Raw genomic sequence first — 57,671 nt, 5'->3', positions numbered from 1 at the left:
GGGCGCGGCCTACAAGTACGAGATTCTCGGCGCTAATGGCATTCTGCCGCTTAAGGCTGACCCGATGGCGCTGGCCACCCAGTTGCCGCCCGACACTGCCTCCAAAGTCGCTGCGCCGTTGCAGGTCGACTGGCAGGACGATGCGTGGATGCAGTCGCGCGCTGAGCGCCAACACCCTTCGGCGCCGCTGTCGATTTACGAGTTGCATGTGGGTTCGTGGCAGTGCGAGCTGGACGAGGCCGGTGAAGTGTCGCGCCAGTATGGCTGGCGCGAACTTGCCGAGCGCTTGATTCCGTATGTACAGGAACTGGGTTTTACGCATATCGAGCTGATGCCGATCATGGAACACCCGTTCGGCGGCTCGTGGGGTTACCAGGCGCTGTCGCAATTCGCGCCGACCGCACGCTTTGGTTCGCCCGAAGACTTCGGGTTCTTCATCAATGCCCTGCACCAGGCCAATATCGGCGTGATTCTTGACTGGGTGCCGGCGCATTTTCCTACCGATACCCACGGGCTGGCGCAATTCGACGGCACTGCGCTGTACGAGTATGCCAACCCGCTGGAAGGCTTCCACCAGGATTGGGACACGCTGATCTACAACCTCGGCCGCACCGAAGTTCACGGGTTCATGCTGGCCTCGGCGCTGCACTGGCTCAAACACTTTCATATCGATGGCCTGCGCGTGGATGCGGTGGCGTCGATGCTGTATCGCGATTATTCACGCAAAGCCGGCGAATGGGTGCCCAACCGCCATGGCGGCCGCGAGAACCTTGAAGCCATCGACTTCCTGCGTCATTTGAACGATGTGGTTGCCCTGGAAGCGCCCGGCGCGCTGGTGATTGCCGAAGAGTCGACGGCCTGGCCCGGTGTCAGCCAACCGACCCAGCAGGGCGGTTTGGGCTTCGACTACAAATGGAACATGGGCTGGATGCACGATTCGCTGCATTACATTCAGCAAGACCCGGTGTACCGCGCCCATCATCACAGCGAGCTGAGTTTTGGCCTGGTGTATGCCTGGTCCGAGCGGTTTATCCTGCCGATTTCCCACGATGAAGTGGTGCACGGCAAACACTCGCTGATCGACAAGATGCCCGGTGATCGCTGGCAGAAGTTTGCCAACCTGCGCGCTTACTTGAGTTTCATGTGGATGCATCCCGGCAAAAAGCTGCTGTTCATGGGCTGCGAGTTTGGCCAGTGGCGCGAGTGGAACCACGACCAGCAACTGGACTGGTACTTGTTGCAGTACCCCGAGCACCGTGGCGTGCAAAAGCTGGTCGGCGACCTGAACCGCTTGTACCGCGAGGAACCGGCGCTGCACGAGCAGGACGACGCACCTCAGGGCTTCCAGTGGCTGATCGGTGATGACGCGGTCAACAGCGTCTACGCATGGCTGCGCTGGAGCAAGGACGGCAAGCCGGTGCTGGTGGTGGCCAACTTCACGCCGGTACCGCGTGAGGCCTATTCGGTCGGCGTGCCGTTTGCCGGGCGCTGGAGCGAGGTGATCAACAGTGATGCCGACACGTACGCGGGCTCCAATTATGGCAATGGTGGGGAAGTGTTCACTCAGGATGAGCCGCGCCATGGGCAGCCAGTGTCGTTGTCGTTGAACCTGCCACCGCTGGGCGTGTTGATTCTGAGGCCGCAAGCGCTCTAACGGCTCTAGCGTAACAGTTTGTGTTGTCCGTGCTGCTGGCGAGGTGCCACAATGCCGCCTTTGTGGTGGCAGTCGGGGCAGGCGGACTTCATGAATGGCGCAGGACGTGGGCAGGACCAGGATGGTTTTATCGAAGAGCAGGTGCGAACGGATCGTTTGCATCAGCTGTTCCGCCAATCGTTCGCGGCTATCTTTGGCAGCTATCTTGGCGCGGTGATGCTCTGCTGGCTGTGTTGGGAGCGCTTTGACCACACGGTGATGCGGGTCTGGCTGCTGGTGCTGGCGGTGTCTACGCTGTTACGGCTGAAGATGTTCATGGGCTGGTTTCGCTGCCCCGACAGCGAGCGCACCCCAGCGCGTTGGGAGCGTCGCTACGCGCTGACGTTGATGCTGTCTGCCGGTGTGTGGGGCGTTGGCGCGCTGGCGGTGATGCCTGCCGACGACCGCCTTTCGCAGGTCGTGGTGATGTTGTTTACGGTCGGCATGTCGGTCAGCGCGGTCTCGTGCTATTCGGCCTATCGCTACATGACACTGGGCTCCATGGCGCTGGTGCTGATGCCCTGCACGCTGTGGCTGCTGTTCCAGCCATCGTCGATACAAGTGGGCGTGGGCATTGCAGTGCTGGTGTTCTCGACCTTTGTGGTCAGCGCCACGCGTAAATTTTCCGATGCGCTCGAAAAAGCCTTTCGCCTGACCCGGCAAATGGAACGCGCACGCAATATTTCCACGCACGCCGCGCAGACCGATGAACTCACCGGGCTGATGAACCGCCGCGCGTTTTTCGAAAATGCCCATGTGTTGTACGCGCAGTGTCGCCACCAACAGCAACCGCTGTGCGTGCTGATGATGGACATGGATCACTTCAAGCAGATCAACGACACCTACGGCCATCAGGCGGGCGATCAAGTGCTGCGGCAGATTGGCGAGGTGATCAGCGCATCGTTTCGTCAGGCTGATGTGTATGGTCGGCTCGGTGGCGAGGAGTTTGCGGTGCTGCTGCCCAATACCACGCTGGACACCGCGCGCGGCATTGCCGAGCAACTGATCAAGGCGATCTCCGGCCTGGCCTCCGACCCGGTGCAGGGCGTGACCGCAAGCCTTGGTGTTGCCGCCACCCATCACCTTGAGATGGACCTGCATGGCCTGATGAACAGTGCCGACAAGGCGCTTTACCGCGCCAAGGCGCTCGGCCGCAACCAGGTCGCCGTCGCAGACTAGGGCAGGGGCGCGGCAGCATTCAGTCCTTGAGCATCGACTTGGCCAACGCGCAGGCCACCTGTTCGGCAGAGTACGGTTTGGCGAGGAACTCGAACCCTTCGTAGCCACTTTCGGCCAATTCTTCGCTGTAGCCCGACGTGATCACCACCGGCAGGTCGGGCCGGCGCTGACGCAGCAGCTTGGTCATCGCTACGCCTGTCATGCCGGGCATCACCACGTCCGAAAATACCGCGTCGAAGCCCGAGGCATCCGGGCCGGCCAGCGCCAATGCCTGTTCGGCGTTGGTGGCCCAGGTAGTCTGGTAGCCCAGGTCCTGCAAGATCTGATTGGCAAAACGACCGACTTCGAGGTTGTCTTCGACGATCAAAATATGCAGCAGTGCGGCGTCGTGCGTTGTGTGCAGGGCCACGCCGTGATCTTGCTGCGGCGCGCAAGGCTGCTCAGCCACGGGCTCAGCTTGCGGCAGGTACAGCGTAAAAACGCTGCCCTGGCCCAGGTTGCTGGTCACGTCAATGTTGCCGCCGGACTGTTTGGCGAACCCGAACACCTGCGACAAGCCCAAGCCGGTGCCTTTGCCCACGGCCTTGGTGGTAAAAAACGGGTCGAAAATGCGCTCTACGATGTCAGCCGAAATACCGATGCCGGTGTCGAGCAGTGAAACACTCACAAACGGCTGGTGCACGGCGGCATCGCCACGAATGCTTGGCAGCGCCGCCACATTCGCCACGCGCAATGTGAGGGTGCCTTGCCCTTGTATGGCATCGCGGGCGTTGAGGGCGATGTTGATCAGCGCCGTTTCAAACTGGCTCACGTCGACACTTACATAGCAGGGCTCATAGCAGGGCTGCTCGGGCACTTCCGTGCGCACCTGAATACGTGCACCGGTCACGCTTTCAAGCATCTCGCCGATATTTTTCACCCGTTGGCCGGCGTCGAACACTTGCGGGTTGAGCGGCTGGCGGCGCGCAAAGGCGAGTAATTGACTGGTGAGCTTGCTGGCGCGTTCGACCGTGTCCGATACCGCGCCCATGTAGCGTTGGCGCCGTGCTTCGGAAAGCCCTGGCTGGCGCAAGAAGTCCACCGAGGAACGAATGATGGTCAGCAGGTTGTTGAAGTCATGGGCCACGCCGCCGGTCAATTGGCCAATAGCTTCAAGCTTTTGCGACTGGTGCAGGGCGGCCTCGGTCTGGGCCAATGCGGTGGTACGTTCTTCGACCCGCCGCTCCAGGGTGGCATTGAGCTCGGTAATTGCCGCCAGGCCCTCGCGTACAGCGGTGTCGGCGCGTACACGCTCGATGTGCGCCCACGAACGTTCGGTGACTTCGCCGACCAGTGCCAGTTCATAGGGCGACCAGACACGCGGGGACTTATCGTGCACGGCCATCAGCGCCGTCAGGCGGCCGTGCTTGATCAGCGGGAAACACATCGACGCGGTGACGCCCAGCGCCTGGTAGCGGGCCGACTCCTCAGGGATGAACTCCTCGCGGTTATCGCGAATCACCAGCGGTTCACCGGCGCGTAACTGTTCTACCGCCCGCGCGCCAAAGGTAGACAGGCTGTAGCGCCCAACGATATTTGGCGAGCCTTGAGCGACCCAGTTGCCGCGAATGGTGAAGCCGTCTTCATCGGCATCCATATCGGCATAGGAACAGTTCGACACACCCAAATGCTCGGCCAGCAGGCGCGTGGTGGTGGTCATGATCGCTTCGGCGTCGTGGGCATTCACCACGTGACTGCTGATGGTGTCCAGCACGGCCAGGCGCCGCGCCAGAAATACCGTAGCGGTGGTTTCCGTGACCGTATTGAGCATGCCGACAACCGTGCCTTCAGGGTCGCGAATAGGGCTGTAGCAAAACGTGAAGTACGCCTGCTCGGGGCCGCCGCCACGCTCAACCACCAAGGGGTGGTTTTCGATGTAGGTGGCATGCCCCTGAAAGGCGGCGTTGGCGATGGGGCTGACTTCGGCCCAGACCTCGCGCCATGTCTCGCTGAATGCGCGCCCCAACGCGCTGGGTTTATCGCCAAGAATCGGCACAAACGCATCGTTGTAGAGCGTAATCAGGTGTTGCCCCCAAATGATGGCCTGCGGGAAGCTCGACGCGAAGCTCAGTGCAACAGTGGTTTTGAGCACATCGGGCCACGCTTCAAGCGGCCCCAGCGGGGTACTCGCCCAATTGTGCAGGCGTACCTTCTCGGCCATGTCGCTGCTGCTTTGCAGCCAGTTCATCATTCGGTCAACACCTTATTTACCGCGGCCTCGAAGTCACCTGAATGCATCAGCGCACTCAGCAACAGACACGCATCCACGCTGCCAGTTCAGCGCGATTATCCATGAGATGGCAATGTGATGTCTCACTCCGTTTGAATAGGTCGGTATGACTGGCCGCGTGTGGCGGTCCTGGCTTGCTATTGCGCGCCCAAAACCGCCGTCCAATAAATACCTGCATCACTCTTTGGGTCCATGGCGTAGGCCGCGCCCAACTCACGAAACTGCGGGTTCATCAGGTTGGCACAGTGGCCGGGGCTGGCGAGCCAGCCGTCGACTACCTTGCGCGGCGTGTCGAGGCCGGCGGCAATATTTTCGCCAATATTTTTTGCGCCATATCCCGCCAGTTCCGCGCGGTCGCCGGGCGTACGGCCGTCATGGTCGAGGTGGTCGAAAAAATTGCCGTTGGCCATATTGCGCGTGTGGCTATTTGCCGCGTCGGCCAGGTTATCGTTCCACGACAACGGTGTGGTCGCGGTAAAGGCTTGGGTGCCGCATTGGCGCGGCTGTTCTCGCGCCGCATTGACCAGGCTCAGCAGTTGCTTGCCTTCGGTCTGCCAGTCGCCCAAGCCGCTGGAGAGCAGCGGGCGCGCCAACACGATGCGCCAGTCCTGGCCGCTGTTGCTCACGCCGATGTCGACAAATTGCGGGTCGAGCACCACACGACAGAAGCTCTCGCGCACGGCTTTCATGGCGGCCTCGGCGTTTTTAGGCCCGGACAGGCTGATAGCCTGCACATTCACCATGGGGTACGCAGCCCGCGCGAGTGCCTGCTGTAAATCGCCGACATTGGTCGCCGGCAGCACCAGCCGCGTATCGCTGGCCAGTGGCGGCAGTTCCTGGGAACCCTGATTACCGCAGCGCTGAACCTGGCTGCGGTACTGATTGATCTGTTGCACCAACTGAGTTTCTTCATCCGCCATCGCGCTGGCGCAGAACGCCAGACTGGCGGCCAGCGTCGTAAGACCCATCATCAATGACAGCACGCGCATGGACGTTACCCTTGAGCTTGAAAGTGCCCATGATGCGCGATGTAGCCCGGTGTGGTGCAACGCCTTTTTTGTTTTTTTGCCTCAACGGGTGTTCTGTGGGTGCTGATCAGCCCGCTCGCCACACTGTTGTAACGGGTACAATCGCCGCTGCCTTGACGCAAAATTCCAGGAATGTGCATGTTCAGCCTTACCCGTTACACCACGCCGTGCCCCGAGTCGATCAATAGCCAGATCCTGCAAATGGTGGTGGACAACCTCACCGACATCAGCGCCGTGGCGCTGGCGCCGAGTAACTTGCTCTATAACATCTATCAATACGCGCTTGGCTTTGAGGTGCACCTGTACCTGGAAGCGCTGGGCGGCGCCAAGGGCATTGCGGTTGAACTGATCGTGGCCACGGCTGCGCAGGACCCCGAAAAGGTCATCGGTTTTGTGCTGTATTTGCCGGTAAAAGACGACCCCGAGGCGTGCGGTATTGCGTTCATGGCGGTGCAGGCAGGCTGGCGGCGCCAGGGCGTGGCGCGCGCGATGATGCGCGAGGTGCTGGCGCGTTATCCTCACGCCGAGTTGGCCTGCGCCGTGGAAAAGGTCGCGGTGTTCGAGGCCTTGGGCTTTCAAGTACGCGGCGCGCGTGGCACTCAGGTGTTGATGAACACCCGTGACTACGGCACCGATGGCCTGATGGGCGTGTTGGACGTAGCGGCGATTTACCAATCGCTGGAGGTGCGGCAGATTCACACCTACCTGCTGCAAAAACACGGCAAGCGCGCGATGACCGATGCGGAGAAACAGCGTGACCGGCATCTGGATCAATTAACACGCAAGGTCCAGCGCTTTGTGAGTGAGCACCGGGCCTGAATGCAAAAAACCTTCCCGGGAAGGTTTTTATCGGGTCAGTCAAGCGGCGCCGCGTTCGACCATCGCCACAATCATTGCGAATAACTCGTGCTGCGCCTCGTCGCGGCTGATGTCGCCATTGGCCGCCGCCTGCGACAACGCTTCGGCTGCGCCGAGCATGCCGCGCAGGCCAGCTTGGGACACACTGGCGCCGGGCGCGAACGGCGCCAGTGCATCGCGGCATTTGGCGAGGAAGATGGCCTCGTATTCGCGCTTCAAGGTTTCCAGTTCCGGCGAACTGCTCAACGCGGCAATTACCCCCGGAATTTCCCGCCCTTGTAACAACACGCAATCGACGTAACACGCGGCGATCACCTGCGCACGTTCGGCCAGCGTCGCGCTGCTGGTCTGCAGGGCTTCGTCAAATACCTGGTTCTGGCGCGCGTCGAAATCTTCATACAGCGCCACCAACAGCCCTGCGCGGGTGACGAAATGGTCGTAGACCACCGGTTTGGTCACACCTGCCAGCTCCGCCAGGCGGCCCAGCGTCAGGGCATCTGTGCCCTCGGCGCGCACCAGTTGCCAGGCAACGTCGAGCAATTGGCGCAGGCGGTCTTCGCGTGAAAGGCGTCGGCGTGGGGCAGGGGATTCAGTGCTTGACATGTTTATATACCAAAAGTAACTTAATTCGCACAACTTACCAAAAGTAGCTTACCAAACGTAGCCTACTAACCGTAGCTTCGGCCGAGCCTAAACCGAATTGGAGTCACTGTCATGCACGCACTGATCGTTGTTGCTCACCACGACCCGGCATCCCTCACGCACGGCGTGGCGGCGCAAGTGGCGGCGGGGCTGACCGCCTGCGGCCACACGTACGAAATCGCCGACCTTGCTGCCGAAGGCTTCGACCCGCGCTACAGCGCCGCCGACCATCGGGTGCACCGCTCGCACGCCGCGCCGCCCGCCGAGATCCTTGCCGAACAGGCGCGCATCGACCGCGCCGACGCATTGGTGCTGGCCTTCCCGATCTACTGGTGGTCGCTGCCGGCTTTGCTCAAAGGCTGGATCGACCGTGTGTTCGTCAACGGCTGGGCGATTGACTACGGCCCGGACACACCCGTGATGAAAAAGCTGCGGCACCTGCAGGTGCATTTACTGGCGCTGGGCGCTGCGGATGAAAGCGCGTTTGATCGGCACGGTTATGCCAGCGCCATGCGCACGCAAATCGACTACGGGATCTTTGATTACTGTGGTGCGCAGGTGCTGACATCAAGGTTGCTGCTGGACTCGGAGTCAGGCGGCGCCGAAGCGCATTTGCACAGCGCCATGGCGTTGGGGCGGCAGATGTTCGAGCGGCCCCAGGTGCATGAAAACGCCTGAGCGAAGGCTGCCGCCGCTCAACCCTGGCCAAACAGGTCGTGGGCATCGAGCAAGCGGTAGGCGATTTCCGGGCGTTTTTCCATACCGCGACGGATCGCCGCCGGAATCGATTGCCGGGTTTTGCGGCACATGCCCGGCAGGTCGTCGATGACGATTTGAATCCCGCGCATGCTCTTGACCTCGGTGTGCCCCGGCGCGATATGCACGCGGATACCGAGTTGCTGGTACATCAGCTGTTGCATGCGTTCGAGCTCTTGCAGGCTTTTGAGGTCTTCGAGGCGCTCGATCAGTTTTTTCTCTTCCTGACGCGTCAGGTTGAGAATTCGCAGGTCGGCGCCGGGCGCTTGCAGCAGCTGTTCGCGCTCGCAGACGCAGGCGCCGGGCGGGCAGGGTTGGCGAATGGTCATGTGCAGTGCCTCCCCATTCCGGCGCGGCGGCTTCAGTAGCTCAGCGCAACCCCAAGACTGCCCAGGGCCTTCCAGTAGTCAGGGTAGGTCTTGGCCACGCAATCCGGATCTTGAATGCGAATTCCCGAGACCTTCAGCCCGGCCAAGGCAAAGCACATCGCGATGCGGTGGTCGGCGTGGGTGTCGATCAGCGCGGTGCACGCCGTACCGGCGAGTGCAGGGTCACTGGCGACCAGCAAGTCATCACCTTCGATGCGCGCAAGGCCAGGGCGTATTTGATTCAGCCCGTCGTGCAGCGCTTGTACGCGGTCACATTCCTTCACGCGCAGGTTGGCCAGCTCGGTAAAACGCACTGGCGTGTTGTTGAATGCGGCGAGCACGGCCAGGGTCGGAATGGCGTCTTGCATCTGCGAGCCGACCACGGTGGCCTGCATCTGCGGGAACTGCGCGATCACGGCCTGGGCCTTGGCATCTGGCTGGGTGAAGTCTTGCGCCGCCACGCCAATGTCGATGCGGCCACCGGTCAGCACTTCAGCCGCCCACAAATAGGTTGCCGCCGAGGCGTCGGGTTCGATCAGGTAATCATGCGCGGTGTAGCCGGTGGGGGCGACGCGCCACGTGGTGTCATCCACCTCCTCGACCTGTGCGCCGAAGGCCCGCATGCAGTCCAGCGTCAGGTCTACATAGCCACGCGCGCCGATGTCTTTGCCGGTCAGCGCAACGTCAATCGGTGCTTCACCGCAGGCGGCGAGCATCAGCAGGGCCGACACGTACTGGCTGGACAAACCGCCGTCGATTTCAAAGCGCTTGGCGTGCACCTTGCCCACGCCATGCACGGTAACCGGTGGGCAGCCCGTCGGGCTGTCGACGCGGATACCGTTCTGGCCGAGGGTGGTCAGCAGCGGGCCAATCGGGCGTTTTTGCATGTAGTCGTCGCCGTCCAGCACCACGGTGCCGTTGACGGTGGCCACGGCGGCAGTGAGAAAACGCATCGCGGTGCCCGCATTCCCGAGAAACAATGCGTGCGCCGGCAATTGCAGCGTGCCTGAGCTTGTGACCACAAAGGTGGTGTCATCCGGCTCGTCGATGCTCACGCCCATCGCGCGCAGGGCCACCGACATGTGGCGGGTGTCATCGCTTTTCAGCGCGCCGCTCAAACGGCTGGTGCCCTTGGCCAGCGCCGCCAGCAACAGCGCGCGGTTGGTAATGGATTTGGAGCCGGGGGGCGCGACCTTGCCGTTCAGCGGGAAATTGGGCGGTGTAACGGTCACGGTTTTCTGCGAACTCAAGGTACAAGGCTCCTGATCAAGGCAATGGGGTGCGCGGTGGCCGACGGGCGGACCCGAATAATCGGGCATAGACGCGGTGCTTGTCGAGGCTTAGCGCTGGGCCAGCGAGTAATCATGCAGCGCCCGCGCCGCCGGTTCGATGGCGCTGACCCGCTGCTGATGCGCCTGCACATCGAGGTCTGCCGGCAACTCAAAGTTATCCTGCTCGGCGCACCAGGAGATTTTCTCGAGTTGGCTGGCTTGTTCGGCGGGCAGTGGCGGCCAATTGCCGATAGCGGCACCGCGCACATAGCCAAAGCACCACTCCTCGGCGAGCGTCACGACCTGGCCCTGATGCTCGGTCTCATCGAAACGCGCCTTGAAACCCTGCGCATCGCTGGCCAATTGCGCTGCCAGCGTGTTCATGTGGCGCACGCACAGCTCCAGAAAGTGCTGGGCTTCTTCGAGGCTTTCCCACTGTGGGTTCTGGCCACCCCAGATGGCCGGGAACCACCCGCCGATGTCGACCTGTGTGGGGCTCGACACCAGCGCGGTGAAGTAACCGTCGAGTTCGGCCAGGTTCAGCACCGAATGGTCGTCGCCGTACTTGAGCAGGGTGGCTTCGACAGAGTCGAAGTCGGCGGGCGCGAGGGGTTGGGCGTGCATGGGCATATCCTTTATACGTCGAGCGCCGCTGACGGGGCGGCTTAAAGCGCAAAGGATGGCGCGTAGGGCGGTTTTTATCCAGCGTTTTCAAGGCGCCGGCATAGTGTGCTGTATTGTTGCGCGTCCGGCTTTTGGCTGATGCGCCGTCGCGCTCCCTTGATATAGTTCGGGACTTATCACTCGCCAGTCAGGGGTTACTGCCATGTCCGAATACCAAGCTTTCGTCGTCGAACTTGCAGGCAACGTTGCACATGTGCAGATCAACCGCCCGGAAAAGGTCAACGCGATGAACGCGGCCTTCTGGACCGAGATCATTGACATCTTCCAATGGGTCGAAGACACCGACGCTGTGCGCGCCGTGGTGCTCAGCGGCGCCGGCAAACATTTTTCCTCCGGCATCGACTTGATGATGCTCGCCTCGGTGGCCAATGATTTGGGCAAGGACGCGGGCCGCAATGCCCGCCTGCTGCGCCGCAAGATCCTTGAGCTGCAGGCCTCGTTCAACGCGGTCGACCGGTGCCGCAAGCCGGTATTGGCGGCGATCCAGGGCTACTGCATCGGCGGTGCCATTGACCTGATCAGCGCTTGTGACATGCGTTACGCCGCTGAAGACGCGCAGTTTTCGATCAAGGAAATCGACATGGGCATGGCCGCCGACGTCGGCACCTTGCAACGCCTGCCACGCGTTATCGGCGATGGCATGCTGCGTGAACTGGCCTACACCGGCCGCCCATTCGGCGCCGAGGAAGCGCGTAGCATCGGCTTGGTCAATCGCGTGTATGCCGACCACGCAAGCCTGTTGGCCGGCGTGCTGGAGATCGCGCAGCAAATCGCCGCGAAGTCGCCGATTGCCGTGACCGGCACCAAGGCAATGATCAGCTACATGCGTGACCACACGGTGAATGATGGTCTGGAATACGTTGCCACGTGGAACTCGGCTATGTTGCAATCCAACGATCTGCGCGTGGCCATTGCGGCCCATATGAGCAAACAGAAACCCGAATTTGTGGATTGACTGACATGACCCCAGGCTGGATTACCACAACCCTGCTGGACAACGACGCCCCCGGCGGCTGGGCTGTTGCCCGCAGCCGCGAAGGCTTTTTGCAGGACACCAACGGCCCGCTGTTCCCACGTGAATGGCTAAAGCGCCAAGACCTGTCGGTGTTCGCCGAACATGGCATCGGCCACCTTGACGGTGAGCCGGTGTACCTGCTGGAACTCAACGCACCCAGCGCGGTGCCAGGTTGCAGTTGGCAGGGCTTGCGCGCCTTCATGCTGCAAGGCGACCACACGTTATACAGAGTGTTGGGTTATGCCGCGCAGATCGGCACGTGGGCGCGCGAGCATCGTTTTTGCGGCAGTTGTGGCCAAGCCATGGTTCAAGTGCCGCGCGAGCGGGCCATGCATTGCCAGGCCTGTGACCTGCGCAGCTACCCGCGCATTTCGCCGAGCATGATTGTGCTGGTGACGCGCGGTGACGAGATCTTGCTGGCGCGTTCGCCGCGTTTTGTGACCGGGGTGTACAGCACGTTGGCAGGCTTTGCCGAGCCGGGTGAATCGGCCGAAGACTGCCTGATCCGCGAAGTGCGCGAAGAAGTCCAGGTAGAGGTCCGGAACATCCAGTACATGGGCAGCCAGTGCTGGCCGTTTCCGCATTCGATGATGCTGGGTTTTCACGCCGAGTACGCCGGTGGTGACATTGTGCCGCAGGCCGACGAGATCGAAGACGCGCAGTGGTTCAACATTCACGAACTGCCGCCGTTGCCGGCGTCACGTTCGATTGCGCGCTACTTGATCGACCTCTATGTGGCCCGTCGCCTAGGCCACGCTGAACCAGTGTTGCCAGGCTAGGCGCACGGTCAGGCCGAGGACCACGGTGATAAACACCGGGCGAATGAATTTGGCGCCGCCGCTGATTGCGCTGCGTGCGCCAAAGAACGCGCCGCCCATTACCGAAACACCCATGGCCAGGCCGACGATCCAATCCACCGAGTCGTTGAAGATAAACACCGACAGCGCCGCCGCGTTGCTGACGAAGTTCATGCTGCGCGCCACGCCGCTGGCTTTCACCAGGTCGATAGGGTGCAACAGCATCGTGCTCACGGTCCAGAACGCACCCGTGCCGGGGCCAGCTACGCCATCGTAGAAACCGAGGCCGAAGCCTTGGGTCGATTGCCATTTTTTCTTGATCGGCGCATCGGCGTCCAGCGGCGCCTTGGGCGTGCCGCCGAACAACAGGTAAACGCCACAGCCGAAGACGATCACCGGGAGCATTTTGTTCAGCGTTTCGGCCGGCAAGTAATGGGCGACCACCGCACCGGCGAAGGCGCCGATCAGCGTGCCGACGATGGCGTGCACCCATTGGCGCGGGTGGAACAGCTTGCGCCGATAAAAGGTGAAACTGGCGGTGGCCGAGCCGAACGTCGAGCTGAGTTTGTTGGTGCCAAGCACCAGGTGCGGCGGCATGCCGGCGGTGAGCAGGGCAGGCGTGGTAAGCAGGCCGCCGCCGCCGGCGATGGCGTCGATAAAGCCCGCAATGAAAGCTACAACGGCCAGGATGGCCAGGGTTGTCAGGTCTACGCTGAGTTCAAAGGGCATGGGCAGGGCTTATTGTTGGCAGGGCGCAGAAGGGCTGCGCCAAAGGCCATATCTTACCTGCTGACGTAGGCAGAACCAACAGTGGGAGGGGGCTGCTGCCGATCGCGAAGGGTCAGTTCAGGGTTATGGACGGGCTTCATCTGCGCAGCCGAATGCAACCAACTGTGGGAGCGGGCTTGCTCGCGATTATGGTGTGTCAGATAAACATCTTCCAACTGACACACCGTAATCGGGAGCAAGCCCCCTCCCACAAAAATCAAAAAAAGCAAAAAAAGCAAAAAAAGCAGATCTGCTGTATATGCAAATCCGCCCTTGATCCGCTTCAACCACTCAGGTCGGCTTTCAGGCCGCCGTGCTNAAAGCAAAAAAAGCAGATCTGCTGTATATGCAAATCCGCCCTTGATCCGCTTCAACCACTCAGGTCGGCTTTCAGGCCGCCGTGCTCTTGCTCTTGATCTGCTCTTGATCTGAGAAGCGCCCCGTTAAACCACGATGGCCGCACGCAGGCTTGAATCCGTGGGTAACCCGGCAGGACGCCGGGTTAGCCGCGCTGGGCCAAGGATGGCCCATCGCGGCGGCCCACGGATTCAAGCCTGTGTGCGGGCATGCCGAGCCCAAGCGAGGCACCGAGTGGTGGGGCAAGAGCGTTTTGGTTACTTTTGCGCTGTTCAAAAGTGACTAAGCGAGGCACCGAGTGGTGGGGCAAGAGCGTTTTGGTTACTTTTGCGCTGTTCAAAAGTGACTCGCTGTAAGAGCGAAACCCATACAAGCCATCACCCAAATAACGGATATGCACGAAAACCTAAAGAACACCCCAAGCCAGCCCGATGCGCAACAGCGCCACATCAAAGATGCAGCTTAAACCGCTATCTATGAGTGCCTATCCATTCCAGCGCCGTGCGCCATACGCAAATCCCCAGGAAGTAAGCCGACATCAGCGACCACAACCCAAACGTCCAGGGATTAGTATTCGGATAATCCACCACCATCAAAAAGCTGCACAACAGCCAAATCGTAGTCACGGCGATATTCAACGGCATAAACCGCTTCACCCGAAACGGGTGCAAAAACTTCATCGGTGTCACGGTCAACAGCGCCAACCCAATCACCGTCGCCAACGTCACCCAAGCGTCCGGCTGGATGATATACACACACAACGCCACCACGTTCCACGCCGCAGGAAAGCCGACAAAGTAGTTGTCCTTGCTCTTCATGTTTACATTGCAGAAGCAGAACAACGACGACACCAGGATCACCGACACCGTAAACAGGTGAGTAAATTCCGGCAGGTCGATATAGCGATAGATAAACAGCGCCGGAATAAACACGTAGGTCAGGTAATCAATCACCAGATCCAGCACCGACCCATCAAAGCTGGGCAATACCGTGCTGACGTTCACCCGTCGCGCCAGGGAACCGTCGACGCCGTCCACCACCAACGCCAGGCCGAGCCAGAGCAGGCAGGCTTTGGGCGAGTTTTCCAGCAGCGCCAGGGTGGCCAGAAAGGCCAGCACTACACCGGTGGCGGTAAAGCCGTGGGCGCCCCAGGCTTTGAGTCTGGCTACATGCAGGGTCGAAATCACGGGCGGTTCTCCAAAAGGTGAAACAGGGCAGCCGACAACGTAACGCTGTCGAGTCTGGCCAGGGAATGCAAGTATCGACCGAAAAGGAGGGAATAAGGTTCACCTCCCCGGTGTATCACTTAGCGTAGCAAGCGTAGGGCGTTTCTACATCAGCCTTGACGGAACACCAGCGCTTTCAAGCCACTTTGCACGTCAATATCCGGAAACTCCGGCGGATTTTCCAGCCTCTTCACAAAGCGCAGGCCCGGTGCTTCGCGGGTTACGCCATCGATCAGGAAGTCTTCGCCAAAGGCCGGGTCATTCATGCAGGCCAATACGCTGCCTTGTGGCGTCAGCAAATCCGGCAAGCGGCGCAGCACGCGCTGGTAGTCCTTGGTCAGCAAAAAGCTGCCCTTCTGAAACGACGGCGGGTCGATGATCACCAAGTCATAAGGCCCACTGTGGGTGACCTTGGCCCAGGACTTGAACAGATCATGGCCCAGAAACGTGACGTTGCTCAGGTCATGACCATTCAGGCGATGGTTGTCGCGGCCACGGCTGAGCGCGCCGCGCGCCATGTCGAGGTTCACCACATGCTCGGCGCCACCTTCGATGGCAGCTACCGAGAAACCGCAGGTGTAGGCAAACAAATTAAGTACGTGCTGGCCCTTGGCCTGCTCGCGCACCCAGTTGCGGCCGTAACGCATGTCGAGAAACAGCCCGCTGTTTTGCTTTTTACCCAGGTCGATCAAGTAACGCAGGCCGCCTTCGGTGATGGTCAGCTCATCAATCGCTTCGCCGACCAGCCATTCGGTGGTGCTTTGCGGCAAGTAGCGGTGCTGCAATGCCACCGTATGCGCGCCGAACTGCGCCCAATCGAACCGTGTCAGCAGTTGTTTTAACGCAGCCATTTGTTCGGCTTCAGGCGCCTTGAACACGGCAACCAATACCACGCCTTGCAGCCAATCCACGGTCAGTTGTTCAAGGCCCGGCCAGCAGCGGCCACGGCCATGGAACAGGCGCCGGGTCTCGTCGGGCGGGGTCGCCAGGGCAGTCAGCAAGTGAGCGTGAAGGGTAGCGAGTGCATCTGGGGTCATCGGTCAGCGTCGGTCATTGAGCGGGCGGCATTTTAAACACAATTGCTGGCGATAAGGGGCAGACCGATACCACAAGAGCTCGGGAGGCATCCTACATCAATTTTTTTTCCGTCTTGTTAGCGTGCTCGGAAATTTGAATATGCGCAGGCTAAGGCTTGGGCATCGCGTCTTTTTTGGACTTTTCAGCGTTAAGGATAAGCGTATGTTCGCGTCAGCTAATGCTGCGCACTTCGTGTTGTTAATCCCGTCTGTTAACAACGATTTCAAGGTACTGGCCTTTCACGGCACTGAAGCGATCAGCACCTTGTACGCGATTAAGGTTGAGCTCGTCAGCGAGGCGCCGGACTTCAATCTTGAGAGCCTGCTCAGCCAACCCGCCTTCCTGCAGTTCGGCCCTAATGGCGAAGGTATTCATGGGCGTATCGAAGAAGTGCTCGCAGGCGAGGCCGGTAAACGCCTGACCCGTTATCAACTGACGTTGGTGCCGGCGCTGCACTATTTGCAGTTCAGCCATGACCATCGAATTTTCCAACAGATGACGGTGCCGCAGATTGTTGCCCAGGTGCTCAACGGCCACGGCATCCAGGCCGATGTGTACACCTTCCATGTGCGCAGCGCTGTAGAGCGAGAGTACTGCACGCAATACGCTGAAAGTGACTTCGATTTCATCAGCAGGTTGTGCAGTGAGGAAGGGATTTCGTGGCACCACCAGCACAGCCAAAATGGCCATCAGTTGCTGTTCACCGACAATCAGGCCGGCTTCCCCTTGCTGGGGGCAACACCCTATCAGCAAGACGCTGACCTGGTGGCGGATTACCCGGTTGTCAGCCAGTTCTCCACGCGTTTCAGCAGCCGAACCAGCAAGGTCACGCGTCGCGGCTATGATTTAAATCGCCCAAGGCTGTTGCGACAAAGCCGAGCTGCCGTCGAGTTTAGCCCTGCACTCGAAGACTACCGTTACCCGGCGCTGATCGAGCATGAAAAGCTCGGCAAGCAGCTCGCCCAACAGGCGCTGGAGCGGCACCGTAGCGACTACCAGTTGGCCGAGGGCCTTAGCGATCAACCGATCCTGCGCAGCGGCCACTTCTTTGACCTGACCGAACACCCGCGCCAGTCGTGCAACGCGTTGTGGCTGTTGCTCAGCGTGACGCACTCAGGCAAACAGCCTCAATCACTGGAGGAGACAGCGACCACTGAGGTTAAACCCGAAGCAGGTTTCACACAGGGTTACCGCAATACCTTCACTGCGATTCCGTGGGATGCGGTGTACCGGCCACCCTTGGTCACGCGCAAATCGCCGATGGTCAGCCAGACCGCCCGTGTCACCGGACCCGCGGGGGAAGAAATCTTCTGCGATGAGTACGGCAGGGTCAAGGTCGAGTTCCATTGGGACCGCGCCGAATTAGGCAGCGACAAGAGCAGTTGCTGGCTACGGGTGTCATCGAGTTGGGCGGGCGACAGCTTCGGCGCCGTGACCATTCCGCGCGTCGGCATGGAAGTGGTGGTGACCTATTTGGAAGGCGATCCCGACCATCCGCTGATCACCGGTTGTGTGCCCAACAAGGTCATGCCGGTGGCGTACCCGTTACCGGCGAACAAAACCAAAAGCGTGCTGCGCAGCCATAGCTCGCCGCGCAGTGGTGGTTACAACGAGCTGTCGATTGAAGACCGGGCAGGGCAGGAACTGATCTACCTGCGTGCCCAACGTGACATGCAGCAGACGATCAACAATGACAGTCGATTGGACGTGGGCAACGAACGCCACGAAACCATCAAAGGCAACAGCATTGCGGTGCTTGAGGCTGAGGATCAACGCACGGTAACGGCGGATCGCAAGGTCGAGCTCAAGGCCAACGATTACTTGCAGGTCGCCAACAGCAGCCATACCCGCGTCGGGCAGGCCTTCGTCGCCGAAGCAGGCCGGGAAGTGCACCTCACAGCCGGGCACCATCTGATTCTTGACGCAGGCGCGAGCATTACCTTGAAGGCTGGCGGCCATCACCTTGTGATTGGCCCCGAAGGCATCTTCAGCAGCACCGAGATTCAACTCGGTGGCGCACCCATCAGCGGCACAGCGGCGGCGCCGTTACTGCCGGGTTTGCTCGAGCTGCAGGCCGCGCCGTCCTTATTTGAACAGCAGCAAAACCCGTCGAATCAAAACGGTCAGGCAGCCGGGCCGCCAGGGGCGCCGAACCCTGTGTGTGAAGATTGCCTGTCAACCGCACAGGCCATGATCGAACAGTTAGTAACGCGTTAACACGTATTCAGCAGACATCATTTATTAAGGAAGGGTCATGTTACCGACCGCTAAGGACTGGTTGAACCTTTTGATGGCAGAGGCGCGCAGTGCACAGGTTGATCACCTGGATGTAGTCATCAACTGCGCAGCGTTGCCCGAGCCACTGTCGCCGACATTGCTTGAACTCACGCCTGCGCCTTCATGCGCGTGGCTATTTGAGCAAACGCCTGAGCACGCGTTGGCGCACCACGGGCCCGTGCTGTTGCGCATAGAGTTGGCCAGCCAGGAGCAGCGCACTGCAATTGCGGCGTTGCTGGACGCGGTGTATTCCGACTTTTGTGCGCTGATACTGATCAGTCGCTGGCCTTTTGCGGAACTCACCGCGCACTTGCGCGGCGCTACGCAAGCCACCTGGAGCAAAGGCGCCCGCTCGGGGGTTCTGCGTTATTACGATACGCGCTTGTTCAGGCACTTTTTTGACCAGCTTGATCCCTGCCAACGACGGCTTTTTAACGCCCCGGTCATCCAGTGGCACTGGATCGACCATGACAACAAGGCCGCCAGTGTTTCAGGGTTCGACAGCCGCCTGGATAACCAGAACAGGTTGACCGGGATGAGCCTGACTGATGAGCAAATTGCGCACTGGCAGGCCGTTAGCGCCGCGCTTCGGTGGTTCAATGGCTATGAAAAGCCCCCCAATGAACATGGCTTCACTTCACGCGAAGCGATGATTCGCTGCCTGATTGCAGCCCATCTGCAGATCAGTCGCAAGAAGCTGGACAAGCGCCATCACCAGGACTTTATCGCCAGCGCGCTCAGCGAACATCTTCCAATGACGTTGACGCGCCAGCGGGACCATTTATGAGCCGCCTGCTCCTTGCGCTGTTAATGAGCGGCCTTTCGCTGCTGGGCTGTGCGCAGCCCCAGCCTGAACGATTAGGCACGCCCATTGAGGGCTATAGCCATACCTCGGCGGCGATTAACCGGTTCTCGGTGAATGGTAATGGCGGGCCGAATGTCGGCCCTTATGGTGGTGGTGGAAAGCAGAACTGCTGCGCGCCGCTTCCGGTGAAGTGGCATCCCGGTTTGACCGTGGTGGTGGAGTGGGAGAAAGACCCAAATCCGCATGACTCTGCCAATTGGCCGGACCCTCCATTTTCTGATGCTTGGCGCAAGGCGGCTAGAGAGCATGAAACTCAATACACCCGGCATCGTGCGGTTGTGGCCGTTGCACCGTATGAAGACTTGGGCTTGGTAAACGTGCATTTCTTACCGTGTAACCAGGTTGCCGTATCAGCGGGGACTACGTATCCCGGCCGCCCGGATTATCCGTTCCATTTTCCTAAAAAAATGGAGGAGCCTGCGACATGCCCGAAGCCATGAGCCCGCCACTCCAAAAGCCTGCTGCGGCATTCATCTGCCCTACACCTGACTTCAAAGTGGCTGATCTGCCGCCGCAACCACCTGGGGATGAAGGCCGACCTCTGATGATCCGTTTTAACCTTGTGATGTTAATCAGCGGCCTTTCGCTGCTCGGCTGTGCGCAGCCCCAGCCTGAACGATTAGGCACGCCCATCGAGGGCTATAGCCATACCTCGGCGGCGATTAACCGGTTCTCGGTGAATGGTAATGGCGGGCCGAATTTGGCTCCTTACGGATACGGGGGCGGGCAAATGTGCTGCGCGCCGCTTCCGGTGAAGTGGCATCCCGGTTTGACCGTGGTGGTTGAGTGGGAGAAAGACCCAAATCCGCATGCTTCAGCCAATTGGCCTCCGCTTGGGACAGATGGCTACCGGGCTGCTTACAAGCTGCATGCGGCCAAATACATGCGCCATCGTGCGGTTGTAGTCGTTGCTCAATACGAGCGGCTAGGTGTGGTCAATGTGCATTTTTTGCCGTGTAACCAAGTCGCTGTTACGGCAGGTCTTATGTTGCCCCGTACACCCAACTATCCGTATCGCTTCCCTCAAACAATGGAAGAGCCTGCCACATGTCCGAAGCCATGACCCCGCCACTCCAAAAACCTGCTGCGGAATTTCTAAGCCCGACTCCCGATTTCGAAATGGGTGGGCTGTTGCCGCAAACATCTGGGGATGTATTGCGTAATTATCGAACGCAACAGGTGGCCTACCATCCGTTTGAACAACAGTCGATGGATGAACATCGCGCAGCTGGACTGGTTTACCCAGGCCCGCCGTGCATGCAGATTGTGACGATCACGCTTTGCTTTGACGGCACCAACAACCATGAACCGTCAGACAGCCTCGCATTGCCTTCAACCACGACCAATGTGGCTCGCTTGTACCACGCGAGTGTGGGGAGGAATGACAGCGAGGCCGCGGAGCAAGAGGGTTTTTATGCTTACTACATGCCGGGGGTTGGCACCGAGTTCAAGGAAATAGGCGAGTTCAAACCTGATAGCCAAGGGCTCACCATGTCGACAGGGGGCGAAAACCGGATCAACTGGGGATTGACCCGTTTGATTGATGCGCTGAAAAGGGCATGCGATGAGAAACCACTGAAAGTACCCGAAGCCTATGCGCTCGTGCAAAAAATGGGCACCAGCCTTACCGAAGACGCGCTCGGCGCTTCCCTATTCAAAAACAGCTATACGCGCCGCCGAGAGGTGTTGGCCCAACCGCTGGCAGAACTTAAAAGCCAAATTGACGCAGCGCATACAGCCAAATCGATCCCTAAAATCATGGCGATACGTCTGTTTATCTACGGCTTTTCACGCGGAGCCGCCGAGGCGCGAGCGTTTGCGACCTGGCTTGAAGCCCTGACCAAGGTCGAGGTGGAAGGTGAAACCTGCTACTTGTATGTCGGGCTACCGATCAAAATTGTGTTCATGGGGCTATTCGATACCGTGGCCTCGGTCGGCCTTCCGTACCTGGTGCCGTTTGCTGCCGGGCATATGGGCTGGGCCGACGGCGCCATGCGCTTGTCGGACTCCGAGGCGTTTCTTGAACACTGCGTGCACTTGGTGGCGGCCCACGAACAGCGCAGTTGTTTCCCTGTCGACTCGATTCGGCGCAAAGCCAACCCGGACGATCCAAACTGCCCGTCTACCTATCGCCAGGGCACGGCGGAATACATCTACCCCGGCATGCACTCCGATGTCGGCGGCGGCTACCCGCCCGGCGACCAAGGCAAGGCCGCCGAGGGCGGCCATATGGTGTTGTCGCAACTCGCTCTGCACCATATGTACAGTGAGGCCTACAAGATTGGCGCGCCGTTGCAGGCACCGCCAAAAGCATTTAGCAATGAGTTAAAAAAACGCTGGCCATGGTTAGTCATGAGTGACTCGACTTACCTTGAATACGCAGTAGGCCCCCAACTCATCGAGCGTTTCAACATCTGGCTCGACGCCATGGACAACGGCCCACTGGAAGCGGTCATGGCCCGCGAAGCCGGGCATATCACCGGCTGGCGAATCAGCCGTTATGCCAAGGGCCGTGCCAAACATACCGACTTTTACGCCCGGCTGATGAAAAACGGCCCAGCGGCAGACATGACCGCCGAGGAAGTCGCCGCCTTTGAAGCCTTACACAGCGCGCAGCTTGAGGAAGACGCAGCCAACCGTGCAGGCACCCCGGCGCCGGTCTGGTCTGAACGTCAGTTGGCCACGCAAAACGATAATCAACTGATCAAGTTGAACTACGAACGTCGCACCGGCGCCCGCTCCTCAAGCGCTTTTAACACCAGCAAGGTGTATGAACCGAACCTGGATTGCCGCCAGTTGCTCAACGCCATGGCCGATTTTCGGCGCGACTATGTGCCGGAATGGAGCTGGCCCGCCGGCGAGCTGTTCAGCCTTGGCACGCTTGCCAACACCTTGGTCGGTGGCCTTGTGTACATGACCAACGCGCAGGACGAAGCCCAGCACTATGCCGACCTGCGCGAGGCCGGCGAGATGAACTACGCCAACCTGTTCGGCGCAGACGGCAAATCGTTAAACGACAAGGTCTACCCAATCATCCAGATGTTTGATGAACATGTGCACGACTCGCGCGCCTGGTTTATGAACGCGGCCTTGAATGAACGGGAAATTTTCAGCGACTACTTTCGTTATCGCGGCATATTTTTCGACACTGAAACCAATAACCCGCTATCGCTGTTGGTCACCGCCGAACGCGTGGTGGGCGTGGGGTTGGCGGTGGCAAGTGTTGGCCTGACGATCAGACGCCGCAACCCACGCTACCTGATCGGGTTGATTGTTCCGTCGCTGGGTACGCCGGTGATTCGCGGCAAGGTGGACTTCCCCAGCATCCGTGCGTTTGACCGTGTCACCGGCCTGACACTGCCGATGCTTGAGGGGCTGGAGGCGATTCGCGCCTTTACTGCCGAGACGGGCGCTGCGTCAGAAGCGGCGCAAGCCTTGCCGGTGCCGCCTGCATTGACGGCGAGCACCGCCACGACTCAAGACTTGATCGAAATACTCAAAGCCTCGCAAGCGCTTGAAGGCGCAGCGCTGAGCCCACCCGCGAGCCCGCTGGATGGCGCGTCGCAGGCGTCAAGTGCCGAGGCACCGGCCTCAAAAAGCTGGCTGGACCAAGCCAAGGGGGCGGTTGCAAGTGTCACGCTTTAGACCGTCCGCCTGGCGGGGCCGCGCGGCAGCACTTACTCACATACTGGCGATAAGTGCTGGCCCAAACGCGTCACGGATAAACCCTGGCGCGATGTACCGCTCATAATGTGCCTCGGACAAGAGGAAGAACTCCCGGTCGATTGCATCGCGCAAGTCGGTGAGGTGGCGCTCGCGAAACTCCGGCAATAACGCCAGGCCATAGGCATCCAGCTTGGAGATCACCCGCGCACCCCGGGCAATCAGTTGGTAGGCCCAGCAATACGGCGACTGGTGCGGCATAAAACGAATCTTGCGATCTTCCAGTTGCTGGCGCAGACGCTGTGCGTCAAACACTTCCAACTTGCTGGCCATCACCTGCACCAGCAACTGTTCCAGGCGCAGCCACACCGCCTGCTTTTCGTCGGCGTTGTAGCCATTCCACTGGATGACTTCATGGTGATAACGCTTGCAGCCCCGGCAGACCAGGTCCCCGTAAACGGTGGAGCAGAGGCCGACGCACGGTGTCTTGATGGTTTGATTGGGCATAAAAAAACATCGACAGGTAAAACAAACACGGCCCCAAAGGGGCCGTTTTTATATCAATCCCAGCTCAGCGCGCCGCCGGTCTGATACTCGATCACCCGAGTCTCAAAGAAATTCTTCTCTTTCTTCAAGTCCATGATCTCGCTCATCCACGGGAACGGATTCGTCGTGCCTGGATATTCTTCTTTCAAGCCAATCTGCGACAAACGACGGTTAGCAATAAACTTGAGGTAGTCCTCCATCATCGCCGCGTTCATGCCCAACACCCCACGCGGCATGGTGTCCCGCGCGTATTCAATCTCCAGCTGCGTACCCTGCAGAATCATCTGGGTCGCTTCTTCTTTCATCTCGGCATCCCACAAGTGCGGGTTTTCGATTTTGATCTGGTTGATCACGTCGATACCGAAGTTCAGGTGCATCGACTCATCGCGCAGGATGTACTGGAACTGCTCGGCCACGCCGGTCATTTTGTTGCGGCGGCCCATCGACAGAATCTGGGTGAAGCCGCAGTAGAAGAAGATACCTTCCAGCACGCAGTAGTAGGCGACGAGGTTGCGCAGCAGCTCTTTGTCGGTTTCGACGGTGCCGGTTTCGAACTTCGGATCAGAGATCGAGCGGGTGTATTTCAAGCCCCATGCGGCCTTTTTGGCGACCGAGGGAATCTCGTGGTACATGTTGAAGATCTCGCCTTCATCCATGGCCAGCGATTCGATGCAGTACTGATAGGCGTGGGTGTGGATCGCTTCTTCGAAGGCTTGGCGCAGGATGTACTGGCGGCACTCCGGGTTGGTGATCAGGCGGTACACGGCCAGCACCAGGTTGTTGGCGACCAGCGAGTCGGCGGTGGAGAAGAAGCCGAGGTTGCGCATGACGATGCGGCGTTCGTCGTCGGTCAGGCCTTCGGGGTCTTTCCACACGGCGATGTCGGCGGTCATGTTGACCTCTTGCGGCATCCAGTGGTTGGCGCAGCCGTCGAGGTACTTTTGCCAGGCCCAGTCGTACTTGAAGGGCACGAGTTGGTTGAGGTCGGCGCGGCAGTTGATCATGCGCTTTTCGTCAACGGCGACGCGGGCGGAGGCGCCTTCGAGTTCGGCGAGGCCTTCGGCGACGTCGAGTTTGTCGAGTGCAGCCTTGGCGCGCACGATGGCGGCGGAGTCACTGGCGGTGACGGCGCGGGCTTCGATGGCGGCGGCAGCGCCGGCACCGTCGAGGCGGTCCATGTTGGCTTCGGTGGCGTGGCCGGCGTTAGCGCCTTTGGTGGCTACTTCGGCGTGTTCTTCTTTGTCGAATTCGTCCCAGCTCAGCATGACGTGTCGTCTCCTGCGTGAGGGCTCAAAGGTGCCCGTGTGAAACCGGATGGTTGGGTGTTCACACGGCCCTCGGGCCGCGGTGGATCTTAAGGAATCGTTTGTTGCAGCAGCTAGCGCAGGCATTAAACGCAATGGGGTGAACGGGTACTCTGCGTGAGGCTTGAGGGGCGGAGCGGCAGGTGCTTGCTCCAGCGGAGGCCTCAGGTCTGGCTCTTCATCCCTGTGTAAAGGGATATTGCAGGCCCGATTTACTCGCGCATTATAGGGAAAAATTCGGCTTTGTGTTGCGGCGGATGGTCTCGGTGGACGCACAAAAAGGCTGGTATTTAAGCCGGAGTGAGGGTTTACAGGGGGTTGCTGTTGCGAGATTTTTTACGACTGGCTCACATCTCCGATCGTCGGCGAATTGCCCTATGCCTTGCATATGTCACTTTGTGTCCCTACATTGCATATGTCAGGCATAGGTAGGAGTTCACGTCATGCGTACAGTCTCAATTTTTAAAAACGGAAAAAATCAGGCCATTCGGTTTCCAAACGACATGGCTTATGAGGGAGTAGGCGAGCTCGAAATTGCGCGTAACGGCGACACGATAACGTTGCGCCCTCTACGGCCGAGCTGGGCCTCGTTTGCAGAGTTGCCCAAAGCAGAAGCGGATTTCTTGCAAGAGCGCCAGGATGTTGTGGGTGATGAAGACAGGTTTAATCTGTGACGACATACATGCTGGATACATGCATCTGCTCGTTCATCATGCGTGAGCGACCAGAGTGCGTACTGGATCGATTAGCGGCGGAGGTTGCGAGGAATAACCGAATCGTGATTTCGGCCATCACCTACGCCGAAATGCGGTATGGGCAGGTTGGAAAAAAGGCATCGCCTAAGCACAAGACGTTAGTTGACGAGTTTGTGAAGCGGCTTGACGAGGTATTGCCTTGGGGCCTAGCGGCAGTAGACGCGACGGTCGAGGTGAAGCGAAGCCTGACTGAGCACGGGTTAATTATCGGTCAAAATGACACTGCTATTGCGGGGCATGCGATTGCCACGGAGTGTACGTTGGTGACCAACAATGTTCGGGAATTCAGCCGGGTTGCAGGGCTGTCTTACGAGGATTGGGTACATTAGGAAACAGAGACAAATATCTTCGACTGGGGTGTTGCCTGTATCGCCATCGCAGGCAAGCCAGCTTCCACCCTTGAACCGGTACATCTGAAATCGGCTCTTGGCCGCAAGAACGATTTCTTGCGGCGACCAAGATCCAGGGTTACGCCTGACGCACTAAGTTATTACCCGTTAGAGCAACCATTGCCCATCACGTGATACTTAAGAATATGCCGCTGACCTTGTGAGTCTTCATATTCCATCTTCACCGGTACAACTTTGCATACATCGGGAACAGTGCTCATGGACATTACTTTGGCGACGTCCAAGTGGGTGCTGTAGCTGTAGTCTTCAACAATCGGGGCGTTCTGGCCGGCCAGCTCGGTCGGGGCTTCATCGGCCAGGGCGGCGGTGGCGCACACGCTGCTGAGGGCCATCACGAGTAAAGCTTTCATTTCTCTATTTACCTTCTTCAGGGCGAAAGGGGTCACGGGGCCTTTGTGAGGCCACGTGTGTCACTTAAGTAATGGGAAGTTCGGATTAACGTTGCCTTCGTGGGGGCTGTTACGTTGTTAATCACAGTGTCGTGTTGACGGCGTTGATTCTAGGCGTGCGGGTTATATTCATATACCCGTGCTTTTGATAAACACTGTTGGCGGTTTTTGTAACAATCATCGGGTTAAGGTTTTTTTATCAAGGCGCAAAGCGCCACAGCGTGCGGGCCAGAGGCGCGCGCGCGGCGTGCAGGGGAATGTGCGGGGGCTTGTTACTACCATCGTCGAATGGTTCTATGGGGCAGCCCCGGCTACAACAGGGCATACAAAAACAACGATTGTCACCGAGGTAAGAAAGATGAGTGCGGCTTCCCTGTACCCCGTTCGCCCCGAAGTAGCAGCCAACACGCTGACCGACGAGGCAACCTACAAGGCCATGTACCAGCAGTCGGTGGTCAACCCCGATGGCTTCTGGCGTGAGCAAGCTCAGCGCCTTGATTGGGTCAAGCCTTTTACTGTGGTCAAGCAGACCTCTTTCGATGACCACCACGTCGACATCAAATGGTTCGCCGATGGCACCCTGAACGTTTCCTACAACTGCCTGGACCGTCACCTCGCCGAACGTGGCGACCAGGCGGCGATTATCTGGGAGGGCGACGACCCTGCCGAGAGCCGCACCATCACTTACCGCGAACTGCATGAACAAGTCTGCAAGTTCGCCAACGCCCTGCGCGGCCAGGATGTGCACCGTGGCGACGTGGTGACTATCTATATGCCGATGATCCCCGAAGCCGTGGTCGCCATGCTGGCGTGTACGCGCATCGGTGCGATTCACTCGGTGGTGTTCGGCGGTTTTTCGCCGGAAGCCCTGGCCGGTCGCATCATCGACTGTAAGTCGAAGGTGGTGATCACTGCCGACGAAGGCATTCGTGCCGGTAAGAAAATTCCGCTGAAGGCCAACGTCGACGACGCGCTGACCAACCCGGAAACCAGCAGCATTCAAAAAGTCATCGTGTGCAAGCGCACCAATGGCGCGATCAAGTGGAACCAGCATCGCGACATCTGGTACGAAGACCTGATGAAAGTGGCGGGCACCGTGTGTGCGCCCAAAGAGATGGGCGCCGAAGAAGCGCTGTTCATCCTGTATACCTCAGGTTCCACCGGCAAGCCGAAGGGCGTGCAGCACACCACCGGCGGTTATTTGCTGTACGCAGCGTTGACCCACGAGCGCGTGTTCGACTACCGCCCAGGCGAAATTTACTGGTGCACCGCCGACGTCGGCTGGGTCACCGGCCACACCTATATTGTCTACGGGCCGCTGGCCAATGGCGCGACAACCTTGCTGTTCGAGGGCGTGCCGAACTACCCGGACATCACGCGGGTGGCGAAAATCGTCGACAAGCACAAGGTCAATATTCTGTACACCGCGCCGACCGCGATTCGCGCCATGATGGCTTCCGGCAAAGCGGCGGTTGAAGGCGCCGATGGCAGCAGCTTGCGCTTGCTTGGCTCGGTGGGTGAGCCGATTAACCCGGAAGCGTGGGATTGGTACTACAAGAATGTCGGCCAATCGCGTTGCCCGATTGTGGATACCTGGTGGCAGACCGAAACCGGCGGCAACATGATGAGCGCGCTGCCGGGCGCGCATGCGCTGAAGCCGGGTTCGGCGGCACGCCCGTTCTTCGGTGTGGTGCCGGCGCTGGTGGATAACCTCGGCAACCTGATTGAGGGCGTGGCCGAGGGCAACCTGGTGATTCTGGATTCGTGGCCGGGCCAGGCGCGTACGCTGTACGGCGACCATGACCGGTTTGTCGACACGTACTTCAAGACCTTCCGTGGCATGTATTTCACCGGCGACGGTGCGCGGCGTGACGAAGACGGTTATTACTGGATCACCGGGCGCGTCGACGACGTGTTGAACGTGTCGGGCCACCGCATGGGCACTGCCGAGATTGAAAGCGCCATGGTTGCGCACCCGAAAGTCGCGGAAGCGGCGGTGGTGGGTGTGCCGCATGACATTAAAGGGCAGGGCATCTATGTGTATGTCACGCTGAAAAATGGCGAGGAGCCGAATGAGGCGCTGCGCCTGGAACTGAAAAACTGGGTGCGCAAAGAGATCGGCCCGATTGCCTCGCCGGATGTGATTCAGTGGGCGCCGGGGCTGCCCAAAACGCGCTCGGGGAAAATCATGCGGCGCATTTTGCGCAAGATTGCCACGGCGGAGTATGACGGGCTGGGCGATATTTCCACGCTGGCGGACCCAGGCGTGGTGGCGCATTTGATTGAGACCCATAAGAGCATGAACGCCGCGTAAGGCGGGTTGGCCTGACAAAGCCCCATGCGGTGTAAGCCGGATGGGGCTTTTTTGTGCCGCCTGAAAAAGCGCTGTAGATCAACTGTGGGAGGGGGCTTGCTCCCGATGGCGGCAGTTCAGTTGACAAATCTTTTGCTGATTCACCGCCATCGGGAGCAAGCCCCCTCCCACAGTGGGAACGATTATCTTGAAGGCCAATAAATATCGGTTTTTGCCGTAGGAAATTTCTAAATGTAACCGAGCGCTGCAAATGTGTAACCCGTCGCCCAAACATGAGGCAAAGCGCTACGTTTTCATCCCGAAAAGCCGCGTTTTAGACACCCCTGAAAATAAGATTAGCCGCCACGCTTGCCGTGCCAGAAGGGTTTGCGAATAATAGGCGCGTAATTTGCAGCATCAACAGGTTTAATATCTTTTGTCTCTGCATAAAATACAGGGACTGTCAATGTGCTGGAACCGCTTTCTCGGTGCTTCTGTAAATAGTTGTCGCATTGAGGAAATATCGGCTTCCGGCCTGTCGTTAGAATGCCGATCACTCGCTCGCCGTCTCCAGTGTTGAACCGGGGTTGGGACGTAGCGCCGCTATTGGGTTTTACTTAAGTCGCATCGTGGGCCACCGCTCATACTGCTTTTTGCCCTACCGATGGAGTCCCAAGATGAAGAAACTTGTGCTGTTGGGCGCCCTGGCGCTGTCCGTACTGTCCATGCAGGCCTTCGCTGATGAAAAGCCTCTGAAAATTGGTATCGAAGCGGCTTACCCTCCGTTTGCCTCGAAGGCGCCGGATGGCAGCATCGTGGGTTTTGACTACGACATCGGCAACGCCTTGTGCGAACAGATGAAGGTCAAGTGCACGTGGGTCGAGCAAGAATTCGACGGCCTGATCCCGGCGCTGAAAGTACGCAAGATCGACGCGATCCTGTCGTCCATGTCCATCACCGAAGACCGCAAGAAGTCCGTGGACTTCACCAACCGCTACTACCTGACCCCGGCGCGCCTGGTGTTGAAGGAAGGCACGACGGTCAGCGACAGCCTGGACGAACTCAAAGGCAAGAAAATCGGTGTGCAGCGCGGTTCGATCCACGATCGTTTCGCCAAGGAAGTGCTGGCGCCTAAAGGCGTGACAGTGGTGCCTTACGGTTCGCAGAACGAAATCTACCTGGACGTGGAAGCCGGTCGCCTCGACGGCACCGTGGCAGACGCCACCCTGTTGCAGGAAGGTTTCCTCGATACGCCAGCCGGTAAAGGCTACGCGTTCAGCGGCCCGGCGTTCACCGACGTCAAGTACTTCGGCGACGGCGTAGGCATTGCCGTACGCAAAGGCGACAAAGAAAACCTGGACCGCATCAACGCTGCTATCGCCGCGATCCGTGCCAACGGCAAATACAAAGAAATCGAGAAAAAGTACTTCAACTTCGATATTTACGGGCCTGAAGCTCAGTAAACCGTCGCAGCTGTCTGTGCAGAATGGCGCAAGCAACAGAATTCCTGAGGTTTGCGCCATTTTTTCATCCGCCTTTTCGAGGACCTGAATCATGTTGAAAGGCTACGGGGCCGTCATCCTCGATGGCGCATGGTTGACGCTTCAGCTCGCCTTGTCCTCCATGGCGCTGGCCATTGTTCTGGGGCTGATCGGGGTCGCGTTACGCCTGTCGCCGGTGCGCTGGTTGGCCTGGCTGGGTGACTTGTACTCTACGGTGATCCGCGGGATCCCTGACCTGGTGCTGATCCTGCTGATTTTTTACGGCGGTCAAAACCTGCTTAACAGCGTCGCGCCGATGCTCGGCCATGACGACTATATTGACTTGAGCCCCTTGGCCGCCGGTATCGGCACCCTGGGTTTCATCTTTGGCGCCTACCTCTCGGAAACCTTCCGTGGCGCCTTCATGGCCATTCCCAAGGGCCAGGCTGAGGCCGGCCTTGCGTATGGCATGAGCAGTTTTCAGGTGTTCTTCCGGGTGATGGTGCCGCAGATGATCCGGCTGGCTATCCCTGGGTTCACCAACAACTGGCTGGTACTCACCAAGGCCACTGCGCTGATTTCCGTGGTGGGCCTGCAAGACATGATGTTCAAGGCCAAGCAGGCGGCAGATGCCACCCGTGAGCCTTTTACCTTCTTCCTCGCAGTGGCGGCGATGTACCTGGTGATCACCAGCGTGTCGTTGCTGGCCCTGCGTTACCTTGAGAAGCGCTACTCGGTAGGCGTAAGGGCGGCTGATCTATGATCTTCGACTACAACGTCATCTGGGACGCGCTGCCGCTGTACGTCGGCGGCATGTTGACCACCCTGAAATTGCTGGCTGTCTCGCTGTTCTTCGGCTTGCTCGCGGCCTTGCCCCTGGGCTTGATGCGCGTGTCCAAACAGCCGCTGGTCAACGGCGCGGCGTGGTTGTTCACCTACGTGATTCGTGGCACGCCGATGCTGGTGCAGTTGTTTTTGATCTACTACGGCCTGGCGCAATTTGAAGCCGTGCGCGAAAGCTTTCTGTGGCCGCTGCTGTCCAGCGCGACCTTCTGCGCGTGCCTGGCCTTTTCGATCAACACCAGCGCCTACACCGCCGAAATCATCGCCGGTAGCCTAAAGGCCACGCCGAATGGCGAGATCGAGGCGGCCAAGGCCATGGGCATGTCGCGCTACAAGCTGTACCGGCGCATTTTGCTGCCGTCGGCGCTGCGCCGCGCGTTGCCGCAGTACAGCAACGAAGTGATCATGATGCTGCAGACCACCAGCCTTGCGTCCATCGTCACGCTGATCGACATCACCGGTGCCGCGCGCACGGTGAACGCGCAGTTTTACCTGCCGTTCGAAGCCTTTATCACCGCTGGCGCGTTCTACTTGTGCCTGACCTTTATCCTGGTGCGCCTGTTCAAGTTGGCCGAGCGCCGCTGGCTGAGCTACCTGGCTCCAAGGAAGCACTGATATGCAACGTATCGATCACCTGTTGCCCTGGGGCCACCTGGGCTGCGAACGCCAACTGAGCGTGTTTCGTTTCGGCAGCGGCGAGCGCAAGGCGTATATCCAGGCCAGCCTGCACGCCGATGAATTGCCCGGTATGCGCGCTGCGTGGGAGCTGAAAAAGCGCCTCACCGAACTCGAACAGCAAGGCGCCCTGAATGGCGTGATCGAGCTGGTGCCGGTGGCCAACCCGATGGGCCTCGGCCAACTGTTGCAAGGCAGCCACCAGGGGCGTTTCGAGGTCGGCAGCGGCAAGAATTTCAACCGCGATTTCGTTGAATTGAGCGCGCCGGTGGCCGAGTTGCTGCAGGGCAAGCTGGGCGATGACCCGCACGCTAACGTGCGCCTGATCCGCCAGGCGATGGGCGATGCACTCGCCGCACTGCCCGAGCCGAGCAGCCAGTTGCAAGGCATGCAGCGCGTGTTGCTGAGCCACGCGTGCAGCGCCGACATCGTGCTCGACCTGCATTGCGACGCCGAAGCCGCGCTGCACATGTACGCGCTGCCCCAGCACTGGCCGCAGTGGCGTTCGCTGTCTGCGCATTTGAATGTGAAGGTGGGCTTGCTCGCGGAAGATTCCGGCGGCAGCTCCTTCGATGAAGCCTGCTCGCTGCCGTGGTTGCGCCTGTCGCGGGCGTTCCCCGACGCGCAGGTTCCGCTGGCGTGCCTGGCGACGACGTTGGAGTTGGGCGGGCAGGCCGACACCGGGCGTGACGAGGCGGTTTTCCACGCCGAAGGCATTCTCGCGTTCCTCGCCGAGCAAGGCCTGGTCACAGGCCAATGGCCCGCCGCGCAGCACGAACCGTGTGAAGGCCTGCCGTTCGAAGGCACCGAGTTGCTGTTTGCGCCGCATGCCGGTGTGATCAGCTACCTGCGCAAGGCCGGTGACTGGGTCGACAGCGGTGAGCCGATTTTCGAAGTGATTGATCCCTTGGACGACCGCGTCAGCATTGTGTGTGCGGGCACGTCCGGGGTGTTGTTTGCCGTTGAACGGCTACGTTATGCCCAAGCGGGTTTCTGGCTGGCCAAGGTGGCGGGGCGCGAAGCGCTGCGGCACGGGCGCTTGCTCAACGACTGACCACCTGTTTTTGTGAGAACCGACCGCATGTACAAGCTTGAAGTCCAAGACCTGCATAAACGCTATGGCAGTCATGAAGTGCTCAAAGGTGTGTCCCTGGCCGCCGCGGCCGGTGATGTGATCAGCATCATCGGTTCCAGTGGTTCGGGCAAAAGTACCTTTTTGCGTTGCATCAACCTGCTTGAGCAACCGCACGCCGGCAAGATTCTGCTCAACAACGAAGAGCTCAAACTGGTCGCCAATAAAGACGGCGCCATGCGCGCTGCCGACCCCAAGCAACTGCAACGCATGCGTTCGCGCTTGTCGATGGTGTTCCAGCATTTCAACCTGTGGTCGCACATGACTGCGCTTGAAAACGTGATGGAAGCGCCGGTGCACGTGCTGGGCATGTCGAAAAAAGACGCGCGCGAAAAGGCCGAGCATTATTTGGCCAAAGTCGGCGTAGGCCATCGCAAGGAGGCCTTCCCCGGCCATATGTCCGGCGGCGAGCAGCAACGCGTAGCGATCGCCCGCGCGCTGGCGATGGAGCCCGAGGTGATGCTGTTCGATGAACCGACCTCGGCGCTTGACCCGGAGCTGGTCGGCGACGTGCTAAAGGTCATGCAGGACCTGGCCCAGGAAGGCCGCACCATGGTGGTGGTCACCCATGAAATGGGCTTTGCGCGTGAAGTGTCGAACCAGTTGGTGTTCCTGCACAAGGGCATCGTCGAAGAACGTGGCAACCCGCGCGAAGTGTTGGTTAACCCGCAATCGGAGCGTCTTCAGCAGTTCCTCTCCGGCAGCCTGAAATAAATAAATGTGGGAGGCAGCAAGCCTCGCCTCCCACAGTGGTTCTTCATGGTTTTTGAGATTTGTGTTGGTTTACCGGCTAGCATTGGCCTTTGTCTTCATTACTGTTTCTCGCTTCGGAAAGCCCTCCATGACCGCCCATCGAATTGGTTTCCTGATTTGGCCCAGCACAAAAGCACTGACGCTTGCGCTGGCTGAGGAGGCCTTGCGTGTTGCTCAGCGCGTGCACCCGGAGGTGGTCTACGAGTTGTCGTTTCTGCTCGCCGAGCCTGCCACCGAAGGCGCCTGGCAATTGCCGGGTGAGCCATGGGCGGGCAAGCTTGAAGGCTTCCAGAAGCTGTTTTTGCTGGCGGATGAGCCGCCCACCGCCATTGCTTCGCAACTCAGCAGCGCACTCAAGCAGCAGGTTCGCGCAGGCTGCGTGATCGGCGGTTTGTCGGCCGGTGTGTACCCGTTGGCCCAGCTTGGCCTGCTCGACGGCTACCGCGCCGCTGTGCACTGGCGCTGGCAGGATGACTTTGCCGAGCGCTTCCCCAAGGTCATCGCCACCAGCCACTTGTTCGACTGGGACCGTGACCGCCTGACCGCCTGTGGCGGCATGTCGGTGCTCGATTTGCTGTTGGCCGTGCTGGCCCGCGACCACGGCGCCGAACTCGCCGGTGCGGTGTCCGAAGAACTGGTGGTGGAGCGCATCCGCGAAGGCGGTGAGCGCCAGCGCATCCCGCTGCAAAACCGCCTGGGCTCCAGCCACCCGAAGCTGACCCAAGCCGTATTGCTGATGGAAGCCAACATCGAAGAGCCGCTGACAACCGACGAAATCGCCCAGCACGTGTGTGTGTCGCGACGACAACTGGAGCGCATCTTCAAGCAGTACCTCAATCGCGTCCCCAGCCAGTACTACCTGGAACTGCGCCTGAACAAGGCGCGCCAGATGCTCATGCAAACCAGCAAGTCGATCATTCAGATCGGCCTGTCGTGTGGCTTCTCCTCGGGGCCGCATTTCTCCAGCGCCTACCGCAACTTCTTCGGCGCCACCCCGCGCGAAGACCGCAACCAGCGGCGCAGCAGCAGCCCGTTCGAGTTGTCGTCAGTGCCGTCCGAGCGCGGTTGATTACTCCTCCATCGGTGTAGGGCCTACGATCACCAATTGCGCGCCTTGCTCATCCACGGTGGCGGCATCTACTTGAAAATCAACGCCGGTGCGCACGTAGTGTTGCCTGAGATGGTCCAGGCTCCGCGGCGACAAGGGGTTGGCGCTGAAATCGCAATCGTAGCCATAGGCTGTGGTCGATTCGAGTAGATCGGCCGGGATTTCGCGGATCAGATTGTTACTCAGGTCGATCGTTTCCAGATTCGCGAGGCTGAACACGCCGTGGGGCACCTCGCTGATGCCGGTGTTGCGCAAGTGCAGCGCGCTCAATTGCGACAGGTTGCTGACGTTGGGCGCCAGGCTCAGTGGGTTATTGGTCAGGCTCAGGTACTCAAGCTCGGTCATGTCGCCGAGCATGTTGATGTCCGGCGTGGTCAAGGTGATGCTGCACTCCTCGATGCTCAGGGTGGCCAGCCTCGCCAAGCGCGGCAGGGTGGTCGGCAGCGTCCCTAGCACGCAGCGGTTGAGTGTCAGTGTTTCCAGTTTGCCAAAGCAGCGCAATGTGCCATCGACATTGCCGGTGGTGCCGCCTCCGTTGATTTCCAGGTTGGAGACATGCTCGAACGTTGCGCTCAGTTCCGGCAGCGGGCCCAAGGCTGATGTTTGCAGGGCCACTGAATGGGTGAATTCATCGCCCAGGCTTTCTTCATCCTCCTCGCTTTCGCGGCGCCAGGCCTCTTCAAGCACGGTTTTGATGTGCAGGCGTGCGAGTTGCTCCTGGGCGGCTGCCTGTTCATCCAGTGGGGTGTCAAGAATCGGATGGCGATCGGGTACGTTCAGCGCCCATTGCTGCAAGTCGGTGACCAGTTGGGCGTATTCGGCTTCAATGCGCGTCAACGTCGGGCCGACCGCGTCCATGTTGCCGGGCAGCCTGAAGAGGAAGCGGTCAGCTTCGGATTCCAGGTAGGTCGGGTACAGAATCCTGACCCTGGAGCGTTCCACGCTCGGGGCTTGGGCGTTGAAATGCTCGCCGTATGCCTGGCAGTAGGCCTTGATCTGTTCCAGTGCCGGCAGCATCAACGGGTTGCCCGAAAGGTTAAATTGCCTGGCGATGTCGGGCGTCACGCTGAACAGGGTCTGGGGCAGTGCGCTGATTTGGTTGTCGCTGAGCAGGGCTGCCTGCAGTATTGGGCGCTGTACCAGGCCGTCCGGCAGGTGGTCGATGCCGGTGGCCGACAAGTCCAGATAAATCAGCTCGGGCATGCCCCGCACATCGGGTACCAGCCGCAGCGGGTTGCTGTGCAGGTCGAGCGAATGCAAGTTGCTCATTGCGCTTAATCGGGCATGGCTTTGCGCGGTGAGGGTAATGTTGCAATCACTCAGGGTCAGGCTGTTCAGCGTGCGCATGCCGCTCAGCTGTGGCGGCAAGTCTGCCAGCGGTATCGACCTGAGCTCCAGATGACGCAGCCTGGGGAACCTGAGTAAAAAATGCTCGACGCCGCCCATACGCCTGCCGCTTATCAGCGACAGCAGTGACACATGGTTCAAGGTGACGCCCAGCTCCGGCAGGTCGGCTAACCCCGGCGCATAAAGCCTCAGCGTATGACCGTTGCGGGCGGGGTTGGCGAAATACTCGTCCTTATCGGTTTCCCGACGCCAGCACTGCTCAATCTGTTCGGCCACCAACGTGCGCGATTGTTGCTCGTAATAGCGTCGCTCGGCGGTCATTGCCAGCTGCGTGTCGGGGTCGATAGGCGCAATGTCGGCCTGCCAGGTGTGCAAATTCTGGCGCAATATCTGCCGTTGCTCACGCAGGAGCGCAAGTTGATTGGCGGCACCTTCCGGCCGCGTCTGCATGTGTTCGAGCAGCAGCTGTATTTGCGCGTCCGCCAGGCTCGGGAACAGCTCGCGTAACTGCGCAGTCAGCGGCGGCGGCCCGTCACCATAGGCCGCCTGCGCCTGGTAGCCGTCCATGCCGCCCAACAGCTTCATGGTTTCGGGGTCGTAAGTCGGTTTGCGCAGCGGGTCTGTGCTGAGTATTTCGCGCAAGCGATTGCGCGCTATGGCCTGCTGCCGAATGTGCTGGCGCAGGCGCGGGCCTTGGTCCACGTTCAACTGCATAGCTTGGCGCTGGCTGTCGGGCAGTGCGCTGAGGATGGCCGAATAAAAATCGCTGGCGGCGGCCAGCGAACCGCGCTCGCCATACGCTGTGTACTGGCCGGTTTCGCTGCGCACCAAGGTCCGCACAATCGGCGCATCGGCAGCGCCGATCTGGTCGCGCAGGCTGCCGGTGGCGCTGTAGTCGCGAAGTTCGAGGCGCACTTGGGCAGACCAGCCGGGCAGTGCGGGCAGCGAGTGCAGCGCCAGGCGCTGTGTGTCCAGCGTCTGGGCGCCGAAGTACAAACCTTCATAGGCCCGGCTCAGGCGTACTTCTTCGAACGCGTTGCGCGCCAGCAGGCCGAGGCGCTGAGGTGTGTTTTGGTTATCCAGCGCTTGCAGTTCTTCGGCCGTGACCTGCTCCAGCAGTTTTTCCGCAACGCAGGCGGGCAGGCCAGGGGCTGCGTCCATCAGGCGCTGCGCCCGTGGGTCACGCGTGGCCTGCCGGTTGGCGTAGTGTGATTCAAACAAGGACGCGCGCTTGTCCTGGGCAATGGCCGCGAGTTTCTTGCGCAGATGGCCGGTGCGTGCGTCCAGGCTCAGGCGCAAGTCCCCGACCGCTGCGCCAAACGCACTGGCAGCCTCTGGCGCCGGCAACTGGGTGAGTATCGCCTTGAGCAAATCACCCGTGTTCAACTGGCTTTCGGGTATCTCGACAGCGGGCAGTTGGGTGTCGCCAAAGGCCCAGGCCGCCTGGCCTTGGGCGTCGATAAATTGCAGGCGGCGTGTTTCCGGCCAGTAACCATACGTGGTCAGTAGTTGCACATTCGCCTGTGGGTCCACTTGCGCATAGGCTGCCGGGTCATCGCTGTTCAGCCGGTCGATCAAGGTTTGAATGTCCCGGTCGACCCGCACGCGGTCCAGGGTATCCATCAGCAGGGCGGGAGGCGTGTGGCTGTTAACGTGCATTTTGCGCAGTGCGCTTTCGTCAACGCCACTGATGCTCAGCGCCAGCGCCTGATCAGCGTCGCTGATACCGTCCACGCTGTGCCCCAGGCGCTGTAACAGGGTTTTTGCGTCCCATTGCAATGGGCGCTCCAGTTCCGTGTGCCAGGCGCCCTGGCCGTTGTGCTGCGCGCTCGGCCGATAAGCGTCGGCACGCGTCGGGTGTTGGATGAGCAGGGTATTGGCGGCCGGGGCTTTTTCCACGGCGTAGAATTTGTCGTCCAGCGGCAACAGGTGTTGGCGTTGATGCTGGAACAGGCCTGACGGGTCGCGGTACGTACCTGCTGGCACGCTGACCGGCTGTTCGTAGGCCGCAAGGTCGGGTTTCCAATAGAGCGTACGGCCATTGGCGAGTTGTACCGGTTTGAAGCGGTCAATGAAGTCGATCACGCCTTGGGGCAGCACCTTGCGAAATTCGGCGATGGCAATCTTGCTGCCCGCGGCGAAACCACCCAGTTGAACCAAGGCTTGCACCGCGTCCAGCAGGTGTTCGACCGCCTCGCTGCCGAGGCCTTCGCTCCAGTCGATGATCCCTTCGAACACCTCATCCAGCAATTGATAGGCCATATAGCCGAGCATCAATTCTCCGGCAAAAGGCACAAACGGCGCGATGACAAAAGCGGCGGCTTGCAGGATTGCGGACGCCACATTGACGAAGGAATCCCACAACGCCCAACGCGCCGCGCGGTCCACGGTTGCCGTGGCGACGGCGTTGGTGCGGCCGTCATTGAGGATCTGGTTGAGTTGGCGCTGGTACTGATGGCGCCACAGGTTGCGACTGCCCGGGGTCGCCACAAAGCGCACCCTTGGATTGTCCGTGGGCGTTTCGCGCCAGCTCGGCAGGTTGCTGCCCGGCACAAAAGGGTGCCAGGTAATGCTGCCGAGCAACTGGCTGAGGTTGGCGAAAAAATGCCCGCGTTGTTCATGCGCCACAAAACGGCTGAAAAAACGTTGGTAGTCGTCACTGCGCAACTGGCGCACCAGTTCTTGGTGCATCGCCTGCGCAGAGGCGTACTCCTTGATCGGGTGTTCGGGGTCGCCGGGTACATAGGCCACGATACGCACCGCAGTGCGTGTTTGCTCAAGGTCTGGCGCAAACACGATGATGCCGGGCAGGTCCACGCCCATCAGGCTCAGGTCGTGGTAACGGAGTGTCTGGCCTGCCAGGCGCACGCCGGCGCCGGCCACGCTGTCGACCAGGCCCTGGAGCAGTTGGTAATAGTCTGGTTGCAGGTCGCCCTTGAGCAAGGCCCAGTGCAGCGCGGTGTGCAACTCGGCTTTGTGGCTGCGTTCGACTTTGCGTTGCAAGACTGCCTCGGCGACCGGTTCGGTCATGCCCAGTTGCTCCTGCAAGTAGCGTTCATACTGCGCGCCGATATCGAGGTCGCGGCACAGCTGGGTAAAGGCCTGAATCGAGAGCACGCGCTTGATGGCCGGCAAGGTCTCGAAAAGCCCTCTGGCGTCGGGGCGCGTCACGAAGGTCGACACCATTTCATAGGCGTCCGCCAACGTTTCCTTGTGTTCGAAGTTGTGCAGGGCGGCGTCGAGCAGTGACACGGTCCAGGTGCGGCTGGCGCCCGAACGGAGCGCAAAACCGGGAATCGTTTGCGGGATGTAAAGCCGCAAGAAGGTATTTTTGACATCCAGGTCCAGGCCGAACTTTGTTTTCAGGGCGAGCGTAAGGATCGGTTCGGCAAACGCTTGGGCGTCCAGCACACCGGCAAGCGCCTGTTCGACTTTGTTTTGCGCGTTCCAGTGGGCAATCGCCAGGCGCTTGAACTCGCTTTGGCTATTGGCGCTGGCGTCGCGCAATGCTTGGGGCAGGCGCGCAGTGCTGTGGCCGAGTGTTTGGCGGCGGCGCGAGGAAGTTTCGCCGAGCCAGCGCGGCATCGCGTCTTTTAACTGCGCGTAATGGCTGTCGGGCTGAGTCGAGAGGGTGGTGCGCGGCGTTTGTTCTGCAGAGTCAGGCATGTTGCCAATCCTTGAGCGTGATTAAAGCGCTCCAGTAAATCGGCGTGCGGCAACCGTGGGTGCTAACGGGTTAGCGCAATTGGCACGGGTTGATCTGATCCGGCGCGTTGTGCCGAAAACCCCGCCGCTGGTTTACACTGCGCCATTGCGACGCAATATGTCGCATTGCCGTAAACCCGCGTAAAACCGGGGTTGGCGCTATAAGAAGTTGTCGCTTGGCGGCAAGGCCGCGCTGAAAACTGTCCTTACAATCCCTGCATCGCCCGCCAGTATCAGGCAGGCGTTCCTCTTCAGGAGACTCCGATGTCCGTTGAGCAAGCCCCGGTGCAACGTGCCGATTTCGACCAGGTCATGGTTCCCAACTACGCACCTGCCGCATTTATCCCTGTGCGTGGCGCGGGTTCGCGCGTATGGGACCAGGCGGGTCGCGAGCTGATCGACTTTGCCGGCGGCATCGCGGTTAACGTATTGGGCCACGCCCACCCGGCGCTGGTCGGTGCATTGACCGAGCAAGCCAACAAGCTCTGGCATGTTTCCAACGTCTTCACCAATGAGCCGGCGCTGCGCCTGGCGCACAAGCTGATCGACGCCACTTTTGCCGAGCGCGTGTTCTTCTGCAACTCCGGCGCCGAAGCCAACGAGGCCGCGTTCAAGCTGGCCCGTCGCGTGGCGTTCGACCGTTTCGGTACTGAAAAGTACGAGATCATCGCCGCGCTCAACAGCTTCCACGGCCGCACGCTGTTTACCGTTAACGTCGGTGGCCAGTCGAAGTACTCCGATGGTTTCGGGCCTAAAATCACCGGCATCACCCACGTTCCTTATAACGACCTGGACGCCTTGAAAGCGGCCGTGTCCGACAAAACCTGCGCGGTGGTGCTGGAACCGATCCAGGGCGAAGGCGGCGTGCTGCCAGCCGAACTGGCTTACCTGCAAGGTGCGCGCGAACTGTGTGATGCGAACAATGCGTTGCTGGTGTTCGACGAAGTGCAAACCGGCATGGGCCGCAGCGGCCACTTGTTCGCCTACCAGCACTACGGCGTGACGCCAGACATCCTCAGCAGCGCCAAGAGCCTGGGCGGCGGTTTCCCGATCGCGGCGATGCTGACTACCGAGGCGCTGGCCAAGCATTTGGTGGTCGGCACCCACGGCACCACGTACGGCGGCAACCCGCTGGCCTGTGCGGTGGCCGAAGCGGTAATCGACGTGATCAACACGCCTGACGTGTTGGCCGGGGTGAACGCCAAGCACGCGCTGTTCAAGGCGCGCCTGCAGCAGATCGGCGAGCAATACGGCATCTTCACCGAAGTGCGCGGTTTGGGTTTGCTGATCGGTTGCGTGTTGAGCGACGCCTTCAAAGGCCGGGCCAAGGACGTGTTCAACGCGGCCGAAAAAGAAAACCTGATGATCCTGCAAGCCGGCCCGGACGTGGTGCGTTTTGCGCCGAGCCTGGTGGTGGAAGAAGCGGACATCAACGAAGGCCTGGACCGTTTTGAGCGTGCAGTGAAAACCCTGACGCAAGCTTGATTCAAATGTAGGAGGGGGCTTGCTGCCGATAGCGGTGAATCAGTCACCTGATTTATCAAATGACAAACTGCTATCGGGAGCAAGCCCCCTCCCACATTGCACTATTCCAACATTGGAATACTCCCACTGTGGGTAGGTGTTGTTCCTGATCTTCCCGGTATTTTCCCCTATGATTTTTCGAGTTAAGGAGTGACACCATGCTGGTGATGCGCCCCGCGCAAATGGCTGATCTGGGCGAGGTACAGCGTCTGGCTGCGGACAGCCCGATTGGTGTCACTTCCTTGCCGGATGATGTGGAACGCCTGAGCGACAAGATCGCCGCCAGCGAAGCGTCTTTCGCAGCCGAGGTCAGTTTCAACGGTGAAGAAAGCTATTTCTTCGTACTCGAAGACACCGAAACCGGCAAGCTCGCAGGCTGCTCGGCCATCGTCGCGTCGGCGGGTTACTCGGAGCCGTTCTACAGTTTTCGTAACGAAACCTTTGTGCACGCCTCCCGCGAGCTCAAAATCCACAACAAGATCCATGTGCTTTCGCAGTGCCACGACCTCACCGGCAACAGCCTGCTCACCAGTTTTTACGTGATGCCTGCGCTGGTTGGTTCGCCGTGGTCGGAACTCAATTCGCGTGGCCGCCTGTTGTTTGTCGCCAGCCACCCGGAGCGCTTCGCCGATTCGGTGGTGACCGAGATAGTCGGCTACAGCGATGAGAACGGCGACTCGCCGTTCTGGGACGCCATCGGCCGCAACTTCTTCGACCTCAACTACGCCGCCGCCGAACGCCTGTGCGGGCTGAAAAGCCGCACCTTTCTTGCCGAGCTGATGCCGCACTACCCGATCTACGTGCCGTTGCTGCCGGACGCCGCCCAGGAAGCCATGGGCCAGGTGCACCCGCGCGCGCAAATCACCTTCGACATTCTGATGCGTGAAGGGTTTGAGACCGACCATTACATCGACATCTTCGACGGTGGCCCAACGCTGCACGCGCGGGTTTCGGGTATTCGCTCAATCGCCCAAAGCCGCGTAGTGCCGGTGAAGATCGGCGAGATGGTCAAGGGTGTTGGCCGCCAGTACCTGGTGAGCAACGCGCAGTTGCAGGACTACCGTGCGGTGATGCTGGACCTGGACTACGCGCCCGGCAAACCGGTGATCCTCGACCTGGCAACCGCCGAAGCCTTGGGCGTCGGCGAAGGTGCCAGCGTGCGTCTGGTTGCCGTTTAAACACAGAGTTTCGCGAGTGGCCCACGCGGGCGGCTTGTCTGAGGAGATAGCATGATCGTTCGTCCCGTACGCAGCAGCGATTTACCGGCCCTGATTGATCTGGCGCGCAGCACCGGCACCGGCCTCACCACCTTGCCCGCCAACGAAGAGCGCCTGACCCACCGGGTTGGCTGGGCCGAAAAAACCTTTCGCGGCGACGCGGGGCGCGGCGATACCGACTACCTGTTTGTGCTCGAAAACGACGAAGGCCGTGTGGTGGGTATTTCCGCCATCGCCGGTGCCGTCGGCCTGCGCGAGCCTTGGTACAACTTCCGGGTCGGCCTGACGGTCAGCGCTTCTCAAGAGTTGAACATTTACCGCGAGATTCCGACGCTGTTTCTGGCCAACGACCTCACCGGCAATTCCGAACTGTGTTCGTTGTTCCTGCACGCCGATTACCGCAACGGCCTCAACGGCCGCATGCTGGCCAAGGCGCGCATGTTGTTTATTGCCGAGTTCCCGCAGTTGTTCGGCAACAAGATCATTGCCGAGATGCGCGGTGTGTCGAATGACGCCGGGCGTTCGCCATTTTGGGAAAGCCTCGGTCGGCACTTTTTCAAGATGGAATTCAGCCAGGCGGATTACCTCACCGGCGTGGGCAACAAGGCGTTTATTGCCGAACTGATGCCGAAGTTTCCGCTGTACAGCTGCTTCCTCTCCGAAGACGCGCGCAACGTGATCGGCAAGGTGCACCCCGACACCGAGCCTGCGCTGAGCATGCTCAAGAGCGAAGGGTTCAGCTACCAGGGCTATGTCGACATCTTCGACGCCGGTCCGGCGGTGGAATGTGAAACCACCAAAATTCGCGCCGTGCGCGACAGCCAATCGCTGGTGTTGGCGATCGGCACACCGGGGGACGACGCCACGCCGTTCCTGATCCATAACCGCAAGCGTGAAGAGTGCCGCATCACCGCCGCGCCGGCTCGTCTGGCGGCAGGCACGTTGGTGGTCGATCCGCAGACCGCCAAGCGCCTGCAACTGGTGGTCGGTGATCAAGTGCGTGCGGTACCGTTGTCTGCTGCTCGGGAGTCGAAATAATGAATTCGTTGTATATCGCAGGTGCCTGGCTGGCAGGCCAGGGCGAACTGTTTGAATCGCGTAACCCGGTCACCCAGCACGTGCTGTGGAGCGGCAATGGCGCCAGCGCCGAACAGGTTGAGTCCGCCGTGCAGGCCGCACGCCAGGCCTTTGCCGAGTGGGCACGGCGCCCGCTGGAAGAGCGCATCGGCGTGCTGGAAGCCTTCGCCGCCACGCTGAAAAGCCGCGCCGATGAAATCGCCCGCTGCATCGGCGAAGAAACCGGCAAGCCGCTGTGGGAATCGGCCACCGAAGTCACCAGCATGGCCAACAAAATCGCGATCTCGGTGCAGAGCTACCGCGAACGCACCGGCGAAAAGAGCGGCCCGCTGGGCGACGCCACCGCCGTGTTGCGTCACAAACCCCACGGCGTGGTGGCGGTGTTTGGCCCGTATAACTTCCCTGGCCATTTGCCCAACGGGCATATCGTCCCGGCGTTGCTCGCGGGCAACACCGTGCTGTTCAAGCCGAGCGAGTTGACGCCTAAAGTCGCCGAGCTGACCGTGCAATGCTGGGTCGAAGCGGGTTTGCCGGCAGGCGTGTTGAACCTGCTGCAAGGCGGGCGCGAAACCGGTATCGCGTTGGCGGCCAACCCAGGTATCGACGGTCTGTTCTTCACCGGTTCGAGCCGCACCGGCAATCACCTGCACCAACAGTTCTCGGGCCGCCCGGACAAGATCCTGGCCCTGGAAATGGGCGGCAATAACCCGTTGGTGGTCGACGAAGTGGCCGATGTAGATGCGGCGGTTTACACCATTATTCAGTCGGCATTTATTTCTGCCGGCCAGCGTTGCACCTGTGCCCGGCGTTTGCTGGTGCCGCAAGGCGCGTGGGGCGATGCGTTGCTGGCGCGCCTGGTGGCGGTCAGCGCGACGATTGAAGTCGGTGCGTTCGACCAGCAGCCGCCACCGTTCATGGGCTCGGTGATTTCCCTTGGCGCGGCGAAAGCCTTGATGGATGCCCAGGAACTGCTGTTGGCGAATGGCGCCGTGGCGTTGCTCGAAATGACCCAGCCGCAGGCTCAGGCCGCGTTGCTGACACCGGGCATCATCGACGTGACCGGTGTCACCGAGCGCGAAGACGAAGAGCTGTTTGGCCCGTTGCTGCAAGTGGTTCGCTACGCCGATTTTGCCGCAGCGATTGCCGAGGCCAACAACACCCAGTACGGCTTGGCCGCGGGCTTGTTGTCGGATTCACACGCGCGCTATCAGCAGTTCTGGCTGCAAAGCCGCGCGGGCATCGTTAACTGGAACAAGCAGCTTACCGGCGCCGCCAGCACCGCGCCGTTCGGTGGCGTAGGCGCCTCGGGAAACCACCGCGCCAGTGCGTATTACGCGGCCGATTATTGCGCGTACCCGGTGGCGTCTTTGGAGACCCCAAGCCTGGTGGTCCCCGCCACGCTGACCCCCGGCATTACGCTGGCCTAAAGGTGGGCCTTGATCGGATTTACAGCTATAGATCTGCACTAGATGCCTATAAAAACAGATGTTCGTGGAGCCTCGCCGATGAAATCCTGTGAAGTCAATTTTGACGGTCTAGTGGGGCCGACCCATAACTACGGTGGCTTGTCCTACGGCAACGTCGCGTCCCAGAGCAACAGCCAGCAGTCTTCCAACCCGAAGGAAGCGGCGTTGCAAGGCCTGCAAAAAATGAAGGCGCTGATGGACATGGGCTTTGTGCAAGGCGTGTTGGCGCCGCAGGAACGTCCTGACGTAGCCGCCTTGCGCAAACTTGGTTTCAGCGGCAGCGACGCGCAGGTTATCCAGCAAGCGGCCAAACACGCCATGCCCTTGCTGGTCGCCAGTTGCTCGGCGTCGAGCATGTGGGTGGCCAACGCCGCCACCGTCAGCCCCAGCGCCGATACGGCGGATGGCCGCGTGCATTTCACCGCCGCCAACCTCAATTGCAAATACCACCGCAGCATTGAGCACCCGACCACCAGCCGCGTGCTGGGAGCGATGTTTGCCGACGGCAAACACTTCGCCCACCACGCCGCGTTGCCGGCGGTGGCGCAGTTCGGTGACGAAGGCGCGGCCAACCACACGCGTTTCTGCCGTGACTATGGCGAGGCGGGCGTCGAGTTCTTCGTGTTCGGCCGCAGTGCCTTTGACACCCGTTACCCTGCGCCGCAAAAGTACCCCGCGCGCCAGACCCTTGAAGCGTCGCAGGCCGTCGCGCGCCTGCACGGGCTTGCCGACACCGGCGTGGTCTACGCCCAGCAGAACCCGGCGGTGATCGATGCCGGCGTGTTCCACAACGACGTGATCGCGGTGGGCAACGGCGAGGTGCTGTTCTATCACGAGGACGCGTTTCTCAATACCGAGCAGATGCTCGCCGAGTTGCACGGCAAGTTGGGCAAATTGGGCGGTAACTTCCAGTCGGTGTGCGTGCCGCGCGCGCTGGTCAGCGTCGAGGACGCGGTGCGTTCCTACCTGTTCAACAGCCAGTTGTTGACGCGCGCCGACGGCTCGATGCTGCTGATCGTGCCGGAAGAGTGCCGCGCCAACGCACGCGTCTGGCAGTACCTGCAAGGCTTGACCGCCGCCGGTGGGTTGATCCGCGAAGTGAAGGTGTTCGACCTCAAGCAAAGCATGCAAAACGGCGGCGGCCCGGCGTGCCTGCGTTTGCGCGTGGCCTTGAACGAAACGGAACTGGCGGCGGTGAACCCAGGCGTTATCATGACCGCGCCGTTGTTTGACACGCTGACTCAATGGGTCGACAAGCACTACCGCGACAGCCTGCGTGAAACCGACCTGGCTGACCCGCAATTGCTGCTTGAGTGCCGGACGGCATTGGATGAACTGACGCAAATCCTTAAACTGGGCTCGGTGTATCCTTTCCAGATCAATTAACGCCACTTCTTTTACACCCCATGGCTGAGAACTATTTATGACCATCGACACCCTGAAACTGATTCTTGAAGACACCGACGGCACCCAGCTGGAAACCTCCTGCACCCGCGTCGCAGTGGTCTGGCAGGGCAAGGAAATCTGGATTCAGCACGATGGCCGCGGCCAACTGTTGATCGGCGTAGACGTAGAAGAAGGCGACGCCGAGTACGCCAACCTGCTGATGCGCCCATTGGCGACTAACTTGATGAGCCTGCAACTGGAAATGGAGCCGGCCGACGTCGAAGGTGATGACGACGACCACGTCCACGGCCCAGGCTGCAACCACTAAGGAAGCTGCTTATGCTCGCCCTCGGCAAACTGCTTGAACTGACCCTCGCCGGTCGTGAACCGGCGCAAAAAATTCAACTGACTGTCGACGGCGTGCAGATGCGCTGGCTCAGCGAGGGCGCACTTGAGGTGCGCCCGCCGCTGGCACAGGACAACGGCTGCGACCTGCTGTTGTCGTGTGGCATCCATGGCAACGAAACCGCGCCGATCGAACTGCTCGACCGCCTGTTGCATGGCATCGCGCGCGGGGAGCTCAAACCGCGCACGCGTATTCTGTTCCTGTTCGGCAACCCCGAGGCCATGCGCCGCGGTGAGCGTTACCTGGAACTGGACGTCAACCGGCTGTTCAACGGCCGTCATGAACAAAATATCGGCCCCGAAGCGATGCGCGCCGCCGAGCTTGAGCAACTGGCGCGCAGCTTCTTCAGCGTGCCCGACCGCTCGCGCCTGCATTACGACCTGCACACGGCCATTCGCGGCTCGAAGATCGAGCAGTTTGCGCTGTACCCATGGAAAGACGGGCGCCAGCATTCGCGCCACGAACTCGCCCGCCTGTGCGCCGCCGGCATGCAAGCGGTGCTGCTGCAGAACAAGCCTTCTATCACCTTCACCGCGTTCACCTACGAGCAACTCGACGCCGAGTCCTTCACCCTGGAATTGGGCAAGGCGCGGCCGTTCGGGCATAACCAGGGCGTGGACGTGTCGCGCCTGGAAACCCGCCTCAAGCACATCATCGAAGGCACGGAGCCTGTGACCGACAGCCTCGATGGCCTGCAGCTTTTTGCGGTGTCACGCGAAGTGATCAAGCACAGCGATGCGTTCCTGCTGCACCTGCCGGCGGATGTAGAAAACTTTTCGGAGTTGGAGAAGGGCTACTTGCTGGCCGAAGACGTGGCCAAAACCCGCTGGGTGATCGAGGAGGAGGGCGCACGTGTTATCTTCCCCAACCCGAAGGTGAAGAATGGCCTGCGCGCGGGCATATTGATCGTGCCCACCACCGACGCCGGGCTAGCGTAAACCTCCAGGCCTCACCGCATACAACTGTGGGAGCGGGCTTGCTCGCGATAGCGGTGTGTCAGGTAGATATTTTTCAACTGACAGACCGCTATCGCGAGCAAGCCCGCTCCCACATTGGTTTTGTGCTGTTGTTTAGACGGCTACGGCACGCGGCTCGCTGCGGCGGATCGCGCGAATCTTGTGCAGGGTGTCGGCGCAGGTACGCGCGGCTTCCTGGCCCTTGTGCACGAAGTGCTCGTAGAAGAACGTGTGGTGCTCGGTGCCGGCGTGGAAGTGATGCGGGGTCAGTGACACCGAGAACACTGGCACTTCGGTTTCCAGCTGCACCTGCATCAGGCCGCTGACCACCGATTGGGCGACGAATTCGTGACGGTAGATGCCTCCGTCCACCACCAGCGCTGCGGCAACGATGCCAGCGTAACGGCCGGTCTTGGCCAGCAACTTGGCGTGCAGGGGCATTTCAAAGGCGCCGCCGACTTCAAAGAAATCGATGTCCGATTCCTGGTAGCCCTGAGCGATCATTTCGGCGAGGAAGCCTTTGCGCGATTGGTCGACAATATCCTTGTGCCAGCAGGCCTGGATAAACGCGACACGCTCGCCGTGATGGTTTTTGCTTTTGCTGTCGATTGCGGTAGGTTGCATGTTCTGACTCCTGTTTAAGAAAAAAACAGGGCGTTATGAATCGAATGGGATTTAAGGGTACGGACAGCCTGGTCATGCAAACATGACGTCAGCGTGCGGCCCTTAGGTGCCAATCCCGTTCTCTCTTCATCCGGACTATGACCGTCGGCCCCGGGATCACACCGGGTCTGCTGACCTTGTCGCCGTACCGCATGAGCGGTTCGAGGCGCCAAGCGCTCGCGGGCTATGCACATTGCGTGCAATTACCGCCGGTGGGGAATTACACCCCGCCCTGAGAACGTTGCCACCAGAACCCTGGCGGCGGAGAGTTTTTAACATGGTTTTTCAAAAACTGCACGACCGTCGTTTCGATAAGCTATATCGGTTTGTTTGGTTGGTATTCGATTAATCATCAAGAGTCTTTATATTCTATGGCGATGCCCGCAGTCATTATTCACGCAGGGCTTACCTAATCTGCTAGAGGCGACTTTCATGACTGTGATTGACCTGCGCAGCGACACCGTGACCCAACCCACCCCCGGTATGCTCGATGCCATGGCCAGCGCGGTCAGCGGCGATGACGTGTATGGCGAAGACCCCAGCGTCAACCATTTAGAGGCTGAACTGGCCAAGCGCCTGGGGTTTCAGGCCGCGTTGTTCGTGCCCACGGGCACCATGAGCAACTTGTTGGCATTGATGGCGCATTGTGAGCGCGGCGAGGAATACATCGTCGGGCAGCAGGCCCACACCTACAAATACGAAGGCGGTGGTGCGGCGGTGCTGGGTTCTATCCAGCCACAGCCGCTGGAGGTGCAGCCAGACGGCAGCCTCGACCTTAACCACGTGCTGGCGGCGATCAAGCCCGACGACTTCCACTTTGCCCGCACGCGCCTGTTGGCGCTCGAAAACACTATGCAGGGCAAAGTATTGCCGCTGGACTACCTGGCAAAAGCCCGTGCGTTTACGCGTGAGCATGGCCTGGCGCTGCACTTGGACGGCGCGCGAATCTACAACGCGGCGGTCAAGCTCGGGGTGGATGCGCGCGAAATTGCCCAGCACTTCGACTCGGTCTCGGTGTGCCTGTCCAAGGGCCTCGGCGCGCCGGTGGGCTCGGTGTTGTGCGGCGCCACGGCGCTGATCGCCAAGGCGCGGCGCCTGCGCAAGATGCTCGGCGGCGGGATGCGCCAGGCTGGCAGCCTGGCCGCCGCGGGGCTGTATGCGCTGGATCATCAGGTGCAGCGCCTGGCTGATGACCATGCCAACGCGCACTGGCTGGGCGAAGAACTGCGCAAGGCCGGTTACACGATTGAGCCGGTACAGACCAATATGGTCTACGTGCAGGTCGGTGATCAGGCGCAGGCCTTGAAGGCGTTTGCCGCCGAGCGCGGGATCAAATTGACCGCCGCGCCGCGCCTGCGCATGGTCACGCATCTGGATGTGAGCCGGGCGCAGATTGAGCGCGTGCTGCAGACATTCATCGAATTTTCGCGGCAATGACCGTGCTGGCTGTCTAATTGAGCGTTTCTATCACATAAACACGCTGTACCACCGGCAAAGGGCCGATATAATGCTGCCCTTTGCCGTCGCTCCGTCTGATGATGTTGCGCACTGGCCTTTGGCCGCAGACTCCGTGGAAGAACCTAATGAAAAGCGCAGAAATCCGTGAAGCCTTCCTTCGCTTCTTCGAAGAGCAAGGTCACACCCGTGTCGCCTCCAGCTCCTTGATCCCAGGCAATGACCCAACCCTGCTGTTCACTAACGCGGGCATGAACCAGTTCAAGGACTGCTTTTTGGGTCAAGAAAAACGCGCGTACACCCGCGCCACCAGCAGTCAGAAGTGCGTGCGCGCCGGCGGCAAGAACAGTGACCTGGAAAACGTCGGTTACACCGCTCGCCACCACACCTTCTTCGAAATGCTGGGCAACTTCAGCTTCGGTGATTATTTCAAAAAAGATGCGATCACGTTTGCCTGGACCTTCCTGACCGGCGTGTTGAAGCTGCCTAAAGACAAGCTGTGGGTCACCGTCTACGCAACCGACGATGAAGCGTATGACATCTGGACCAAAGAAGTCGGTGTGCCGGTTGAGCGCATGATCCGCATCGGCGACAACAAGGGCGCGCCGTATGCGTCCGATAACTTCTGGACCATGGGCGACACCGGCCCGTGCGGCCCGTGCACCGAGATTTTCTACGATCACGGCGCCGACATCTGGGGCGGCCCGCCGGGCTCGCCGGAAGAAGACGGCGACCGTTACATCGAGATCTGGAACAACGTGTTCATGCAGTTCAACCGCACCGCCGATGGCGTGTTGCATCCGCTGCCGGCGCCGTCGGTCGACACCGGCATGGGCCTGGAGCGGATCAGTGCGGTGATGCAGCACGTACACTCCAACTACGAAATCGACCTGTTCACCAACCTGTTGAGCGCTTCGGCTGCGGCGATTGGCTGCGCCAACGAAAGCCAGTCTTCGCTCAAGGTGGTGTCGGACCACATTCGTTCCTGCGGTTTCCTGATCGCCGATGGCGTGCTGCCGTCGAACGAAGGCCGTGGTTACGTGTTGCGCCGTATTATCCGTCGCGCCTGCCGTCACGGTAACAAGCTGGGCGCCAGCGGCAGTTTCTTCTACAAAATCGTCGCCGCGCTGGTGGCCGAGATGGGCGAAGCCTTCCCGGAACTCAAGCAGCAGCAAGACAACATCGAGCGCGTGCTCAAGGCCGAAGAAGAGCAGTTTTCCAAGACCCTGGAACATGGCCTGAAAATTCTGGAACAGGACCTGGCTGATCTCAAAGGCACTGTGGTGCCAGGCGACGTGGTGTTCAAACTCTACGACACCTACGGCTTTCCGATGGACCTGACTGCCGACATCGCCCGTGAGCGCGAGCTGACCATCGATGAGGCTGGTTTTGAGCGCGAGATGCAGGCCCAGCGCGTGCGTGCCCGCTCCGCCAGTTCTTTTGGCCTGGACTACAACACGCTGGTCAAGGTTGACGTGCCGACCGAGTTTATCGGCTACAAGGCCACGGTTGGCTCGGCGAAAATTGTTGCCATCTATAAGGACGGCAAGTCGGTCGACGTGTTGAACGAAGGCGAGGAGGCGGTCGTGGTGCTGGACCAGACGCCGTTCTACGCCGAATCCGGCGGTCAAATTGGTGACTGTGGTTTCCTCAGCTCGACATCTGGCCGTTTTGAAGTGCGCGACACCACCAAGACCGGCGGTGCGTTCCTGCATCACGGCGTATTGGTGCTGGGTAACTTGACCGTCGGTGCGCCGGTGGACACTCAGGTAGATGCCGACGTACGGCATGCAACTGCCTTGAACCACTCGGCCACTCACTTGCTGCACGCCGCGTTGCGTCAGGTGCTGGGCGAGCATGTTCAGCAGAAAGGTTCGTTGGTCGACAGTCAGCGCCTGCGCTTTGACTTCAGCCACTTCGAGGCGATCAAGCCTGAGCAGTTGAAGGCACTGGAAGACATCGTCAACGCCGAGATTCGCAAGAATTCCCCGGTGGAGATGGAAGAAACCGACATCGAAAGCGCGCGTAAAAGAGGCGCCATGGCGCTGTTTGGCGAGAAGTACGGCGACCAGGTGCGCGTACTCAGCATGGGCGGCAGCTTTTCGGTAGAGCTGTGTGGCGGTATCCACGCCAACCGGACCGGCGACATCGGCCTGCTCAAAATCATCAGCGAAGGCGGTGTGGCCTCTGGTGTGCGACGTATCGAGGCGATCACTGGCGCTGCGGCGCTGGCCTACCTCAACGCTGGCGAAGAACAACTCAAGGAAGTGGCAGGCCTGGTCAAGGGCAGCCGCGACAACCTGATCGACAAACTGTCTGCCGTGCTGGAGCGCAACCGCGCGCTGGAGAAGCAACTGGAGCAGTTGCAGGCCAAGGCAGCCAGTGCGGCGGGCGACGATTTGTCGGCTTCCGCGCTGGACGTCAAGGGTGTAAAAGTGCTGGTTGCGCGCCTAGACGGGCAAGACGGCAAGGCGCTGTTGGCCTTGGTCGATCAGTTGAAGAACAAGCTCGGCCGCGCAGTGATCCTGCTCGGCGGTGTCCATGAGGAAAAGGTCGTGCTGGTTGCCGGTGTAACCAAGGACCTGACTGGCCAACTCAAGGCTGGTGATTTGATGAAGCAAGCTGCCGCGGCAGTGGGCGGGAAGGGCGGTGGTCGTCCTGACATGGCGCAAGGCGGTGGTGTAGACGCCGGTGCCCTGGACGCTGCCCTGGCCCTGACCGTGCCGTTTGTCGAGGCCGGCATTTAAGGCGCTGTTAACACGCCCATGGTCTAGTCATGGGCGTTTTCGGTTGCTGCAAGATTTGTTTATCAGGCGCCCCTTTACGGGCTAAGGCGGCTTAGAAATGGCTTTGATCGTACAGAAATTTGGAGGCACCTCGGTCGGCTCTGTCGAAAGAATCGAGCAGGTCGCCGACAAGGTTAAGAAGTTTCACGATGCCGGCGACGACCTGGTGGTGGTGCTGTCGGCCATGAGCGGCGAGACCAATCGCCTGATCGATCTGGCCAAGGCCATCAGCGGTGATCAACAGCCGCTGGCGCGTGAGCTGGATGTGATCGTGTCCACCGGCGAGCAGGTGACCATCGCGTTGTTGGCCATGGCGCTGAACAAGCGTGGTGTGCCGGCAGTTTCCTACACGGGCAGCCAGGTGCGCATCCTCACAGACAGCGCACATACCAAGGCGCGCATCCTGCAAATCGATGATCAGAAGATTCGTACAGATCTGAAAGCAGGGCGCGTGGTAGTTGTAGCGGGCTTTCAGGGTGTAGACGAGTTGGGCAACATCACCACCCTCGGGCGTGGCGGTTCGGACACCACCGGCGTAGCGCTGGCAGCGGCGCTCAAGGCCGATGAATGCCAGATCTATACTGATGTGGACGGTGTTTACACCACCGACCCGCGCGTGGTGTCGGTGGCCCAGCGCCTCGACAAGATCACCTTTGAAGAGATGCTGGAAATGGCCAGCCTCGGTTCCAAGGTGTTGCAGATCCGCGCGGTGGAATTCGCCGGCAAATACAACGTGCCGCTGCGCGTATTGCACAGCTTCAAAGAGGGTCCGGGCACCCTCATTACTATTGATGAAGAGGAATCCATGGAACAGCCGATCATTTCCGGCATCGCTTTCAACCGCGATGAAGCCAAGCTGACGATCCGTGGCGTGCCAGATACGCCTGGCGTGGCCTTCAAGATCCTCGGCCCTATCAGCGGCGCGAACATTGAAGTCGACATGATCGTGCAGAACGTTTCACACGACAACACCACCGATTTCACCTTCACCGTGCACCGTAACGAGTACGATGCCGCCGAGCGGATCCTGCAGAACACGGCGAGCGGAATTGGCGCCCGTGAAGTGATCGGCGACATCAAGATTGCCAAGGTGTCGATCGTGGGTGTGGGCATGCGTTCGCATGCCGGCGTTGCCAGCCGCATGTTCGAGGCCCTGGCCAAAGAAAGCATCAACATCCAGATGATCTCGACCTCCGAAATCAAGGTGTCGGTGGTGATCGAAGAGAAGTACCTGGAGCTGGCTGTACGCGCGCTGCATACCGCTTTTGAGCTGGACGCTCCGGCCCGACAGGGCGAGTGATGCGATGCCAGAGAGGCGCGGTTTACCGCGCCTTTGATTTTTTGTAGGGCGCATGGCGTTTTGCCTGCGCTCGACAATACTTAGGCCGTTAGAGCTATGGCCTTTGGGTTGTAGGTCGAACGCCTTTTTTTTGCAGACTGTTGTTCCTGAAATGAAATGCGTGAGGAGAAAGGTATGCTGATTCTGACTCGTCGTTGCGCAGAAAGCCTGATTATCGGTGATGGCGAAATCACCGTGACCGTGCTCGGCGTCAAAGGCAATCAAGTACGTATCGGGGTTAACGCTCCGAAAGAGGTAGCGGTACACCGCGAAGAAATTTACCTGCGGATCAAGAAAGAGAAGGACGAAGAACCAAGCCTTTAATTTTTATCGTTTTTTATGTTTGCAAACGGGGATGAACGTGGTTAATATACGCCCCGTGTTGCGGAGAGCTGGCCGAGTGGCCGAAGGCGCTCCCCTGCTAAGGGAGTACACCTCAAAAGGGTGTCGGGGGTTCGAATCCCCCGTTCTCCGCCATTATTTGCTTAGTACGTTGCAATCTGGTTTTTTCGGTAAGTTGTTGAAATTGCTCGAAAAAATAGCTTTACATAGAGATTGAACGGCCTATAATGCGCGGCAACAAATGCACTCGTAGCTCAGCTGGATAGAGTACTCGGCTACGAACCGAGCGGTCACAGGTTCGAATCCTGTCGAGTGCACCATTTAAGAATCATGTGCAGCAATGCAGGTGGCTCGGCTTCAGCCAGTTGTGATCTGGTCTAAAAACACAATCTGCACTCGTAGCTCAGCTGGATAGAGTACTCGGCTACGAACCGAGCGGTCACAGGTTCGAATCCTGTCGAGTGCACCATACAAACAAAAAGCCCGCCTAGTGCGGGCTTTTTGCCGTCTGGGGTTTGTGTAGGGTTTATCCCCGGATTCAGCTTTTCGCCCCGGCCATGTGTTTTCCCTTGAGGTCGTGGCGTCGCAGTTAGTAGATGCAGTCCGTGCTTAGCTTTGTCTCGCAAGCGCTTGTTCTTTCCAGTTTTTTAACGTTAAAAATGGCCGGGCGGTGTATCATTGCGCCCGTCAGCCCCGCCGGGGCTTGTGGAATACCTCCATGGACTTACCCAGTAGTAACTCAGTACCCCGTTTTACCAATCATGAATTGACTGATTGATCCTTCCGGCGTGCCCCGCTGCTGGGAGTGGAGTTCGCCTATGACCGAAGTAGAAGTAAAGAAAACACAAGACAGCCTGCAGGATCGTTTGGCTCAAGTCATCGAGCTGCTGCAGCGTCAGCGTGTGGTGGAAGACCTCACGCACCGCCAGGAAGGTCCGAACCTCGACCGCGTCGAAAACCTGGTTCACCGGCAAAACCTCGTCGAGTTGCAGCGCAAACTCGATGACCTGCACTCCGCCGACGTCGCCTATATTCTTGAAGCCTTGCCGCTCGATGATCGACTGACCTTGTGGCAGTTGGTCAAGGCTGATCGCGACGGCGATATCCTCCTTGAAGTGTCCGACTCGGTGCGCGAAACCCTGATCGCCGACATGGATGATCATGAACTCTTGGCGGCCGCCAAGGAGATGGACGCCGACGAACTGGCTGACCTTGCTCCTGAATTGCCGCGTGATGTTGTGCATGAGCTGATGGAGGCCCTCGACACCCAGCAGCGTGAGCGTGTTCGCTCCGCGCTGTCCTACGACGAGGACCAGGTCGGTGCGTTGATGGACTTCGAGATGGTCACCATCCGTGAAGACGTCAGCCTGGAAGTGGTATTGCGTTACCTGCGCCGCCTCAAAGAACTGCCAGGGCATACCGACAAACTGTTCGTCGTCGACAATGACGGCATTCTCAAGGGTGTGCTGCCGATCAAGCGCCTGCTGGTGAATGACCCGGAAAAGCGCGTCGTAGACTTGATGGCCAGTGACACGGTGAGTTTTCACCCGGATGAAGATGCGTACGACGCAGCGCAGGCATTCGAGCGTTACGACTTGATTTCGGCCCCGGTGGTCGACAAGAACGGCAAGTTGATTGGTCGTTTGACCATCGACGAAATCGTCGACCTGATTCGTGAGGAGAGTGAGACCGAAGTCCTCAACATGGCCGGTCTGCGCGAAGAGGAAGATATTTTTGCCTCGGTCTGGCGCTCGCTGCGCAACCGTTGGGCGTGGTTGGCGGTCAACCTGATTACCGCGTTTATTGCCTCACGCGTGATCGGCTTGTTCGAAGGCTCGATCGAGAAGCTGGTGGCGCTGGCGGCCTTGATGCCCATTGTGGCGGGTATCGGCGGCAACTCCGGCAACCAGACGATTACCATGATTGTACGCGCGATGGCGCTCGACCAAGTCAGTACCGGCAATACCTCGCGCCTGATGCGCAAGGAACTGGCGGTTGGCTTGATCAATGGCTTGGTGTGGGGTGGCGTGATCGGTGTGGTGGCCTACTTGCTGTATGGCAGTTGGTCGCTGGGTGTGGTGATGACGGCTGCCATGACCCTCAACCTGCTGCTGGCTGCGCTGATGGGCGTATTGATACCGATGACGCTGGCGCGCCTTGGTCGCGACCCTGCCATGGGGGCCAGCGTGATGATTACGGCCATGACCGACAGCGGTGGCTTCTTCATCTTCCTGGGCCTGGCGACCATCTTCCTGTTGTGATCCCTTGTGGGAGCGGGCTTGCCCGCGAATGCGCTCTGTCAATCAGCAATAAATTGACTGATCCACCGCACTCGCGAGCAAGTCGCAACGCTGCTCCCGCACAGCCCCGTTCCGGGCGACCCTCAAACCCCAGGCAAAAAAAAGCCAGCACATGGCTGGCTCTGGCTTTCAGTGTTGGATCAGCTGGCTTCTGCGGCCGCCTCAACGTCGTGCGCGATAAGCGAGACGAGGGCATTTTGCTGGCGGTGGGAGAGCTGACGAAAACGCTGCAGCAGTTCGCGTTCGTGCAGTGACAGCTCTGGGCTGTCCAGGCGCATGCTCAACTCTTCGCCCAACGCACCTTCCTGAATAAGGCTCTGTTCCAGGCGCGCGATGATTTCAGAGTTCATGCTGCGGTGATGATTGCGAGCCACCTCGGCAATGCGTTCCCGCATTCCGTCTGGCAGACGTACGACGAACTTGTCAGCCGTACGGCTGGAATAAATTGCCTGTTTCAATGGGCGCATATATTTAACCGGTTAGTTCAGGGGAGCGGTTTTTGGAATTGGCCGCAAGGATGAGTGTTAAGACAAGACTCACGACCAAAGTTCAACCCGAATTGCAAAGAGGCCGCATCATGCCTCAGATTTGACAGTTCCTTGGCGTCAATTCTGTGACAAATATTGAACTGCCTAAAGGCTTTATGCCAGCACTGATTTGCAATTTTGCGGACTGGTTAGAAGTTTTGGCTACGAATGATTCCAAACCGGAACGCTTGAGCAAACCTCGGCCGCAAGGGGGTAGGCGCGCAAAGTGCCCGAAGGTATGGCCTTTTGCCCTATTTTTTAAGGATAGTGGCGATCTGCCAATTTGCTAGTGAAAGGCGACATAAGGTAGGGGGCACGCGAGTCGACCGGTCAGCGCAGTACCGGGTCGAACTTGATGCGCCGGCCCACGATCAGCGTGAAAACCAGCAAGCCGGCAAACACGCCGGTGGCAATGAAGGCAGGCGTTTGCGCGTGTTGGGAGGCGATGCTTAAACCCGTCACGCCGCTTGTAACGGTCAAAAACAGGAACAGCCAGGCGGACTTGCTCATAAGGCCTCCTCAGAACACCCAGTGTTCGGATACAGGCGCGGTCTGAGTGTCCTGAGTCACACGAATCGGCGATTGCATCGCAGGTGTCATCACCGCCAGTTGCGGGCGCTGCTGCAGGTGATGCGGCACGGCCTGACTGATCTGCGCGGCATCATCATTGCTGGAGTGAAAATGGAACATGAC

At 59.7% G+C, this 57,671-nt stretch carries 49 protein-coding genes, 3 tRNA genes and 1 riboswitch (2 of these 53 running past the window's edge); of the genes, 35 read left to right on the top strand and 17 right to left on the bottom strand.

Translation table 11 applies throughout. The features are described from left to right. Positions 1–1,654 carry the 3' portion of a 1,4-alpha-glucan branching protein GlgB gene (glgB, locus tag AO240_RS09095; protein ID WP_099236254.1) on the top strand. The gene continues 584 nt to the left of window position 1, outside the view, so 1,654 of the gene's 2,238 nt are visible here — the last part of the coding sequence; the start codon falls outside the window, past its left edge; its stop codon occupies positions 1,652–1,654. A gap of 51 nt (positions 1,655–1,705) precedes the next feature. Next, positions 1,706–2,872 carry a diguanylate cyclase gene (locus AO240_RS09090; protein WP_099236253.1) on the top strand — a complete coding sequence of 389 codons (1,167 nt, stop codon included), beginning with the start codon at positions 1,706–1,708 and terminating at the stop codon, positions 2,870–2,872. 19 nt (positions 2,873–2,891) lie between these two features. Here AO240_RS09090 and AO240_RS09085 read toward each other — a convergent pair whose 3' ends face one another. Then, a complete protein-coding gene (locus AO240_RS09085) occupies positions 2,892–5,102 on the bottom strand; it encodes a GAF domain-containing protein (RefSeq protein WP_099236252.1) in 2,211 nt (736 codons plus the stop codon). 176 nt (positions 5,103–5,278) lie between these two features. After that, a complete protein-coding gene (locus AO240_RS09080) occupies positions 5,279–6,130 on the bottom strand; it encodes a CAP domain-containing protein (protein WP_058415000.1) in 852 nt (283 codons plus the stop codon). A gap of 177 nt (positions 6,131–6,307) precedes the next feature. On the opposite strand from AO240_RS09080, the gene AO240_RS09075 reads away from it, so the two are divergent. After that, entirely contained in the window at positions 6,308–6,988 is a 681-nt protein-coding gene (locus AO240_RS09075; RefSeq protein WP_099236251.1) for a GNAT family N-acetyltransferase, read from the top strand. Positions 6,989–7,027: 39 nt separating this feature from the next. On the opposite strand, the gene AO240_RS09070 is transcribed toward AO240_RS09075, so the two are convergent. After that, the gene (locus tag AO240_RS09070) at positions 7,028–7,630 is read right to left on the bottom strand and encodes a TetR/AcrR family transcriptional regulator (protein WP_099236250.1); all 603 of its coding nucleotides are present in this window, start codon (positions 7,628–7,630) and stop codon (positions 7,028–7,030) included. 111 nt (positions 7,631–7,741) lie between these two features. Between AO240_RS09070 and AO240_RS09065 the strand changes: the two genes are divergently transcribed. Beyond that, positions 7,742–8,347 (top strand): NAD(P)H-dependent oxidoreductase, encoded by a 606-nt coding sequence (locus AO240_RS09065; protein WP_099236249.1) that lies wholly within the window; start codon positions 7,742–7,744, stop codon positions 8,345–8,347. 17 nt (positions 8,348–8,364) lie between these two features. Here the strand turns inward: AO240_RS09065 and AO240_RS09060 are convergent, their stop codons facing one another. The 3 genes from AO240_RS09060 to AO240_RS09050 all read right to left on the bottom strand — a co-directional run bounded on the left by AO240_RS09060 (position 8,365) and on the right by AO240_RS09050 (position 10,688). After that, positions 8,365–8,754 carry a hypothetical protein gene (locus tag AO240_RS09060; protein WP_099236248.1) on the bottom strand — a complete coding sequence of 130 codons (390 nt, stop codon included), beginning with the start codon at positions 8,752–8,754 and terminating at the stop codon, positions 8,365–8,367. Positions 8,755–8,786: 32 nt separating this feature from the next. After that, positions 8,787–10,043: a 3-phosphoshikimate 1-carboxyvinyltransferase gene (locus AO240_RS09055; protein ID WP_099236247.1), complete on the bottom strand. Its 1,257-nt coding sequence runs from the start codon at positions 10,041–10,043 to the stop codon at positions 8,787–8,789. Between the two features lie 90 nt (positions 10,044–10,133). Continuing rightward, on the bottom strand, positions 10,134–10,688 hold the full coding sequence (locus AO240_RS09050) for a UPF0149 family protein (RefSeq protein ID WP_099236246.1): 555 nt from the start codon (positions 10,686–10,688) through the stop codon (positions 10,134–10,136). A 202-nt stretch (positions 10,689–10,890) separates the two neighbouring features. Between AO240_RS09050 and AO240_RS09045 the strand changes: the two genes are divergently transcribed. After that, positions 10,891–11,703 (top strand): crotonase/enoyl-CoA hydratase family protein, encoded by an 813-nt coding sequence (locus tag AO240_RS09045; protein WP_099236245.1) that lies wholly within the window; start codon positions 10,891–10,893, stop codon positions 11,701–11,703. 5 nt (positions 11,704–11,708) lie between these two features. Next, positions 11,709–12,542, top strand: a complete 834-nt coding sequence (gene nudC, locus AO240_RS09040; protein WP_099236244.1) for an NAD(+) diphosphatase — start codon at positions 11,709–11,711, stop codon at positions 12,540–12,542. Here nudC and AO240_RS09035 read toward each other — a convergent pair. The 3 genes from AO240_RS09035 to AO240_RS09020 all read right to left on the bottom strand — a co-directional run bounded on the left by AO240_RS09035 (position 12,510) and on the right by AO240_RS09020 (position 15,948). Beyond that, positions 12,510–13,289, bottom strand: a complete 780-nt coding sequence (locus tag AO240_RS09035; RefSeq protein WP_099236243.1) for a TSUP family transporter — start codon at positions 13,287–13,289, stop codon at positions 12,510–12,512. The two genes, nudC and AO240_RS09035, sit on opposite strands and share 33 nt — an antisense overlap. Before the next feature lie 866 nt (positions 13,290–14,155). After that, positions 14,156–14,872 carry a phosphatidylcholine synthase gene (gene pcsA, locus AO240_RS09025; RefSeq protein ID WP_099236242.1) on the bottom strand — a complete coding sequence of 239 codons (717 nt, stop codon included), beginning with the start codon at positions 14,870–14,872 and terminating at the stop codon, positions 14,156–14,158. Between the two features lie 149 nt (positions 14,873–15,021). Beyond that, positions 15,022–15,948: a class I SAM-dependent methyltransferase gene (locus AO240_RS09020; protein WP_099236241.1), complete on the bottom strand. Its 927-nt coding sequence runs from the start codon at positions 15,946–15,948 to the stop codon at positions 15,022–15,024. Positions 15,949–16,150: 202 nt separating this feature from the next. On the opposite strand from AO240_RS09020, the gene AO240_RS09015 reads away from it, so the two are divergent. From AO240_RS09015 to AO240_RS08995, 5 genes are read left to right on the top strand one after another with little or no spacing between them, the layout of a single operon-like run. Beyond that, positions 16,151–18,205 carry a type VI secretion system tip protein VgrG gene (locus AO240_RS09015; protein WP_099236240.1) on the top strand — a complete coding sequence of 685 codons (2,055 nt, stop codon included), beginning with the start codon at positions 16,151–16,153 and terminating at the stop codon, positions 18,203–18,205. 37 nt (positions 18,206–18,242) lie between these two features. Further along, the gene (locus AO240_RS09010; protein ID WP_099236239.1) at positions 18,243–19,052 is read left to right on the top strand and encodes a DUF4123 domain-containing protein; all 810 of its coding nucleotides are present in this window, start codon (positions 18,243–18,245) and stop codon (positions 19,050–19,052) included. Then, positions 19,049–19,570, top strand: a complete 522-nt coding sequence (locus AO240_RS09005) for a DUF3304 domain-containing protein (RefSeq protein WP_256585900.1) — start codon at positions 19,049–19,051, stop codon at positions 19,568–19,570. The genes AO240_RS09010 and AO240_RS09005 overlap by 4 nt, the downstream gene beginning before the upstream one ends. Continuing rightward, positions 19,555–20,193 carry a DUF3304 domain-containing protein gene (locus AO240_RS09000; protein ID WP_371918610.1) on the top strand — a complete coding sequence of 213 codons (639 nt, stop codon included), beginning with the start codon at positions 19,555–19,557 and terminating at the stop codon, positions 20,191–20,193. Before AO240_RS09005 ends, AO240_RS09000 begins: the two co-directional genes overlap by 16 nt. Beyond that, positions 20,178–22,775, top strand: coding sequence for a DUF2235 domain-containing protein (locus AO240_RS08995; protein WP_099236238.1), 2,598 nt, complete (start codon positions 20,178–20,180; stop codon positions 22,773–22,775). Before AO240_RS09000 ends, AO240_RS08995 begins: the two co-directional genes overlap by 16 nt. Positions 22,776–22,811: 36 nt before the next feature. Here AO240_RS08995 and AO240_RS08990 read toward each other — a convergent pair whose 3' ends face one another. After that, entirely contained in the window at positions 22,812–23,300 is a 489-nt protein-coding gene (locus AO240_RS08990; RefSeq protein ID WP_099236237.1) for a DUF1289 domain-containing protein, read from the bottom strand. A 53-nt stretch (positions 23,301–23,353) separates the two neighbouring features. Beyond that, the gene (locus AO240_RS08985) at positions 23,354–24,604 is read right to left on the bottom strand and encodes a ribonucleotide-diphosphate reductase subunit beta (protein ID WP_099236236.1); all 1,251 of its coding nucleotides are present in this window, start codon (positions 24,602–24,604) and stop codon (positions 23,354–23,356) included. 482 nt (positions 24,605–25,086) lie between these two features. Between AO240_RS08985 and vapB the strand changes: the two genes are divergently transcribed. After that, positions 25,087–25,317 carry a type II toxin-antitoxin system VapB family antitoxin gene (vapB, locus tag AO240_RS08980; RefSeq protein WP_058415123.1) on the top strand — a complete coding sequence of 77 codons (231 nt, stop codon included), beginning with the start codon at positions 25,087–25,089 and terminating at the stop codon, positions 25,315–25,317. Next, complete coding sequence (locus AO240_RS08975; RefSeq protein WP_099236235.1) at positions 25,314–25,727, top strand: type II toxin-antitoxin system VapC family toxin; 414 nt, start codon at positions 25,314–25,316, stop codon at positions 25,725–25,727. Before vapB ends, AO240_RS08975 begins: the two co-directional genes overlap by 4 nt. Before the next feature lie 161 nt (positions 25,728–25,888). Here AO240_RS08975 and AO240_RS08970 read toward each other — a convergent pair whose 3' ends face one another. Further along, complete coding sequence (locus AO240_RS08970) at positions 25,889–26,158, bottom strand: DUF2790 domain-containing protein (RefSeq protein WP_099236234.1); 270 nt, start codon at positions 26,156–26,158, stop codon at positions 25,889–25,891. Between the two features lie 397 nt (positions 26,159–26,555). Here AO240_RS08970 and acs point away from each other — a divergent pair, with 397 nt between their 5' ends. The 7 genes from acs (at position 26,556) to argR (ending at position 34,443) form a co-directional block, all read left to right on the top strand. Then, on the top strand, positions 26,556–28,511 hold the full coding sequence (acs, locus tag AO240_RS08965) for an acetate--CoA ligase (RefSeq protein ID WP_099236233.1): 1,956 nt from the start codon (positions 26,556–26,558) through the stop codon (positions 28,509–28,511). Positions 28,512–29,167: 656 nt separating this feature from the next. Next, the gene (locus AO240_RS08960; RefSeq protein WP_058415119.1) at positions 29,168–29,953 is read left to right on the top strand and encodes an ABC transporter substrate-binding protein; all 786 of its coding nucleotides are present in this window, start codon (positions 29,168–29,170) and stop codon (positions 29,951–29,953) included. A gap of 91 nt (positions 29,954–30,044) precedes the next feature. Further along, positions 30,045–30,734 (top strand): ABC transporter permease, encoded by a 690-nt coding sequence (locus tag AO240_RS08955; RefSeq protein ID WP_058415118.1) that lies wholly within the window; start codon positions 30,045–30,047, stop codon positions 30,732–30,734. Further along, positions 30,731–31,429 carry an ABC transporter permease gene (locus AO240_RS08950; RefSeq protein WP_099236232.1) on the top strand — a complete coding sequence of 233 codons (699 nt, stop codon included), beginning with the start codon at positions 30,731–30,733 and terminating at the stop codon, positions 31,427–31,429. The genes AO240_RS08955 and AO240_RS08950 overlap by 4 nt, the downstream gene beginning before the upstream one ends. Before the next feature lies 1 nt (position 31,430). Beyond that, entirely contained in the window at positions 31,431–32,543 is a 1,113-nt protein-coding gene (locus tag AO240_RS08945) for a succinylglutamate desuccinylase/aspartoacylase family protein (RefSeq protein WP_099236231.1), read from the top strand. Between the two features lie 27 nt (positions 32,544–32,570). Continuing rightward, the gene (locus AO240_RS08940; protein ID WP_058415115.1) at positions 32,571–33,335 is read left to right on the top strand and encodes an ABC transporter ATP-binding protein; all 765 of its coding nucleotides are present in this window, start codon (positions 32,571–32,573) and stop codon (positions 33,333–33,335) included. 127 nt (positions 33,336–33,462) lie between these two features. Further along, on the top strand, positions 33,463–34,443 hold the full coding sequence (gene argR, locus AO240_RS08935) for a transcriptional regulator ArgR (protein ID WP_058415114.1): 981 nt from the start codon (positions 33,463–33,465) through the stop codon (positions 34,441–34,443). On the opposite strand, the gene AO240_RS08930 is transcribed toward argR, so the two are convergent. After that, positions 34,444–39,495: a leucine-rich repeat domain-containing protein gene (locus AO240_RS08930; protein WP_099236230.1), complete on the bottom strand. Its 5,052-nt coding sequence runs from the start codon at positions 39,493–39,495 to the stop codon at positions 34,444–34,446. Between the two features lie 303 nt (positions 39,496–39,798). Here AO240_RS08930 and AO240_RS08925 point away from each other — a divergent pair, with 303 nt between their 5' ends. The 7 genes from AO240_RS08925 (at position 39,799) to astE (ending at position 47,548) form a co-directional block, all read left to right on the top strand. Next, positions 39,799–41,019 (top strand): aspartate aminotransferase family protein, encoded by a 1,221-nt coding sequence (locus AO240_RS08925; RefSeq protein ID WP_099236229.1) that lies wholly within the window; start codon positions 39,799–39,801, stop codon positions 41,017–41,019. A gap of 197 nt (positions 41,020–41,216) precedes the next feature. Further along, the gene (gene aruF, locus AO240_RS08920) at positions 41,217–42,236 is read left to right on the top strand and encodes an arginine/ornithine succinyltransferase subunit alpha (protein ID WP_058415111.1); all 1,020 of its coding nucleotides are present in this window, start codon (positions 41,217–41,219) and stop codon (positions 42,234–42,236) included. A 51-nt stretch (positions 42,237–42,287) separates the two neighbouring features. Beyond that, positions 42,288–43,313, top strand: a complete 1,026-nt coding sequence (astA, locus tag AO240_RS08915) for an arginine N-succinyltransferase (RefSeq protein ID WP_099236228.1) — start codon at positions 42,288–42,290, stop codon at positions 43,311–43,313. Further along, positions 43,310–44,779: a succinylglutamate-semialdehyde dehydrogenase gene (gene astD, locus AO240_RS08910; RefSeq protein ID WP_177445804.1), complete on the top strand. Its 1,470-nt coding sequence runs from the start codon at positions 43,310–43,312 to the stop codon at positions 44,777–44,779. The genes astA and astD overlap by 4 nt, the downstream gene beginning before the upstream one ends. 78 nt (positions 44,780–44,857) lie before the next feature. Further along, positions 44,858–46,204, top strand: a complete 1,347-nt coding sequence (gene astB, locus AO240_RS08905; protein ID WP_099236226.1) for an N-succinylarginine dihydrolase — start codon at positions 44,858–44,860, stop codon at positions 46,202–46,204. 37 nt (positions 46,205–46,241) lie between these two features. Further along, positions 46,242–46,532 (top strand): hypothetical protein, encoded by a 291-nt coding sequence (locus tag AO240_RS08900; RefSeq protein ID WP_058415107.1) that lies wholly within the window; start codon positions 46,242–46,244, stop codon positions 46,530–46,532. Positions 46,533–46,543: 11 nt separating this feature from the next. After that, entirely contained in the window at positions 46,544–47,548 is a 1,005-nt protein-coding gene (astE, locus tag AO240_RS08895) for a succinylglutamate desuccinylase (protein ID WP_099236225.1), read from the top strand. Positions 47,549–47,680: 132 nt separating this feature from the next. Here astE and AO240_RS08890 read toward each other — a convergent pair whose 3' ends face one another. Next, positions 47,681–48,190, bottom strand: a complete 510-nt coding sequence (locus AO240_RS08890) for a 6,7-dimethyl-8-ribityllumazine synthase (RefSeq protein ID WP_058415840.1) — start codon at positions 48,188–48,190, stop codon at positions 47,681–47,683. Positions 48,191–48,303: 113 nt separating this feature from the next. After that, positions 48,304–48,473, bottom strand: a riboswitch (FMN riboswitch). 188 nt (positions 48,474–48,661) lie between these two features. Between AO240_RS08890 and ltaE the strand changes: the two genes are divergently transcribed. The 8 genes from ltaE (at position 48,662) to mgtE (ending at position 56,412) form a co-directional block, all read left to right on the top strand. Next, the gene (gene ltaE, locus AO240_RS08885) at positions 48,662–49,666 is read left to right on the top strand and encodes a low-specificity L-threonine aldolase (RefSeq protein WP_099236224.1); all 1,005 of its coding nucleotides are present in this window, start codon (positions 48,662–48,664) and stop codon (positions 49,664–49,666) included. Positions 49,667–49,812: 146 nt separating this feature from the next. Beyond that, positions 49,813–52,431, top strand: a complete 2,619-nt coding sequence (gene alaS / locus AO240_RS08880) for an alanine--tRNA ligase (protein ID WP_099236223.1) — start codon at positions 49,813–49,815, stop codon at positions 52,429–52,431. Positions 52,432–52,528: 97 nt separating this feature from the next. Beyond that, positions 52,529–53,770: an aspartate kinase gene (locus tag AO240_RS08875; RefSeq protein ID WP_058415837.1), complete on the top strand. Its 1,242-nt coding sequence runs from the start codon at positions 52,529–52,531 to the stop codon at positions 53,768–53,770. A 174-nt stretch (positions 53,771–53,944) separates the two neighbouring features. Then, positions 53,945–54,133: a carbon storage regulator CsrA gene (csrA, locus tag AO240_RS08870; protein WP_003175645.1), complete on the top strand. Its 189-nt coding sequence runs from the start codon at positions 53,945–53,947 to the stop codon at positions 54,131–54,133. Between the two features lie 62 nt (positions 54,134–54,195). Further along, positions 54,196–54,286: transfer RNA gene (locus tag AO240_RS08865), tRNA-Ser, on the top strand. A gap of 108 nt (positions 54,287–54,394) precedes the next feature. Further along, positions 54,395–54,471: transfer RNA gene (locus tag AO240_RS08860), tRNA-Arg, on the top strand. Positions 54,472–54,543: 72 nt separating this feature from the next. Then, positions 54,544–54,620: transfer RNA gene (locus AO240_RS08855), tRNA-Arg, on the top strand. Positions 54,621–54,969: 349 nt separating this feature from the next. Next, positions 54,970–56,412: a magnesium transporter gene (mgtE, locus tag AO240_RS08850; RefSeq protein WP_058414117.1), complete on the top strand. Its 1,443-nt coding sequence runs from the start codon at positions 54,970–54,972 to the stop codon at positions 56,410–56,412. Between the two features lie 179 nt (positions 56,413–56,591). Here the strand turns inward: mgtE and AO240_RS08845 are convergent, their stop codons facing one another. From AO240_RS08845 to AO240_RS08835, 3 genes are all read right to left on the bottom strand, one after another. Beyond that, entirely contained in the window at positions 56,592–56,918 is a 327-nt protein-coding gene (locus tag AO240_RS08845) for an Arc family DNA-binding protein (RefSeq protein WP_099236222.1), read from the bottom strand. A 390-nt stretch (positions 56,919–57,308) separates the two neighbouring features. Then, complete coding sequence (locus tag AO240_RS08840) at positions 57,309–57,488, bottom strand: PA3371 family protein (RefSeq protein WP_099236221.1); 180 nt, start codon at positions 57,486–57,488, stop codon at positions 57,309–57,311. 9 nt (positions 57,489–57,497) lie between these two features. Next, positions 57,498–57,671, bottom strand: partial view of a hypothetical protein gene (locus tag AO240_RS08835; RefSeq protein WP_099236220.1) — the 3' portion only. It continues 51 nt past the right edge of the window; only the last 174 of its 225 coding nucleotides appear in the window; its start codon lies off the right edge, out of view — the gene reads right to left on this strand; its stop codon occupies positions 57,498–57,500.

Origin of the sequence: Pseudomonas sp. ICMP 460 (assembly GCF_002723595.1) — a bacterium.
GTDB classification, from domain to species: Bacteria; Pseudomonadota; Gammaproteobacteria; order Pseudomonadales; family Pseudomonadaceae; genus Aquipseudomonas; species Aquipseudomonas kitaguniensis.
This window is presented reverse-complemented; position numbering and strand designations above follow the sequence as displayed.

Bases quoted from the DNA above. Each gene is read 5' to 3' on its own strand.
- AO240_RS09090 (WP_099236253.1), top strand. From the start codon at position 1,706: ATGCCGCCTTTGTGGTGGCAGTCGGGGCAGGCGGACTTCATGAATGGC.
- AO240_RS09085 (WP_099236252.1), bottom strand. From the start codon at position 5,102: ATGATGAACTGGCTGCAAAGCAGCAGCGACATGGCCGAGAAGGTACGC.
- AO240_RS09080 (WP_058415000.1), bottom strand. From the start codon at position 6,130: ATGCGCGTGCTGTCATTGATGATGGGTCTTACGACGCTGGCCGCCAGT.
- AO240_RS09075 (WP_099236251.1), top strand. From the start codon at position 6,308: ATGTTCAGCCTTACCCGTTACACCACGCCGTGCCCCGAGTCGATCAAT.
- AO240_RS09070 (WP_099236250.1), bottom strand. From the start codon at position 7,630: ATGTCAAGCACTGAATCCCCTGCCCCACGCCGACGCCTTTCACGCGAA.
- AO240_RS09065 (WP_099236249.1), top strand. From the start codon at position 7,742: ATGCACGCACTGATCGTTGTTGCTCACCACGACCCGGCATCCCTCACG.
- AO240_RS09060 (WP_099236248.1), bottom strand. From the start codon at position 8,754: ATGACCATTCGCCAACCCTGCCCGCCCGGCGCCTGCGTCTGCGAGCGC.
- AO240_RS09050 (WP_099236246.1), bottom strand. From the start codon at position 10,688: ATGCACGCCCAACCCCTCGCGCCCGCCGACTTCGACTCTGTCGAAGCC.
- AO240_RS09045 (WP_099236245.1), top strand. From the start codon at position 10,891: ATGTCCGAATACCAAGCTTTCGTCGTCGAACTTGCAGGCAACGTTGCA.
- nudC (WP_099236244.1), top strand. From the start codon at position 11,709: ATGACCCCAGGCTGGATTACCACAACCCTGCTGGACAACGACGCCCCC.
- AO240_RS09035 (WP_099236243.1), bottom strand. From the start codon at position 13,289: ATGCCCTTTGAACTCAGCGTAGACCTGACAACCCTGGCCATCCTGGCC.
- AO240_RS09020 (WP_099236241.1), bottom strand. From the start codon at position 15,948: ATGACCCCAGATGCACTCGCTACCCTTCACGCTCACTTGCTGACTGCC.
- AO240_RS09015 (WP_099236240.1), top strand. From the start codon at position 16,151: ATGTTCGCGTCAGCTAATGCTGCGCACTTCGTGTTGTTAATCCCGTCT.
- AO240_RS09010 (WP_099236239.1), top strand. From the start codon at position 18,243: ATGTTACCGACCGCTAAGGACTGGTTGAACCTTTTGATGGCAGAGGCG.
- AO240_RS09005 (WP_256585900.1), top strand. From the start codon at position 19,049: ATGAGCCGCCTGCTCCTTGCGCTGTTAATGAGCGGCCTTTCGCTGCTG.
- AO240_RS09000 (WP_371918610.1), top strand. From the start codon at position 19,555: ATGCCCGAAGCCATGAGCCCGCCACTCCAAAAGCCTGCTGCGGCATTC.
- AO240_RS08995 (WP_099236238.1), top strand. From the start codon at position 20,178: ATGTCCGAAGCCATGACCCCGCCACTCCAAAAACCTGCTGCGGAATTT.
- AO240_RS08990 (WP_099236237.1), bottom strand. From the start codon at position 23,300: ATGCCCAATCAAACCATCAAGACACCGTGCGTCGGCCTCTGCTCCACC.
- AO240_RS08985 (WP_099236236.1), bottom strand. From the start codon at position 24,604: ATGCTGAGCTGGGACGAATTCGACAAAGAAGAACACGCCGAAGTAGCC.
- vapB (WP_058415123.1), top strand. From the start codon at position 25,087: ATGCGTACAGTCTCAATTTTTAAAAACGGAAAAAATCAGGCCATTCGG.
- AO240_RS08970 (WP_099236234.1), bottom strand. From the start codon at position 26,158: ATGAAAGCTTTACTCGTGATGGCCCTCAGCAGCGTGTGCGCCACCGCC.
- acs (WP_099236233.1), top strand. From the start codon at position 26,556: ATGAGTGCGGCTTCCCTGTACCCCGTTCGCCCCGAAGTAGCAGCCAAC.
- AO240_RS08960 (WP_058415119.1), top strand. From the start codon at position 29,168: ATGAAGAAACTTGTGCTGTTGGGCGCCCTGGCGCTGTCCGTACTGTCC.
- AO240_RS08955 (WP_058415118.1), top strand. From the start codon at position 30,045: ATGTTGAAAGGCTACGGGGCCGTCATCCTCGATGGCGCATGGTTGACG.
- AO240_RS08950 (WP_099236232.1), top strand. From the start codon at position 30,731: ATGATCTTCGACTACAACGTCATCTGGGACGCGCTGCCGCTGTACGTC.
- AO240_RS08945 (WP_099236231.1), top strand. From the start codon at position 31,431: ATGCAACGTATCGATCACCTGTTGCCCTGGGGCCACCTGGGCTGCGAA.
- AO240_RS08940 (WP_058415115.1), top strand. From the start codon at position 32,571: ATGTACAAGCTTGAAGTCCAAGACCTGCATAAACGCTATGGCAGTCAT.
- argR (WP_058415114.1), top strand. From the start codon at position 33,463: ATGACCGCCCATCGAATTGGTTTCCTGATTTGGCCCAGCACAAAAGCA.
- AO240_RS08930 (WP_099236230.1), bottom strand. From the start codon at position 39,495: ATGCCTGACTCTGCAGAACAAACGCCGCGCACCACCCTCTCGACTCAG.
- AO240_RS08925 (WP_099236229.1), top strand. From the start codon at position 39,799: ATGTCCGTTGAGCAAGCCCCGGTGCAACGTGCCGATTTCGACCAGGTC.
- aruF (WP_058415111.1), top strand. From the start codon at position 41,217: ATGCTGGTGATGCGCCCCGCGCAAATGGCTGATCTGGGCGAGGTACAG.
- astA (WP_099236228.1), top strand. From the start codon at position 42,288: ATGATCGTTCGTCCCGTACGCAGCAGCGATTTACCGGCCCTGATTGAT.
- astB (WP_099236226.1), top strand. From the start codon at position 44,858: ATGAAATCCTGTGAAGTCAATTTTGACGGTCTAGTGGGGCCGACCCAT.
- AO240_RS08900 (WP_058415107.1), top strand. From the start codon at position 46,242: ATGACCATCGACACCCTGAAACTGATTCTTGAAGACACCGACGGCACC.
- astE (WP_099236225.1), top strand. From the start codon at position 46,544: ATGCTCGCCCTCGGCAAACTGCTTGAACTGACCCTCGCCGGTCGTGAA.
- AO240_RS08890 (WP_058415840.1), bottom strand. From the start codon at position 48,190: ATGCAACCTACCGCAATCGACAGCAAAAGCAAAAACCATCACGGCGAG.
- ltaE (WP_099236224.1), top strand. From the start codon at position 48,662: ATGACTGTGATTGACCTGCGCAGCGACACCGTGACCCAACCCACCCCC.
- alaS (WP_099236223.1), top strand. From the start codon at position 49,813: ATGAAAAGCGCAGAAATCCGTGAAGCCTTCCTTCGCTTCTTCGAAGAG.
- AO240_RS08875 (WP_058415837.1), top strand. From the start codon at position 52,529: ATGGCTTTGATCGTACAGAAATTTGGAGGCACCTCGGTCGGCTCTGTC.
- csrA (WP_003175645.1), top strand. From the start codon at position 53,945: ATGCTGATTCTGACTCGTCGTTGCGCAGAAAGCCTGATTATCGGTGAT.
- mgtE (WP_058414117.1), top strand. From the start codon at position 54,970: ATGACCGAAGTAGAAGTAAAGAAAACACAAGACAGCCTGCAGGATCGT.
- AO240_RS08845 (WP_099236222.1), bottom strand. From the start codon at position 56,918: ATGCGCCCATTGAAACAGGCAATTTATTCCAGCCGTACGGCTGACAAG.
- AO240_RS08840 (WP_099236221.1), bottom strand. From the start codon at position 57,488: ATGAGCAAGTCCGCCTGGCTGTTCCTGTTTTTGACCGTTACAAGCGGC.